Raw genomic sequence first — 57,671 nt, 5'->3', positions numbered from 1 at the left:
CAATGGTGAAAGTGTCATCGTCTAAGGCCAGCGTAGTGATGCTGCTGCTGAAACTTTGGTATAACCTGGTTTGCGCCCCAGTTTCCACATCAAAGAAATACAGGTTTTTACCGTTATTGCCCGAAAAGAAGAGGTAATTACGGTTTTTGATGGCTAAGAATTGTGTTTTATCATCCATATGTTCCTGCCCCAGTAAAGGGATACGACGTCTTGGCGTGAGTTTTGGCCCTAGTGTTGTGAAATCAAAGTTTTGGAAATAGTATTTCCTATCCAATGGGCTACGCAACACCATACCCCCTGTAATATTCATATACGATTCGATAAACACATTTCCCCACACATACTCCCAATCTCCGAAGTTATCCAGGGGCGTATAATCGCCAGGATACGGTATAGCTGGCGCCGGCATGGCTTTAATTTCAATGCCCCCATTTTGATAAAAACGAGTGCCATCGGCCTGCAACAACCGTTTATTCTGGTAATCGTACATAATAGCGATGTTAGAAGTCTTATACCAAGCATCCCAAATTTCCTTCACCTTCATGCCCTTTTCTACGGTCATAGGCGTGCTCATCCAGGGAATAGTGAAGGCTGCAGCACCATTAAAAAACCGGCCATAAACACTACCATCGGCGTTAACGAAGAGGTCTGCGGCATTAAAGTTTGCAAAATCTACAGGTTGCAGGTTGTCCGGAACTTCACGCGTAAATGCCTTAGAAGCCACTAATTTCCGGGTATAATCCAAACCATTTAAGTCTAAAGCCCCCTGCCCGGCATGTTGCACAGCAAAAACTGCGCGCGTACCACGCATGCTGTAGGGGTATATTTTGAAAGGGTTTGTACCCATAGGATGGCCATTAGCCTGCTGATATAAACCAGTATAGTCCATGTACTTCTTCTTTTTGGCATCGTATACGACATGTGCAATCTCGGAGTTTCCGTTTTTATCCGCATAAAGCACAGCCCAGCCTAAGGAAAAAGGCGACTGAATGCTAACATTTAAAGGCGGAGAGTCGTTGTTGGTATAAACCACACCCGTACGTTTATCTGTCATGTAATATTTAGCACCGAAACCACCAAACTCCTTCGCGAGGAACTTTAAATTAGGCTCTTCGGAATGCAGCTTTCCATTGATGTACCAGGCATGGCTGAAATGAATGGAATCCGCTTGGTTTAAAAAAGTCCTTCTGGGCGCATAGTTTAGCGAGTCGCCTACAAATAAAGATATCGATTGATCCCACTGTATACTGACCAAGTTATTTTCTGCAAACTCATAGTTCCCGTTATCTTTAATACAGCTATGAAGGCTTAAGCTGCCAATACCCGCAATCAAGAGCGCGAGCAGGCAAGAAGCGTTTGAATATTTTTTCATGTTCTTTGTTTTACAGGATTAACCAATTAGTGGAACTGTACTTAACATATCTTTACCGTCGTCTTCTAAGACAGGCGTTCCCTTATCGACCTTATCAATGAGGTAATATTTGAATTGTAACATCAAATCTCTTTTTTGCTCGATCGTATAAGGTTCCAGATCCCCTTCGCCGGTTACTTCGATAAAGGTTCTGTATTTTTTATCGCTGTATTTGCCGAGGTAGGTATTTTCGATCAGGGCATCCCACCATTTAGGGCGTGTAATTTTATCACTCAAACGAAGGACCTTTCTACTTTTAATGGTTTCACCCACCGTTAAGCGATCCGTTTGCTTAAGGTCGATAACAAGCAAAGCCTCCTTACCTTTCAGGTTTTGCTTTTTGTATACCGATAGGTAGAGGGTGTCTGTGGCCAACCCTTTACGCAGCACCGGGTTACTGCGAAACTGGTAAACATCAGCATCTGCCGTGGTTTCTTTGGCATTTACCTTAAAGCCAATAGCGATATCCTCCGTGCTCTGTTCGCCGATGTATTTCACAGGTATACGCACCTGTAGCGTATCCAACAGCGGTGTCAAGAAAAAAGCCACCGACATGGTATCCGTATACGGGTCTAAAAACTGAATGTATTGCTTACCATGATAGTAAGGGATGTCATTTTTCTTACAAGCAGCAAAGAAGAAAGAAAGACCAATGCAGGACCAGGCCAAAAGCAAAAGGTTTCTATTTAATTTAAGTGTGAAAAAGCTTTTTTTCATGTTCGTATTATCTTTCATCCTCAGGAAGAGGTGCCGTGAATTTAGTGTTGATCTCAATAACCTGTGCGCCTAAGGTCATAGGCCTGTTAAGGCGTTTATGGGCAAAGATGGTTTGCCCTTCCGTGAAGTAATCCCGGCGGTATTCCATCATCAACTCATCAAAATAACCTTTTTCGGATTCGTCGGTAAACGCATTGCTCTTGCCACGTGCTGCACGCATTTTATTCAATACATTTAAGGCTTCTGCAGTATTTCCTTCGCGGTATAAACATTCGCTATAGATGTAGTACGCCTCACTTAAACGGATAACAGGAAGAATTTTATTTTGGGCTTTCTGTTCTGTAGACTCCAACCATTTAAACGTTACATTATCGACTGTATTTAAAATATTGCGTCGGTAATCACGTTCATTAGAAGGGAAGAAGGATTGGTAGCTCAAATGCAGACGCATGGGATACTGCGTTCCCTTAAAATCCTTAATTTTTTCGAGCAGCATCGGATCATAGAAGGCCAGCAAAATATCTTCCGGCAATTTTTGATAACGGTTGATGTTGTTTGTAAAATTCTCGGCAGTAAAAGAAAACCAACGTTTACCCTCTGGACCGTAGGTTTTGTAGACAAACTGTGCCGCCTGTTTTGCTTTCGGGTAGTCGCCAGCATAGAGGTAAACACGAGCCAGCAGCGTACTGATTGCCACAAAGTTCATGCGATTCATGCGGAAGCTAAAGAAGATACCCTGATTTCCTGTAACGCCATTCATGGTGTAACTTATGCCCCCCGCAAGGTAAAAGCTATTCTTTAAGGTGTCATTTTCAGCAACCAACGATTTTGCCGCTTCTAAGTCTGTTGCAATACGCAGCAGAATGGTATCTGTAGGAAGTCTTTCGGCAAAATGGGCAGGATAAGTATCCTGATAAGGAACGATGTACTCATCTTTTTTCAAGGCCGGACTCGGCGCGAAAATGCGGACCATATCGAAGTGAAGCAAAGCCCTTAGCGCTAAAGCCTCCCCCTTAATCAAGTTCTTCTCGGTCGCACCATACTGAAAAAAACTATCGTCTTTTTTATCAATCTCCTGAATAAGTTTATTACAGCTAGCGATAATGGTGTACGATTTTCCCCATACATTTTTGAGTAAGCCACGCAGACTAGTATGATTTAAATCTGGTGTTGCCGCATTTTTTAAATCTTCCGGCAGCTGAAAAGCATAATAATCATTGCCCATAGCACTGGCAAAGCCCCAGGTTAAGTTTCTGCCGTACAAATCAGGGGTCGCCGCTAATTGGTAGATCCCATTGAGGGCAGTTCTAAACCCATCTGATTGCTCAAAAAGTGTTTCATCGCTGACGCGGTCGTTTGGCTGTATATCCAACCATTTATTGCAGGAGCTGCTGATGAAAAGCAACAGTGCCGCACATAGGCAGGTAAGTAACGCATTCGTTTTCATTTCTGTGTGTTTAAAATCCTAGGTTGATGGATAGATCAAACGTACGTGCGAAGGGATATTCCAATCCGCGCTCTTGTTTTACGGTTGATATTTTAAAGACATTGTTTGTATTGGCCTGGATACGAAGCATATTAATTTTAGCAATGCTTTTCAATTTTTGCGGATTAAAAGTGTAACCCACACTCAAGGAGTTCATCGTAATCGAATTCGCGCGTTGTACAAAGCGTGAAGTCGGTCGAGTGGTCCAACTTAATTCTGCAATATTTTTGAATCTAGCAATATCTCCAGGCTGTTTCCAGCGGTCGTATAAGAAACGGCGATCTGCATTATTGTTGTAGATATCGATGTTTTCGACCTTGTTTAACAGGGTGTGATTATATTCATCCTTACCATACTCATACATAAATGTGCCCATAACGGTAATATTTTTGTAGAAAATATTAAAGCCGAAAGTACCTTGCGCTTTTGGCGCCGTATTGGCAATAATCTGTTGATCTGCGGCATTCCATTCGCCGGTAATTGTTCCATCCTTACGCAAGAACAACTCCTGTCCGTCCATTGGATTAATACCCAAAGACTGCATACCAAATAGGGAATACAACGTTCCCCCCTCAACATATTTAATATGCGGTGTGGAGAACCTCTTTTTATCCGTATCTCTTTGGGATCCAGCAGGTGAAAAATTATCATACTGCTTATCCACCAGATTATTATAAGCTTTTAAGGCATTTGAGATATTGGTAATTCTATTACTATTGGCCGCCAAGTTTCCAAATACCGACACATTAACATCCTTCTGTCGGATAATCATGTAACGGACATTGATCTCAAAACCCTTATTAACCACTTCCCCGATATTTCCCTTATACTGCGCGAAGCCCGATGAAAGCGGTAAGTCAATATCGTTGACCAAGTTTTCGGTTTTCTTATGGTATAAATTGAAGTTTAGGTTTAAGCGATCATTAAAGAGGCCAAAGTCTGTGATAACATCAAAAGTCTTCGTTTTCTCCCAAGTCAGCGCGGGGTTACCCATATAATATAAGGATACCCCAGGCCCCGTAGAATACCAATCATTGGAGATTACATAATGGTTTTTAGCCGCAAAAGGAGGGAAGTTAGTTTTTCCCAGTTGCCCCGTATTGGCTGTAATGCGGGCACGGTTGATGAAAGGCAAATTTTCCATAAACTCATATTTATGTAAGTTTAAGCCCGTACCGAACGACCAAAAAGGGGCATATTTTTTCTCGGTGCCAAATTCCGATGAACCATCCAAGCGGCTGGAAACATCAAACAGGTAGATGTCCTTAAACGAGTAATTCATCGTTAAGAACGTTCCAAAAAGCCGCGATTTACTAATGGCGTTAGTCGGTTTCCCTTTGATTTTGTTTGCCAAATTAGGGCTATGCTGGTCGCCCGAAGCAAAACCCGTATAAAGCGCATTAAACGCATTATTTTCATTTTGTAAGGCATTTAAGCCCAAGGAAAGGTTGATGTTATGGTTACCAATTTGATTCAGGTAATTGACCAAAGCATTAAGGTTTAACCCCAAGGCATCCGAGCGACGTTGGTTTAACTCGCCAATTTCGGCAAAATCTGTTGTCGGGTCGATGTTATAGCGTCCCGATGCTGGGTCTACATAAGTCTCGTTGGTCGTATTATTTTTAGTTACCGAAAAGGAACCTCTAAAATGAAGCTTTGGAATAACCTGACCATTCCAGGAGAAGTTGTTTGTGATGTTGCTATTGTTGCCTTTACTGTAGTTTTTCGTGTTTGCCGCTTCATACAAAGGATTCACAAGATTAAGGAGGTCTGTACCACCTGTATGCCACACCATGGTTCTGCGTTGCACATTTCCATTTGCATCGAAGATTTCATCATAAGGAGCTTTGGTGGTGTAATCCGAGAATTTACCATAAGGCGAATCGTGACTTTCGACGATATCGACGTTCACATCATTACGCACCTGATATTTTCCTAGCCGATATTCAACCGATAGCCCCGCACCATTGCGGTTACGTGCTGATTTCTTCATGACCCCACTTTGACGGTCGGCACGAAGCGATAATCCGAAACGCACCTGTTCGGTTCCTCCGTCTATGTTTAAGCTGTGTTTTTGGTTGATCTCGTTGCGCAAAGGCTGTGCAATCCAATCCGAGTTTACACCACGATTTACCTGCGATTGTTTCTTTAAGAACTCATCCGTTAATAAAACGGCATTCGCCGGTAAGGTCGTTGGTTTTATAGTATAATATCCTGCAAGGCGCTCGGCTTCTAATTTTTCTGCCGCATTCATCAGGTTGTAGTCCGATAAATCTGGTGCCGTTAGCGTACCGACGCCCGTATAGCTAAAGCGTAACTTCCCCGGGATAGGGGGCACGGTTTCAATAACGATAACCCCGTTTGCAGCGCGCGATCCATATACCGCTGTCGCCGCAGCATCTTTTAAGATGGTAACACTTTTAATCTGGTTAATATCAAAGTCATATACCCGTTGCGCACTCACCTCGTAGCCATCCATAATAAAGATGGGCAAGTTGGGGTTGTTGGTAAGGTTGCCTTGAGATAAATCCACATTTTGATCCAACTCTTTAACACCAATACCCGAGCGACCGCGTATGTAAAATTCAGGAAGGGAATTGGGATCCGATCCACGAAGGTTATTTGTTTCGATACGGAACGAAGGGTCATAAACCTGCAGGATATCCAATACGTTTCTGTTGCCAACATTCAGGAGGTCCTGTTTGTCGACACGAATCGCATTCCCCGTGAAGCTTTCCTTACGTATGGTGCTGTAACCGGTAATAATAACATCTTCAACTTTCTGATGTTCCGTATGCATGACAATAACGTTGTTCTGACGGTTTTCATGGATTACCTGGTCTAGCGATTGGAGGCCCACATAACGGAAGGTCAACGTTACCTTACCGCTGGTTTTGGCCAATATAGAGAAAGCCCCTTGCTGATCTGTCATGACCTGTTGCGGTTCATTTTTTATACGTACAGATACCCCCGCTAAAGGTTTCCCCAGGGTGTCAATCACCCGACCTTTAATAAGGTTCTCCTGCTGTTTGTCTAGCTGTCCCGTCGTGTTTTGTACCGTCAACTGCATATTAACAGCTATGTTTTTGGCTTTAATAATGACGGTATTGTTGTTTTTGATTTCGTAAAGAAATGGTTGGTTTTTAAAGGCTGCATCCAACGCCTGTTTTACCGATACATTGCTGACGTTAATCGTTATTGGGGTAGCTTTTTTAAGTAGATCCCCATTGAGTAGAAAGTCATAACCCGATTGGTTGCGAATTTCATTGATTACATCATACAAAGCGGCTTGCTTTTTTGAAATGGATATATTTTGCGCGAAGGCCATAAAGGGCGCTAAACCCAAGCCCAGCATCAACGCTATCCAACGTCGTTTTGTACGTTTCATAATGTTTGTTAAAGTTACTTTAAGCCTCTATGGTTAGTAAAGAGCACTTAAAGACAAAAAGAATATGCGGTCAAATATTTAGGTATAGAGAGTCTTGGTAGTACATAATTAATTAGTAATTTTGTACTACGAGATTATACCTATATAAGCAAATCCTTTACTGTTAGGTTCTTAATTAATAGCGTTAGTTATGTTATCCTCACCGGTTTTGTGGAGATAATCTTGAAAATTATGGGCTGGGGAAGGCGCAATTTCCTCAGCTTTATTTTCATACAAAAAGATGTGTGTAGGTTTCTATTTCATAAACGTTATCCTCCTCCCTTGTATTTGGTACTTTAAATCTGCAGAAGCGCAGAGAATATCTAAAACGTCCTTTAGCTCAGTCTTACGGGAAAGTTTGCCGACCACCAAAATTTGGGGATCAATATTACTATCCAGGATAAAATCGGCATTATACCAGCGCGACAGCTTTTTTAAGACCGGGTTCAATGTTTCGTTAAACTTAAAATAGCCATCTTTCCAAGCCGTTATTTCCTCGGTATCGATATCTGCATTGATTTTATTTCCTTGTTCACTAATAACCGCCTGCTGTCCTGGTGCTAAAATAGACACATTATTTTTAGGACTAGCCAGGTTGGTTACACGAACTTTGCCTTGCAGTAAGGTCGTTTTAATTTCTTTCTCCTCGGGGTATGAATTGATATTAAAATGAGTACCCAACACTTCAATCAACTGCCCTTTACTTTGTACCCGAAAGGGGATTGAGGGGTTATGTGCGACTTCTAAATAAACCTCCCCCTCGATATTAATTTCGCGATTATGCTGCCCTGCCGTATTATAAACCACCTTGCTATCCGAGTTTAACCAGATTAAACTGCCATCGGGTAGGGTAACTTTAAATTGACCACCACGTGGTGTACGAATAGTAATACGCTGCGACTCCTGGGCGCCTTTGGCAGACTCCTCCAGAGGAGTCACGGTATCACCATTGGCATACAGTACATGCTTGTCCTTAATGCTAATACCATTATTTTTTTCATTTAGCTGGATAGGGCTGCCGTCATCATATTGAATGAAAGCACGATCTTCACCCGGCAGAATAAGGGTATGTTGTGCATACGCATTATCTGTTGCATATTTACTGTAAAAATGGTAGCTCGCAAAGGCTAAGCCTCCAGCAAGAAATACCGCAGCATATTTACGGTACTTCTTCCATAGAGGTGTATAGATAGGTTGATTATCTTCGGGGGTAAATGGCGAAGGTTGCGTCTCTTCCACCAGCCTTTGCCGAATATGAATTAAGCGGCTTTCAAGGTCTGTATCGGCAACAATGTTTTTCTCGGCTTGATATTGGTCTAACCAATCTTCAATCAATTGCCGTTCCTCTGGGCTACATTGATTGTTAAGATAGCGTTCGATTAGATTTTTAGCTTCGTGGTTAGACATATGTATCGATACAGTTTTTAGTTTTTATACGTTGGTATATATAGATAAGACACCTCGCTAAGCCATAACAGGTATAAAAAAATGAAAAAAATATAAATATTAATTTAAGAGACTAATTAGCAATGAGATACCCCATATTAAAGCTTTGAATTTTGAACGTAAAATGCGTAATGTATTCGTTATTTGCTTCGAAACGGTTTGCTCGGATGTGCCCAGTTGCTGGGATATTTCTTTATGAGATAGGTGCTCTTCCCGACTTAACTTGAATACCTCCTGCATACGGTTGGGCAATTTATCCAGTTCCTTATCGAGACTTTCTTGCAGTTCCTTCTCATAAATCTTGCCATAGATCGATTCCTGTTGGAGCATAAAACTGCCTAAAGATGCTAAATAATGGGTTTGATTTTTGCGTTTCCGGAGTGCGTTAAGTATGCGATTGCGAATGGCGAGGTACATGTATCCGCGGATATTATTAATTGCAGGAAGTTGCGAACGATTGGACCAGATGGATAAGAAAAAATCTTGTATTACATCTTCTGCTTCTGCGGGATCGCCAAGTTTCTGTAGGGCATATTGTATTAATTCGTGCTTAAAACAATCATAGAGCCTAATATAAGCCCTCTCGTCTCCATCCCTGATAGACTGAAAAAGATTATCTTCAAGATCCTGATTACTCATTACACATTACACATTTTTGGCGTAGCTATTCATATTAGGTTGAATAATGCTAAAAAAGGTTTTAGCTTATGCATTCGCAAACTAAAGTAGATTATTTAATTGATAAATAAAAGTTAAAGGTAGAAAACCCTGTTTTTTTAACATGTTTCTTCTATTAAAACATCATTACGTAGCATTACAGGTCGGTAAAAGCGCGCCTTACCTTACGGCAATGGCGAACCGCTTTTCCGCAGGATCGGCGGATGCCTGATTTTTTGCCCCTCGTAAACGTAAGATTAAGCTTCCAGGCAGAGCCGATTAAAGATTATGTACTTTTTTTCAAATACCCCTATTGACCAATGGTCAATACAATTTATCCATTGGTCAAAGTAATTTCGCTAAGATGCTGCCTGGCTGCATATTCGCCTTCGAAAAAACGAAGATGATTATGTGGAAATTAGCTTTATTAATAACGTTGTGGATTGTTTCTTGCTTAAAAACATGTGCCCATATCCGAATTGAAGAATACCAAATAGCCGATTCTTTAGCGGCCCTTAAAGCAGCGGAAAAGCAAAAAATACGTGTCGAAACAGACACCTCGCCTGTGCGTCCAGCAGTGAGACCTTTGTATAAATTCAGGATTGCACCCTATATTTTACCCGCAGGGTTGATAGGTTATGGCACTTTACGTCAGTTTAGTCCGGTTTTGAAGCGCTTTGATAACCACAGCCGCGACGAGGTACAGTCTCGGGTAAAGAAAGGGACACGCATTGACGACTACCTGCAATATGCACCGGCGGCGGCAGTCTTTGGCTTGGACGTATTGGGGATAGCGGCAAAACATGACCTGAAGAGCCGCTCATTGGTATTAGCGACCTCTTCTATAATGGCTATAGCCATCGTGCGTGGTACAAAGGCGAGTTTTCGTATTGCACGTCCCGATGGGTCCAACTATAAGTCATTTCCCTCAGGCCATACCGCTACAGCCTTTATAGGTGCACACATGCTGTATAAAGAATATGGCGAACAACGGCCCTGGCTGGCAGTGGCAGGCTATAGTATAGCAACCACTACTGCCGCTTTACGGGTAGTGAACAACAAACACTGGGTGAGCGACGTGCTCGCAGGCGCAGGCGTCGGCATGCTGAGTGTAGAGCTGGCCTACCGCTTATTGCCCACAGTGGATCGCTGGGTAAGCAAATCCACTAGAGAAACTTTCCACCTGCAGCCTGTTCAGTACCAGCAGGGGGGGAGTGGGCTGGCGCTGAGTTATCGATTTTAAGCTTATTTATTCAATAGCTTCTTATCGACGATGCGTTCGAAAAGCTCTTCCCTTCGGTGTTTCGATAGTGGTATCTCCTGGCCTTTGATGGTTATGCTATTCCCGCGAATGCGATCGATATGCGCAATATTAATTAAGTAGGAACGGTGGGTTCGGAAGAAGGACATGCCGGCTAATAGTTCTTCGGCCGTGCGCATCGTTTGGTGGATGGTATTTTTTTGATCCGCCTGGTGGATGATGATGTAATTTTGCATCGCCTCAATATACAAAATGTCATCTGCGCAGACCCGTATAAACTCATTGTCTTGTTTCAAGTATAATTCGTTGTTTACAGCGGTTACTGCAGGTGCAGCAGGTACCTTAGGCTGCAACATGGTCTGTTTCGCTTTTGCTTTTTGTACGGCTTGCACAAAACGTGCGAAGGATATAGGCTTTAACAGGTAGTCTATAGCATTTAAGCGAAAGCCATCGATAGCGAACTCGGAGTAGGCAGTGGTGAAAATCGTTAATGGCGGATTTTGAAGCTGTTCCAGGAACTCTACACCTGTAAGGTCGGGCATATTTACGTCCAGGAAAATAAGATCTATTGCTCTGCTGTTTAAAATATTTAACGCCTCAATTGGAGCATAGCAAATGGCTTCAATGGTTAAGAAATCCAGTTTATCGGCGTATATTTTGATGCCTTCAGCGGCCAATGGTTCATCATCGACAATAAGGCATTTTAGTTTTTGTATGGTATGCATAATTTAGGTAGGATTAATGTCGATCGTTAATGTCACGCGAAACTGCTGCGCATCTTTTTCAATAGACAGGGTATGGGTATTAGGGAATAGGAGGGCTAGCCTTTTCTGCATAAGCGATAAGCCTAGACAGGCATGCGTTGTTGGCGTTGCGGTCGTGGCATTCCTTGCATTTACAATTTGAAATACTATATTTTTCTCTTGCTGCAACAGCTGTATATGTATATACCCTGCCTGTTCCCTGGAACGCGACACATGCTTAAATGCATTTTCAATAAAAATAATAAACAGCAATGGGGGTAACTGCTGTTGACCGTTGCTAAGCTGCCAATCTGTTTTTACCTGAAGGGTATTTTGCCAACGTAGCTTCTCGACTTCAATGTAGTTTTTCATGAAGTTAACTTCTTCCTGAATACTGATGCTTTCAGACTCTATTTTCTCCAGTTGATACCGCAAAATATCGGCATACTGCAGCAGTACGGAGGAGGCTAAGGTACTATCTGTTTGTATCAAAATGTGAATATGGTTCAATACATTGAACATGAAATGAGGGTTTATCTGCGCCTGCAATGCCGACAGCTTATTTTCTAAATGCACCTGTTCCAATGCCATATGCTGCTCCTTTAGTTTGGTATGCTCAAAGTAGAATTTTAATCCGGCGAATCCAAGGTTCAGCATCAATGTTATTGGTATTGCCCCCGCAATAAGCTGCAATAAGGATTCATTCTCTGCTGGATCTAAAGGGAAGTTTAACATTTGCTGTGCTTCCATATAATAAAGGATCTCTTGAAAGAACCACATACAGAAGCTCTGTACTAAGGTTATGCCTAATACACGAACGATAACCTTGCCGAGGTTACTTTGGTCGATAATGCGTGGTAGAATGTAGTTACATAGAAAATAGGTGCTGCTGACGAAAATAACGAGTAGGAGCATACCGGATATTTTTTTCTGCTCGGTGTAGGCATAATCGGTATCATCCACGAAGGTAATCATACTAGCAAGTATTATCCAGAGAATAAAGAAGACACTATTGAAACTGTTGATTCGTAGATTTCGCATCTTGCGAAAATAAGGCTTTCGTCGGATATTTTGTTCGCTCGCGTGGCGCGCTGGTGCAAAAAGATAGTGTCAGTTAGAAATTTGTTCTATGTTTTAAAGGTTTTGTTACCCTGGCGCAACTATATCCCTGAAGCGCTGACTATTAAATTGTAATAGCCTCTAATGGTTTCCAGTTTTCTTCTGAAATTGAAATCAAAGTTTTCCCTTATTATTGTGTATTAAATGTTGTTGGAAAGCCACTGCGTATGTTTTTAATCCTGATTAAAATCTACCTCTTTGAGTAAATTACATTTAGATTCTCTATCAGAACTGCTAAGCATCTTTAATGGAGGTATAATTCGTTCTAAAAAACTTAAGCGCCCAAGGGGGTTAAAATAGCTTTTTCAGCTTCCTTTTATTTCGCGATATACCAACCTTCAGAATTGTGAACCGCTATAGACCCAACAACATCTCTTTGCAGACCAATTTCTCGCGCATAACATCTACATAACATGTCTGTCGGTCTGACAAATCGGTCCGATTTCCGAATATCGCCTTTGCAGACAGCCTTTCGTCTTTGGTCAAAGGAGCGGCCACAACGTGCAAATGAGGTGTTCTTTTTATCTCCTTGTGGCTTCGTATCCGTCTGACCAAGTGCATGAAAAACAATGGAATAAAGGATAAAGAAAATGCCATTTTCATCAACTTATCTACTGAAATTTCATTCTCAAACAACCCAAATTTTATTGTAGATTAATACACTTCATTTTAATGGAAAATGGAATGTTTGAAAAATTTGAAGGGGTATTATGAGCATTATCTTATACTTCAATCCAATATCCTAAGATAGTTTCTATAAATAAAAAATGATTATATTAAATTAGCATCAGTGAACAAACAAGCTAAAAGCTTTTTGACTTCTTGTGCTGGAACTTCAGTGGGCCTAGCTTAAGCTTTCGTAGGGTAAGCAGCAAGTGGAACAACAGTAATAGGTGCTGGAATTGGAGCTCCAGGATTTATATATGCTAATGCTCAATGGGGCATCTTGCAGAAAAATGTTTTTATATTAATAGTTATGATTAAAATAAATAAAAAAATAATTTTTATGGCGTTTGTGGTATCGCTTTTTTGTATTGGACTGGGGGTAAGTGATTTGATAAAAAGTTACAAAGAAACACAGCTATTTGTCCCCAAAGACTTATTTATGTTCATTCCTTATGTAATATCTGGAGGAATTTTCTTTTATATTCTTTATATCAAAAAAGAAAACTCTAATATATAGGGAATAAAAGAAATTTGCCGTGATATTCGGAATGTAATTCTTTCCATTATTTACTTAGATCTTCTTCTGTATTTAAGCCTTCTAAAAGGCCTTGCTCTTTGATAAGTTTACCTGCTGGTGTTTTCATAATAAACTGTGTTGGATTAATTTAAATAAAAAAATAAGTTGAGTTGATAAACCCACCTTGTTTTCTATTTACACAGTTTTTCGGATACTGCCATGCAATTAAATCTAGGAGTTAAATAATTCCCTCTTTTTTAAGTAATTTTTCGAGTGTATAATATTTAGCGATCATCTGCTGAATATCTTCTTCCGACAGGGGGTAATAGGTTACAGTTTCTATTTCATTATTATCTAATTTTGAAATTAGATGTTTTTCTATGGTCTTTACTTGTATCTGCAAAAGATCATCAGCTTGTAAGCTGATATTAAACCGTTGCTTAGAAATATTATTTTTCAATATACCTAGTTCCCAACCTTCGAAGTCCATATAGTAATATCCATATCTATGATAAATTAGAATGGGTGTAATAGGTTCTGTTGGTATAATAAAAAAATTATCCTTATATTTTATTTCTATCATTTTCATTATTTAACCTACCTTCCTTTATCAAAAATTGTTTCAAATTATTATATGTGGTCAGTAATTCTTCTCTATCTATTTTCTTGCTTACTGTAGAATCACATATGGATAATACATGCTTAGGTTTAATTTCAACAATGTCGCCTATATTGAAGTCAGATTTAGTCCATTGGAAGGTCTCACCAGATTCATCATCAGATCCAGTAATGTCAATACCATGTTGATAGGTTAATGTTACTAAAACAGATCCCGCTGAAGTTGCTGCTATTTTTTTTAAATTATTATTAATCTTGATTTCGAAACCTTTCATAGAACTATCCATAAACAGTTTTGTTTCTATCAATATCTGCAAATTTTGTTTGTTCTGATTTATTACAAATTGTAAATAGCAGATCTACGGATGGTTTTCTTAGCGTAACGTTTTTCATAATGTTATTATTAATTTTATAATTAGTTGTATAAATATATGGTTTTAATAAAAAATAAAGTTAAATGCCTTTTAATTATTACCTTAAGAGTATAACTTAAACTGTCCACTTTTTGCTGACAATTTACAGTGTACGTCATCAAGGTAAATAGGATACTTAGCTCTATTTGCTTAAGGAGAGATTGTTGTTATAAACTCAGTAATTTTTGTTGATTATACAATTTCCTTCTAATCTGAATAGAATTTGTAGACAATTAATTCTCATGAGCGTCCAACAGGTTCGCGAAATCATAGACAAGCAGAATCTGAATTAACCGGAATCTCAAATTCCATATAATATTTTGCAAAAAATCCATTTCTTATGGGAAACCGTAAAATACAGAAAGTAAAAAACCATATTTTAATAAAAATTATATTAAAGATATTACCATAAAATGAAAACATCGACCTTGAATTTTCACACACTGTTAATCGAGGACTAAGGAGTTATAAATATTCATAACCCAAAGGTTGATTATTATGTGTAATCCAATTTTTGACAAACCATTTTCAATAATCTGTAATACTATCGGTTAAATCATTAGAAATTATTAATAAAAGCTTAGCCTATAAAATACAACTCTTATCAATGAGTCTAAAATTTCTTCATACAGCAGACTGGCACATTGGCCAATTATTTTACGAATACGACCGCAGTTATGAACACCAGCAGTTTCTAGACTGGCTCGTACAAATTTTACAAACCAAACAAATCGATGTCCTGCTCGTCAGCGGAGACATATTTGATATATCCAATCCGTCGGCACAGTCCATCAGAATGTTCTACACCTTTCTGAACCAGGCCACAACAGCAAATCCGAATTTACAAATAATCATTACTGCTGGAAATCATGATTCAGCATCACGACTTGAGGCGCCAAAGCCGTTACTCCTATCTTCAAACATTCATATCGTTGGATTGGTAGAGAAAGATGCGGAAGGAAAAATTGATTTTGAAAAATTAATTGTACCAATATATGATCATGCTGGAAGAATCAAGATATACTGCCTTGCTGTACCATTCCTCCGTATGGGAGATTACCCAGCTATACCTGACTGCTCGAATCCTTATACAGAAGGAGTAACAGCGCTGTACAAAGAACTATTCGACTATGTGCAAGGTAGAAAACAAGATGATCAAGCCATTATCACTATGGGTCATTTACATACGCACAATGCTGAAATAACCGAGCTAGATAAAACAGAAAGACTCATCATGGGTGGTGTAGAATGCATTCCAGCGACTGCTTTTCACCAGGATATAAAATATGTTGCACTTGGTCACATTCATAAGGCACAAAAAATTGGAGGTAAAGAACATATCCGTTATTCTGGTAGCCCGTTACCTATGTCTTTTTCCGAACTTAACTACAAGCACCAAGTCATTGTTTTTGATCTTGACGGCGAAATCAGCAACCTTGAATCTATAGAAGTCCCTCTATTTGTTTTACTGCAGAGAGTTCCCTTAAAGCACCAACCGTTACATGAAGTTATAGCGCTATTAGAACAGCTCCCGAATCTTGACAAAACCGACTCAGTGAAACTACCTTATCTTGAAGTTTGTGTACTCCTTGAAGGTCCTGAACCAGCGCTGCGTCATAAAATAGAGATGGCATTGCGAGGAAAAAAAGTGAGACTTGCCAAGATTGATGTGAGGTATCCTGAATCGAAAACAGTAGAACATCAATTAATTGCTCCAGAACAGTTACAGGAGCTACAGCCAATTGATATCTTTGGAAAAACATATCAAACCAGATATAATAGTGTCGTACCTAAAGATATCCTCAATCTTTTTCAGCAAGTAGTGGAAGAAGTCAATCAAACAACCGAGTAGAATGAAGATATTAGCTATAAGAATTAAAAACCTAGCTTCACTAGAGGGAGTTACAGAAATTGACTTTACTTCTGAACCATTATCTTCCGCTGGCATATTTGCTATTACGGGAGCTACTGGCGCGGGAAAGTCTACGATACTAGATGCCTTATGTCTTGCACTTTATGGAAAAACACCTAGATATTTGCAAGCTAAAGAAATAGGTATTGAAATTAAAGATGTCGAAGGTAGTAAACTAAATCAGGGTGATGTACGAAGCATTTTGCGTGATGGTACAGCGGAGGGATTTGCAGTAGTAGATTTTGTTGGTATTGATGGACAATATCATCGTGCGACTTGGAGTGTAAGGCGTGCGAGAAATAAAGCGGATGGTAGCATACAATCTGATTCCGTGACCCTGAAAAATATAACTACGAATATTGATTTCCCAGCTAAAAAAGCAGAAACTTTAAGTGAAATCGCAAGATTGGTAGGATTAAATTTCGATCAGTTCACGCGGTCTGTATTACTAGCTCAAGGTGATTTTACAGCTTTTATGAAAGCTGACAAGGGTGAAAAAGCCTCCTTACTTGAAAAGTTGACTGGCACTCATATTTATTCTGAGATTTCGAAAAAGGTTTATGAAAAATTCAGAGCAGAAGAAATGCTGTTGCGTGACCTTAATCTACGTAAAGAAGGAATTATCACACTCAGCGAAGGAGAATTGAAGGTTCTGTCGGATGAACAGGATACACTGGAAATCGAGATCAAAAGTCTAGAAAAAGAAATCGAAATACTAAATGCAGAAATCGGATGGTATGAACATCTCGCTAAACTACAAATCAATTATGATCTAGCGTACACAGCATTAGATGATGCGACGGAGGTTCAAAGCTCTGCCTTGCCCCGTAAACAAAAACTGAGAACTGTTGAGCAAGCACAGCAAACCAAAAGCGGGGCCGATGCCTTAAAATATGCTAAACAGCAGCATGCTGACAAAACAAAAGTCCTTACAAAAGTAAAAGTAACCATCGCCATCCTACAGGAGGAAAAAGAAAAGCTTGAAAATCAGCTGGAGGTGGCCGAAACCAATCTTTCAGAAAAAAACAAAGCGCTAGCGGATGCCCTTCCCTTACTGGAACGAGCTAGGAAACTAGATACTTTGCTTTCGGAAAAAAAACAACATGTAGAAAAACTGAAAGAGGAAGTCCAAAATTCTGTTGAAGTCAATAATCAACATCAAATCCTACTGAAGGCTAAACAAGAGGAGTTTGCAAACCTCGCTGATCAAATAAAAGATATCACCGACTGGAAAACAGAAAACAAAGACCGTCGCCCGATTGCGGAAAATAAAGATCTCATCTTGTCTAAACTACAAGATGCGCAGCAGTTTTTGGGAATTTTGCAGCAATCGTCCGCTAAGTTGGCACAAATACAGGATAAAATCCATAAAGACGAAGAACAGAAAGCGACGATAGAGACTAATTGGCAGCGACACGTAGAAGGCTTGGAAATTTTAAAGAAAAGCTATGATTTGCTAGCCAAAGAGTTACTATTAACGTCTATCGAAACTTTAAACGTAGATAAATCCGAAACAGATCAACAAGTAGAATACACCATAAAAGCGCAGGCTCATTGGCAACTGTTTTACAATGCACTTTCAGAATTGGAAGCACTAGACCAAAAACAGCTAAAAGACCAGTCCGATCTTCAAACAAAACAGGAAACTTTACAAAACTTAGCCCAACAGCTACCATTAGAAAAAGCACAAAGAGATACGGCACAGCAGCTTTTGCAGCAAGCTCGTCTGGCATCGACCAAAAATGTAGAAACATTACGGGAGACTTTAGTGGATGACGAGCCCTGCCCTGTATGTGGAAGCAAAAGTCATCCCTATGCACTACATAATCCGCAATTGGAAAATGTACTAGTGCAGTTAGAAAAATCTTTCGAAGAAAAAGACCAGAGCTATCAGACGAGCTATAGCCTTCAAATTGCTCTGGAACAGGAAAGTAAGATGCTACAGCAAAACATCCAATGCCAAAGTGAAGACATTATAGTAAAGCAACATGCATTAGCAACTAAGAAACAAGTTTGGGAGCAATTTGATAGCGCCGAGGAAAGCAAGAATATAGCCGATGCAGGAAAAGCAGCTTGGATTGAAGAAAAATTACAGGATCTTAAAATCAAACAGAATGATCTGCAAGCGCAAATACAGATTTATACAGAGAAAAGGCAACAATTAGAAGCAGCCAAAACGCAAATAGACCAACTTAAAGAGAATACCGATGACCATGCCAATCAAATCAAAGACATCCGAAACCAACTTGCAGTTTACAAAGAAAAGCAAGGTAGCCATACGAAAGATCGCGATAAGGCAACTAGTGATTTAGACAGTGTTGAACGGCTGCTCTCCCCTTATTTTACCGTTCCAGAATGGATAAAAAACTGGAAAACTGCACCGATAGCATTCGTTGAGCGTATTGAAACCTTTGCCTGCGATTGGAAAGAAAAAACCGAAAGGATGGAACAATATATCCGTCAAAATGCAGCACTCCAAGCCACGTTAAATCAACTAGAAAACCAAGCTAAAAGTTTGGCTATAGATGTCAACAAAAAAACGGAAACTCATGTTGCGGAAAATAAACTGTATCTAGCGTTATATCAAGAGCGCAATTCGATATTTGGAGGTCAATCTGCAAGCGAAACTGAGACTAAGGTAAAGCAAGCCATAAACGATGCTCAGCAGCAACTCGAACAACTTAAAATAAACAGGGAACAACTCAATATCAATAGCACAAAAGCCCAAACTCAATACGATGAATTAGCCAGCTCATTAACCGAGTTAGAAGCCGACGCTCAAAAAGCGTTGGAGAAAATGCAAGGTTGGCTTGACGATTTCAACTCAAAGAACAGCCAATCTTTAAACATAGAAGCACTCCATGATTTATTGTCATTGAGCAACGATTGGATGGCTACAGAACGTGGGGAATTACAAAAGATAGACGAGGAAGTAACCAAAGCTACCAGCGTTCTCTCGGAACGAAAACATGCTTTGGACACCCACAAAGAAAATAGTGTATCCGACCGACCGATTGAGGAACTCATAGATCTCAATTCTGTAGCAAAATCGGCATTAGAAAACAATAAAAATAAAAAAGGCGAAAACAGCTTCCGCCTACAACAAGATACTGTGAATAAACAGAGTATTGGTGAATTGCTGAAACGTATAGCCGCGCAGGAAGCTATCAATGAAAAATGGAGCAAACTGAACGAAATCATTGGTTCGGCTGACGGTAAAAAATTCCGTCAGATTGCACAAGAGTATACACTCGATGTCTTACTGGGCTATGCCAACATTCATTTGCAAGCACTAACCAACCGGTACAAAATCGAACGGATCCCCTTATCATTGGGTCTACAAGTGGTAGATCAGGACATGGGAGATGAAGTACGTACTGTCTACTCCCTTTCAGGTGGTGAATCATTTTTGGTTTCACTTGCCTTGGCCTTAGGTCTTGCCTCGTTGTCATCAAGCCGTATGAAAGTCGAATCTTTATTTATTGACGAAGGCTTTGGTTCGTTAGACCCTAATACACTTAATATCGCTATGGATGCTTTAGAAAGGTTGCATAATCAGGGCCGTAAAGTGGGAGTCATCTCTCACGTGCAGGAAATGACCGAGAGAATTCCCGTCCAGATTAAAGTGAGTAAGCAGCAGAGCGGAAAAAGTAAGGTGGAGGTGATAGGAGATTAATTATAAAAAATATAAACATGAAAATAAAATTTTTACTCGCATTTAATGGTGATTGTATTTTGATTTCATTTGAATATGAAACAAAAAATAGAAATATATTAATAGATGGAGGAGTTCCGCGAGCCTATCAACGTCATTTAAAGCCCGAACTTGAAGAAGTTATTCAAAGAGGTTAAAAAATCGATTTGCTATTTGTAACACATATCTAACATTTTTAACCAGTAAATTAAAGTAAATGAAAATTGTAAAAATAGAAGTAGATAATTTCAGACTTTTAAAAGACTTTTCCATAGAGCTACAAAAGGATCTTTCTCTGGTTATTGGAAAAAACAATACAGGAAAGACATCCCTACTTTCTGTCTTGGATAAGTTTATCAATGAAAAAAGTAAATTTTCATATGATGATATAAACATAGACCTCAAAAATGAATTAGAAGGGCTAATCAAAGGAGATAGGATTCCTGATGAGTTTGATGCGAAAGGAATTAAATTGAGGTTATTCGTTGAGTACAATGAACATGATGATCTTTCAAATGTGAGTAGAGTACTTATGGATTTAGATCCTGATAACAATATGATTGTATTGGGGTTCGAATATACCTTAAGTTATACAGACTTTCTAAATCTTAAAGCGGAATATAATTCTTTTAATGCAAATGAGTTAGCGAAAGTAAATCTGAAAAAGAAAAAACAACCTACAAGTTTAAGTGACTTCTTAAACTCAGAATTGGATAACTACTTCAAAATTCATAAGAAATCCTTTGAATGTGATAAAACGGGGAGAATAACTGATGATAAGAAGTTTATCGACTTAAAAAGCGAAACAATTAGTATTAAGGATATCATTAGTTTTAAATACATTAGCGCCAAACGAGACGTAACTAACAAGGAAAAGGAAAGCACCCTTTCAAAGCAAACCTCAACACTTTATAAAAAGAAAGAGGATAATAGTGAAAAAAATCAGGCAACCGACGATTTTAAGGATCAGCTTTCGGAAACAGATAATATTCTAAGTGGCATATATAAAAATCTTTTTAAAGATGTAATAAAAAAAGTGCAATCTTTCGGTGGTATAAAACTTAATGAAACGGATATTGCTATAATCTCTACACTAGGGCATAGAAACCTGCTTGAAGGAAATACGACTGTTGTCTATGCCCACGATAGTCAAAAGTTACCTGAACACTACAATGGTTTAGGTTACATGAATCTAATTAGCATGATCTTCGAAATAGAGATCTTAGTTCAAGAATTCAAGCGAGATAATAATTCTAAGCCAGCCGACATCAATCTACTTATAATCGAGGAACCAGAAGCACACACTCATCCGCAAATGCAATATGTGTTTATCAAGAATATTAAAAAGCTACTTGGCGAAGGAATAAAAAGAGACGATGGCGAAAAACGACGCTTACAATACATAATCACAACCCATTCCTCTCATATTGTAGCGGACAGCGACTTTGATGACATCAAATTCCTAAAAGCAGAAACGAAAAATGACGTAAAGGCTAAAAACCTTTCTGATTTAAAAGATGAATATGAGGTATCTACGAATCAGTACCAATTCTTAAAACAATATTTGACTATAAGTAGAGCTGAAGTTTTTTTTGCTGACAAAGCCATTTTAATTGAGGGTGATACTGAGCGTATATTACTTCCTACATTTATGCGAAAAATAGATATAGAAGAGCATTATCGATTATCCTTAGAAGAAAAAGAGGACGATTTCCCCCCCTTACTATCTCAAAATATTTCACTAATTGAAGTAGGTGCGTATTCTCATATTTTCGAAAAATTCATTGAATTCCTTGGTATTAAATCATTGATTTTAACAGACATTGACTCTAAGGGTGAAATAGGAAACAATAAGCTAGAGGCGTGTCCAGTAGACCAAGGAACTGCAACGAGCAATACTGCCTTGTTACACTACTTACCTGACACACTTTGGGAGGATTTGAAGATTCTAAACATAGCTCAACGGACAAAGGATATTGGAAACGCTAAAGTTTGCATTAGTTATCAACAAAGAGAAAGAGAGTATCATGCTAGAAGTTTTGAAGACGCTTTCATCCATATTAATCTTGCATTTGTGAAAGAGAAAAAGGACGATTTTCAGGGCTTAAAAAACAGAAATCACTTTGATAACGGAGAAAGTAATGCATATATCCTGGCTAAGAATTGCATAGGAAAGAAAACACATTTTGCCTTAGACATTTTGTATCACAGTAACGATGATTTTAGTAATTGGAATATTCCATCATATATTAAAGAAGGACTATTATGGTTGAAGAAAGATTAAAGTTAGAACCGGAAGTTCAGAAAATTCTGGACTCTGTAGATAAAAAGAGAAATTTCCTTTTAAGCGGTGGAGCGGGAAGCGGAAAAACCTATTCTTTAGTAAGTCTTATTCGTGAAATAATTTTCGAAAATCCAACAGCTAAAGTAGCTTGTATGACTTACACAAATGCTGCCGTAAAAGAGATTGAAGACCGGGTAAATCACGAGAATCTTAATGTATCAACAATACATGATTTTTTGTGGGATAATATAAAGCATTTCCAAAAGGAACTTAAAGAGGCAATTATTTTTCTAGCAAATGACGAAAACACCCCACGAATCACGATCAATGAACCAGGTCCAATTTCCAAGGAATACTTTGACTCTCTTGAAGAAAAAATACAATATAAAGAGTTTGTAAGGCTAAAAGAGGGAATAATATCTCATGACGAGTTGCTTTTGATCGCCAATTATGTATTTGAAAAATATCCTAAATTAAGTTCTATAGTAAAAGATAAGTACAAGTTTATTTTTATTGATGAGTATCAGGATACAAATAAGGAAGTAGTTGAAATTTTTCTTAAGCATTTTAAACAAAGCAAGAGAGAGAACATCATTGGCTTTTTTGGAGATGCAATGCAATCAATTTACGAGGATGGCATTGGCAATCTCGATGATTACAAAGGAGATAATCAGGAGCAAGTAAATGAAATCCTAAAGAAGCAAAACAGAAGAAATCCAAAAAAAATTATCGACTTGGCTAACAAGCTGAGAACGGACAGAATTATTCAAGAGCCCTCGGAAGATTCTCACGCTCCTAACATGATTGATGGAGTAATAAAAGAAGGTAACATACTGTTCATACATTCTTCAGATGGAGATCTTGAGAAAGTTAAAGCCTGGTTAACAGAGGAGCATAATTGGGGTTTTAATAATTCTAAGGAGACTAAAGAGTTGAACCTAACTCACAATTTGATTGCAGATAAGGCTGGCTTCAGAACTTTAATGGACATTTATGACAAAGACCAAATTCTAAAGTTCAGAGATAGAATTAAAAAATTTATTAAAGAACATAATATTACAATCGATTTTTCTCAAAACACTTTCGGCGAAGTCATTGACATTCTACAAGAAAATAAAACAGGTCGTGAATTGGTCGCTGTAAGTCCAACTACCGGGATGAAGACATTTATTAAAGACCATGTTGATCTTTACAATTATGCAACATCATTGAACTTTATTGAATTTTCAAAGGAATATATCGATAAAGATCAACTCCTTGATGATAAAAAGCAAGATGAAGAAGATTCAAACAGAAAAGGTTCCAAAAGAGACTATCTCATAAAACATCTCTTCAAAATACAGACCAACATTTCGTTATACCAAAATAAGAAGTACAATGAGTTTCTTCGAGCAACAGACTTCTACTTTAAGATAACCAGTATAGCTGCTAAGAGAAAGTTAAAAGAAAACATAGATGCTATTGTGAGTGTAGGGAACAAAACGATCGAAGAAGTAATTACTGATGCTGATGAAAAACGCATATGTATCATTGATGATCGCCTCAAGGATTTTAAAAACAAAAAGTCCTACCTGTACAAGCGTATCAAAGATGTTCAGTTTAGTGAGTTTCAAAATCTGTTTGAATACCTTGAAGGAAAGACACCATTCTCCACACAACATAAGACTAAGGGTGCGGAATTTGATAATGTGTTAGTTATACTTGATAATGGTAATTGGAACGATTACAATTTCAATTACATTTTTGATAAAGAGAATATATATCAACAGCTAGTAAACGGAAAGTCAAAAACAAAAAGCAAACTCGAGTCTTTTCCAAGAATTTTGGATAGAACTCAAAAAATATTTTATGTATGCTGTACTCGTGCTAAAGAAAACTTAGCAGTTTTTTTTCATGCTCCAGACGCTGAAGTTATATCAAAAGCTAAAGAATGGTTTGGGGAAGGGAACGTAATTAATTTATAAACTAGAATTCATTGAATAACGTAAAAATTATGAGGCAAAATAAACCATATTGGCACAGTCTATTAAAACACTTCGAAACCGAAGATTATTTTACAAATGGACTGACACTCCCTTTCGTAATCGGTGCAGGACGTAATATTAATGAACAAGCAGCTTTGCTAACTATTGATGAGCTTTTCAAAGATTTTGAAAAATCCGGAGAATACATTAACGTACTTAAATGCGATAACATTGGCGAATACGTATTTAGAATTGGCGACAAAGAAGATGCAAAAATATATCCCACAAAAGGATTTTTAATCATGATTGATAATTGTTTTGAGAATTATCCCACAATAGCCGAGATAGTATTACATCTTAATGATCTCTATAATGATTTTATTAAAGTTGGTAATTACTCAAAAATACAAGGTGAGTGGGACAAGTTCGACGAACAGGATATCGCGCGAATAGATGAAGTTAAAGAAATCCACTAATGGTACCTAAACTATCGATAGTGTAAAATAGAAAGTATGAAAAAAAAGGGATTAGATTTTGAGCTAAGTACAGTAGAATTATTAACAAATATTTTCACTGAATTGGGGTACACAGTCACTAGAAAGAGAAATCAGAAATCTGGCACTCAAGATGGCTATGATGTTCTTCTTGAAATAGTAACTGGCAAATATAAAAGCCATACCATCTATGCTGAATGTAAGGATTACTCTAGTAATTTAAGCTATACACAAGCTATAGAAAAAATGCCTCAAATTATTTCAACGCATGAAAGAATTGATCTACTACTTTTCTTGTCACCTTACAAGGATTTTTCTAACCCAAATGAACCTACTAAACTTAGTAGGTTTTACGATAAATTAGCTCCAGAGTGTCCAATCCAATTCCTAACACCCGAATACAACATAAAGGATTATTTTGGACTTTATCCTAATCTATTTGAAAGGATATACCAGATCCCCCCTCCTGTTATTTCTGATAATAGACGACGTGAAATACTTGACCGATTTGACAAAATTATCTTCTCTGATAAAAACCTTCAAAAAGTTGTTATCGAAGATAACGACAGGGAGTTATATATTGATTCAATAGAACTTGTAAGTAACTATATCGAAAGATCTTTTAGAAGCAATCCGATTCCAGACATCTATAGCTGGAATGACTCTACTACGGTAGAGTTTGATAAGCTAATGATGGATAGTAACTACGGACTAGTATTGCTGGGAAACCCAGGCTCTGGTAAAACCTCGGAGTTAAGACATAGAGCTATATCATTATGGAATAATCGCAATGAAAACGAAATCGTTCCATTTTACAGATCATTAAAGAATTTCAATTCGAATTCTACAATTTCAAGCATACTACCTGCTCGGTATAAACAGATTTCTTTTCTTGTCATAATACTAGATGGATTGGATGAAGTATATGACATTACTGATTTCAGCAATAAGCTTCGAAGCTTTATAGAAGCACATAAGCAAGAAAGACTTCAAGCAACATTAAAATTTATAATCAGTTGCCGTACGTCTATCTATAACAAAATTGTCAAAAACCTAGAAGGCTTTACAGCTGTTTATCTCTCCCCAATAGCGGACGGACATGCTTTACGATACCTGAAGGATAAGTTTGACATAGACTTTATTAGGACGGGCCGCACCCTTGACTTTTGGAAACATAGAGATTTATTGGAGATTCCTTTTTATCTGGAGCTTATAGGGAAAAACTATCTTGAAACTGGAAAATTAGAGATGTCTCGCGCTAAGCTAATAGCTCAATATATTAAGCACCGATTAATGCATGACGATAAAGATAAATTCAGAAACGATATAGACAGAAGCTCTTTACACCTGCAAGAAGCTAAGATACTCGCCCTAGCAATGGAAACAATGCAAGTGACCAGTATTGACGAATCAAAGACACGAGCATTTATAAATGACACAAGTAGCCTTGCTAAAAACCCGTTTATAGAGCAATCAATTGATAAACAATGGAGCTTTGAACTCAAAAGCATCCAAGAATATCTCGTAGCGAGTATGCTATCACAAATGGATTTCAATCAATTAATTGATTTAGTCAAAATCGACAAGAAAATTAACAAAATCCATCCTTCGTGGTACAATGTCGTTACGCTTCTATTAAACATCGATTTTGATGAACGTGACAATTATAAAAGTCTAGTAAATTGGTTGGTCGACAACGATATTGAATTGATATTTCAGGTTGATGAAGAGCTTATTGATGTGTCTCTGCGCAACACGACCTTCCAAGACTATTTTCAAAAACACTGCATTGAAAAAACATTATGGATTACCAACGAAAATGAGGTTGGTAAGTTTAGCAACACTCCATCAAATATCGAATTTCTATTTGATAAAGCTTTGGACAAAGAGCTGAATCTCCGTGCCCGCTTATCGGCAGTAGTACTACTCGAACATGTTACTCTCCATACAGATTCATATTCAAAACGCGTGGAAGACTTGATACTGCAAGTCATAAAGGAATACAAAGCCAATAAAGAAGATGTTTTTCATATTATGGGACGAGTATTGGGTTTAATAAAAATGACAACGGAAGGTGGGAAATATATACTAACCCGTACAGCTACTGAATTTGTATCTGAATATGACGATAAGGAATTTGTTCATAGTGCTATAAGTCTCATTGATAAGAATAATTTTACTGAACATAAGGATTTCATCCTCGAAATATTAAAGAAATCAATTAAAGAAGTAGCTTGGAACTATCACTCGAAATATGGTTCTGTTATTTCTACTAAACAAAAAATAGTAGACTTATTTTGTACTATTGAGCATGAAGATACCTTAATCCAATTATTCAATTTTATAGCCCAAAGACTGACCAATCATGAATTGAGAGAGAAATATGTTGAGCAGTTTATTAAGCATTGTGCAACAACTCTTAGCTCGGCAAGTAATGAATGTAAAGAAAAACTGGTATCTGTAATAATCAACATAATAATAACGGATAGGGTGTATCATATGGAGCAACACCTACTAGCAGATCTTGCCAAAGAATGTAATATTGTAGAACAGTTGTTTGAAGGCTTGTTGCAGGTTGAAACTGATAAACACAGTAACATTCTCTTTATTGAAGAATTACTTGAACCGAAGTACTATAGCTTTGTAGTAAGTGCATTTGAGAATGGCTCTCTAACAGAGAACTTTTTAAAAAGGTTCCGAAATGGTATGCAATATAATAAGCTAGCCGAAGCGATTGAATTTCAGAACTTCATAGAGCAAAACACATCATTTGTATTTGAAGATAGAATAGAAAATTCCGATGCTGCAGAACAGAAATTATTTAATCAAAATTCAGCACAAAGGGAATTTGATGTTAAGTTCAACCTGCCGTTGTTGAAAACACATATGTCAAACATTTTCGCACACTATAATGCTTATACTCTATCTTATGATGATGTAGATCGTTTTTGGGACAAATATTACCATGATTATGAATTACGGAAAAATGTAAGTGAATATGCTAAGAAATTTTTATGGGAGATTTTAAGGGAAGATTATAAAGAAGATAAAAAACTGTTTATTAATGACATCGATATAGTTCTCGAGGCGAAAGAATTAGATAGAATAGAGGATATTTACCTTAGTCTTCCTAAAGAGGATAGCTCGTCTGTTATCGTTGGTGTAGCTGAAGAAAATTACCTAAAAACGTGGATTATTTCGAACAGAGTTATTGTTGAAAGATATTTAGATAATCCAATAACCCCACTGAACGAGATTGAATCTAGAACAATCATGCTTTTCTTAAATTTGTTTCGCTACTTTAAGTTCTCAGGATTCGACGATGCATTCTTATTGCGCCTAGTCGATTTTATAAAGCACTTATCGTACTTCGATTTTGAATTTATAGATGAGATGCTAGGAACAGAGATAGTCAGTTTAAAAGTTATGGCTGAACTAAGGCTAGCAACTGACCCAAATCTGAAGCTGTCACTTCTCAATTACCTAAAGTCAAAAAACATCTCGTTTAGCTTGCAACTTTTCGGTATAGAGAATGAAATAAAGCAAGCTGTCATAGCTAAGAACTATGATTATGCTAGAAGTGTTACTGAACTTTTTTATGCAGGTAATGCGCCATTGTTAAAGTCAATAGCAGAACTGTATCCTAGTAAAAATGAGGATTACTATTTTCTTCCATATATTCTTAACTGTCTGTTTGACTTAAAAGAGCATAACTACATTAGAGATTTTGTAACTAAATATTATGAAATACTAGTTACTAAAAACTTACTTGAAGAATCTAAAGCTATTAAATACTTGGTTAAGTCGAATGGAGTCTTAGGTTTTGATAAATTGAAATCAATCATAATGGCTACCACTAGGAATGCTGGCGATACCTACTATGATTTGGATTCTAAGCTCTATTCAAACCCAGCCTCTATAGAAACTTTATTAAATATTGTTGAATACTGTTTAAGTCTGGACGACTTGGATAAAATATTCAATGGTTGGTTCAAACCGATAAGAATGGCGTCTGAGGCTTTAGCGAATATATGTGATAAAAATGGACTAGAAATATCAGAAAAAATCTTGAATGGTTTAAACGCTATTATTCCTTATGATGATACTAAAATGAATAATAGATTCTATCACGAGGGTTTAAAGAATGATATCAGAAATGTAATCTATAAACAAATGTCAAAACCTTTTACATTCAACCAAGCGAGGAATTTCGCAAAAGATAATGATTTTATTTTTTATTAATACACCCTTGCAGATATCGGAACCGATGACCATCTAATTCAGGTACAAACTGACCATCAAGAACTAGTCTATATTTAGCAACAAAATGTGGGTTCAGATTACTTGTAGCCAGTTTTTCTATGGTCAATTTTAACCAAAATCTACAAAGAAACATAAGATAATTATCCAACCATTAATTTAGTTTCGATGATACTGGGTTGATATAAGGAATATCTTTGGACGCCATTTAACTCTTCGCATTATAGATTTTTTCGCTATCTTAGCTTTATAGCAATTGCAGCTAAAACGTATATCAAACCAGTGTGTTATTCGATGAGTTTGGAAAAACAAAACTTGTAACCACCTGATAAAGAAACTAAAACCCCAAAGGATATACTCCCCTACGAAATTCTAAATAAAAGCATATTTAATAGCAAGAATTAATGGCTATAAGGCTAAATGATTTTTATCCTTATAGCTTTACAAGACCACCTAGTATCCCTAATATGCCCCAAACAACTTTTCTTTAAGAACAGCCATATCTGCACTAACTTTTTGGTCTAGCACCTTAGCATAAATTTGTGTGGTTCGGATATTAGTATGTCCTAGCATTTTAGATACACTTTCAATAGGGACACCATTAAGCAACGTGACCGTTGTAGCAAAAGTATGCCTTGCAATATGTGAGCTTAGTTTTTTATGTATTCTACACATAGCTGCTATTTCTTTTAAATATTCATTCATCTTTTGGTTGCTGGTAACAGGGAGAGCTTTATTTCCAGCGTAGCATTCTATTTCAGTTTTATAACGCTCTAGGATAGCTTTGGCGGTAGGTAATAACGGAACATTACTACGTGTTCCTGTTTTGGTACGGTTAATAGAGAGCCAATCCGTTCCATCAATCCCCTTAAAAATATCTGTGGCTTTTAACTTCACTACATCGGAGTAGGCTAAACCAGTAAAGCAGCAGAAAATAAAAATATCCCGAACTTGAGATAACCTCTCTGCAGCAAATTCTTTCGTCAGTATAGTGCTAAGTTCTTCTTCAGAAAGAAATGGCCGTTCTACAGGCTTTGTACGCATCTTATAGCCAAGCATAGGGTCTTTATCAATCCAGTCCATACTTAAGGCTATACGTATGATTTTACCAAGATTTTTCAGGTACTTTACCGCCGTATTATTGGCGCATCTGTTTTCGGTACGTAGGTAAAATTCAAAATCACTGATAAAGGTTTGATCAACCTCTTTGATGTTGATGTCAGCATAGTTGAATTTAGCAAGTAGAAAAGCCTGCACATGCCTTTCTAAGACAAGAAACCTCTTCAGTGTTCCACTCGCGTACTCAACACCAATTAAAGCCTTCATTTTGTCGTTATGAAGCTTTATGACCTCCATTAAGCTATGTGTTACTATGTCCTTTCCAAGAAAGGCAGTCTTCAACGATTCAGTGGTAATCTTTGTTTTTTTATTCGACAGGGTTCTGTAAGCTTCATAAACTTTAGCCTTCATGTCGTCTAGAGATTTATTGAAATGTTTTACATCTTCCTTGGTTCCGATTTGGCGACCTGCTTTAACATTCCAACGATTAGGAAGGCATTTACAACCTGTCGAAATTTCTGTACGTTTTCCTGCTACGGTAATACGCAGGTAAATAGGGGCTTCCCCAGACTGGTAATCTTTTTGCCGCTTCATATAGAAGAGCATGCTGAAATTAGTTTTCATCGTAAACTGATTTAAGGTAAACAAAAGTAGCCTTACAGTCTAAACGTATCAAGATGTTTTAAAGATTATATTAAACTAGTTTTCAAATAGTTGTACGTAAATTAGGTGAGTAATAAAAACCCTTAAAACACGCACCGAATCGCTCACCTTTTTTATGCGATTTTCGGCAAAATTTAGGATTTCCTAGAAAACATAAAAGCTTGCAATCTTTTGACTTGCAATCTTTTACGTAGTTTTCACTATTTCTTAAGTGATCCCGCTGGGATTGGCTCAGCCCCGCAATCCCCCAACACAGAGCCTGAGCCTTCCCGAATCGAACCCCTGGGTTCTTCATCCCGCTGTTACAAAACTCGAACTCTTTTCTAGAGGATTTGAGACGGTTGAACACATTAAAAGATATTCAAATTAAAAACAATGGAAAAATCCAAAAAGGGAAAAGGTATAAGTTGAAAAGATGAATATAGTAGTAGTGGAAAATGCACTATTTGTATTTTAGCTACAAATATGGCTTAATTCCATATTCTTTTTCCAGCTGTTTATCCGCCCATTGTCTTAAATAATCAATAAAAGGAATTAATTCTTTACCAATTTCAGTCAATCGGTATTCGACTTTTGGGGGAATTTCTTTGTATTCTTTTCTGTGAATTAAAGTGTCGTGTTCTAATTCTTTCAAAGTTTGTGTAAGCATTTTTGGTGTAATATCTGTCAATATTTTACGCAATTCGCCATAACGCAAAACTTCATGCTGATGAATATACCATAATATTCTTCCTTTATATTTTCCGCCAATTCGTTTGAATGCGTAATCGACAGAACAAGCTGGCGTGGTATTAAATTTTTTCATTTCTTTTAGTTCTTTAATTACTTGACAATCACTAATTGTATACTTTATGTATCTAAAATACAATATTGTACCTACTTGATTTAAAGAAAATACCGTTTTAATTTTGTAGCAAATTAATTCAAATTTAAATAATGAAAGCAATTATTATAAAAGAAGCTGGTTCTGTAGAACAATTAAAATTGGTTGAAATAGAAAAACCCGTTATCAACGATCACGAAGTTTTGATAAAAACAAAAGCAATAAGTGTAAATCCTGTTGATGTAAAAGCCAGAGCTACCAGTGAAATGTTAACTTGGGTATATGGTGAAGATCGTCCTGCTATTTTAGGCTGGGATATTTCAGGAGAAATTATAGAAATTGGTCGTAAAGTAACCGATTTTAAAGTTGGTGATGAAGTTTTTGGAATGCTCAATTTTATAGGACAAGGAAAAACATATGCAGAGTATGTTGTAGCGTCACCCGAGCATATAACAATAAAATCAAAAAATGTCACACACGAATCTGCTGCAGCAAGTAGCTTAGCAGCGTTAACTGCTTATCAAGCTTTGGTTGAAACAGCTCAAGTAAAAAAAGGTGATAAAGTTTTAGTTCATGCAGCTTCAGGAGGTGTTGGTCATTTTGCAGTACAAATTGCAAAATATTTCGGTGCTTATGTTATAGGCACTTCATCTTCTAAAAATAAAAATTTCGTACTTTCTTTAGGTGCTGATGAACATGTAGATTATAAAAATGAAAAACTTCAAGACCGAGTAAAAGATGCAGATATTGTATTTGATACCATTAATGATGGCGCACTCGAAGATTCTATTGATGTACTTGCCAAAAAAGGTAAAATAGTAACGATTACATCAACTGAATTTCCGGCAGAAGTAAAAGAAAAAGCAATAGAAAAAGAAGCAAGCATACAATTTGTACGAGTTGCTTCTAAAAAAGATTCCATCATAGCTATCTCTGAATTATTAAAAATTGAGGCTATCAAACCACACATTCACAAAACTTTTGCTTTTGAAGAAATGGCGAATGCACATTTGGAAATAGAAACAGGAAGAGTAACAGGTAAAGTGGTTGTAAAGTTGTGAAAGAATATATTTAACCTTCTGTATTTGGATTAATTTCAATGAGATCTTTAATCTTCTTTATATGCTTTTTGGCTGTGGTATCACTTAAAGTTTTGGGCACGTCTAATGTGAGGTAATCATATATTTCATCTCCGAACTCTGGTGAAATCTCCCTAAAATCTATATCTTCTTTTTTATATTTTCGTTGTAAGAATGTAAGTAGCTTCTTTTTTGTGGTTTTTAATTGAGTTTTGGTAAAAGGTGACCGATCATCCTTTTCTACCATTTTTTGAAACTTCTCTATGAATTCATCAAAAACTTTAAGAAGGGTAGGAGGAAGTTCTACTTCCTCTGTATTTGGCTCTGCAATTATTGGTTTATTTAAATAAACCCGTTTAATCATTTCAGGGGTTATAATATCATGTTCAAAGAAAAGTTTATCGTAAACCCTGCCAAGGTCCACTAACATTCCCTTTATTTTACTGTTTATAGTTCGGTAGTCTGATTCTGCTTTTACTACAGTTTTGTTTTCCACATCCCAATTCTCTGGTAGAATTGTTTTACCCACCGGTAGTTCCTTTGGCTTTTGATCTTTAAGGGTAATTCGAATAATTAGAGGAGCTTTTCCCGTTGTCTTTCTGGTTTTGGTTCGTAAAACCATAGGAAGAAGATCCAGTTCATGTTTGATTTTTTCCATTTCTACACATTTAGATTAACAAAAAATTGCTAAGCCTTATCAGGCGTTCTCACGTAAAATCAAATTCGTGGTGGTCAAATGTAGATCATATTGATGACCACCACAATGACCACCATATGAAACTGGTTAAGATGAACTTTAATAACCTTTAAATAAGTACTTTGAAGGGAAAAAGATATAGAATAAACAAAAAAGGCGCAATCTCTTGCGCCTTCTGTGATCCCGCTGGGATTGGCTCAGCCCCGCAATCCCCCAACACAGAGCCTGAGCCTTCCCGAATCGAACCCCTGGGTTCTTCATCCCGCTGGGAAACAAAAAAAGCAACCCTTTTGGAGTTGCTTTCTTCTGTGATCCCGCTGGGATTCGAACCCAGGACCCATACATTAAAAGTGTATTGCTCTACCAGCTGAGCTACGGAATCCTAATTCTTTATTTCGAATTATGTCTCCTTGTTTGGAGTGATGCAAAGGTAGAAAAAAGGTTTAAAAGTGCAAACTATTGCAGCAATATTTTTTTTAGTAATGTGCTAAAATACTGTAGTACAGTTTGAAAAAATTAACATAAAAATGATGTTTAATTGATTTTAGCCTTAATAATACGGTCGGCACCGTTAATATCGCGAATAATCTGTACATCGGTGAAGCCCTTTTTTTGCAAAATATCTGCGGTTTCCTGCGACAAGTACTGATTTATTTCAAAATATAAGCACCCCGATGCGTTTAAATGAGCTTTAGCAAAGTCAGCGATATAGTCGTAAAACAACAGGGGAGCCTCCTCTTCCACAAATAAAGCAAGATGAGGTTCAAAGAGCAGTACATTGCGGTGCATCTCCTCTTTCTCCTTCGGTGTAATATAAGGCGGGTTGCTTACGATAACATCAAACTTATGGTTTTGTGGGAAGATCAGTTCCCATTCGAGAATATCGGCAAGCATAAAGTTGATGTCCGCATGATGTTGTCGCGCATTTCTTTTAGCTACTGCCAAGGCATCAGCAGAGATATCGACAGCCCAGAAGGCATTATTGGGCATATGGCTATGTAAAGAAATCGGTATACAGCCCGTTCCAGTGCCGATATCAATAATATTTATGTCGGCCCTACCAATATGATCCTTAATAATTAAATCTACCAACTCCTCCGTTTCCGGGCGCGGAATAAGCGTGTGCTCCGAAACCTCAAACGTATTACCATAAAAGAAAGCCTCTTTGAATATATGCTGAATAGGCCGGGCCTGCGTCAACTCCGCTAAAATCTGTTCTACACGAACTATAGTATCTACCTGCAACTCCCTATTCTTAAGGAAGGCATACTGTAGCGATTTTTGCTGCTCTATATGCTCAAAAACAAGCAGAAATAATTGTTTTACCTCTTCTGCAGGGTAAAGAGCTACTAATTTGGATTGGAACAATCTTTCCATATCCTGCCAAGTTTTTATCATACTACAAAATTAATATTATGGACAGTCCATTAGGTGCAAAAATCGTATAAAATGTTAAGTTTGCACTATGTTAACTAAAGAAACATACATGAAGCGCTGCCTTGATATCGCCGTATTAGGAGCAGGTACCGTAAGTCCCAACCCAATGGTAGGAGCTGTAATCGTATATAAGGAACGTATAATCGGGGAGGGGTATACCGCGCCTTATGGCGGGGCCCATGCCGAGGTAAACGCTGTACACGCTGTGTTTGCGCGCTACGGCGAGGAGCAGGGGAGAGCCATGCTGCAAGAGAGCGTCGTTTATGTTTCTTTAGAACCCTGCGCACACTACGGAAAGACGCCGCCCTGTGCCGATATGTTGGTAGATTTAAAAGTCAAGCAGGTTGTTATAGGCTGTCTTGATCCCTATGCCAAGGTCAACGGCCTTGGGGTAGCCAAGCTTAAAGACGCAGGCATTGCTGTCGAAATCGGTGTACTGGAAGCGGAATGTAAGTTTGTTAACCGACGTTTTTTTACCCGTATTGCGCAGCAAAGACCGTATGTACTATTAAAATGGGCCGAAACTGCCGACGGGTATTTTGCACCCAATACGCCAGAGCAGAAATGGATTACAGGACCTGCAAGCAAGCAGTTGCTGCATAAATGGCGTGCCGAGGAAGATGCCATCCTTATTGGCGTTAATACCGCCCTGATCGATAAACCCCGCTTAAATACACGCGAGTGGGAGGGGAAGTCGCCAAAAAGAGTGCTGATTGATAAAAACTTATCCTTACCAACAGACAGCAGTTTGTATGCTGACAGTGAAACCGATCTTATCATTTTTAATGCCTTAAAAACCGAATGGAAGGGGCATGTAAAAAGGGTAGCATTGGAAAATTTTGACCTTTATCTGCCCCATAATATTTTATATCAACTTTATTTAATGGATGTACAGTCTATTATTATCGAAGGGGGCGTAAAAACGTTGGATCTATTTATCCAAGCCGGACTATGGGATGAGGCGCGTGTACTGGTGGGGGATGTAAACTGGGGAGAGGGCGTAGCAGCACCACGACTACCTGGGGTAGCAACGGCAGAAAAAGATATTGCTAAGGATCAGTTAAAAATATTTTATAAATAGTATGCTGTAATATCTTGGTTGTCAGCATTCTGTTTGTTAGCTTTAGGCTGTGCTGTTAACCGAGGAATTACTATATTTTATATGGCGTTACCAATTATTTGATCACCATAATTTACGAACGACTCGTGGAGAAACTGTGTCTGTTGAACATCCAGGACATTTCAACAGTGATGCCGGTCCGGATTTTGAATCTGCAAAAATTCGTATAGCGGATTCTTTGTGGGCTGGCCATATAGAAATCCATTGTAAAGAAGGCGACTGGAAGAGTCACAAACATCACCTTGATGCCCGTTACAATACGACGATTCTGCATGTGGTATGGGAGCGCGGTAAAACCTCCATATCCAGATCCGACGGCAGTATGCTCCCCACACTTGTCCTTCAGGAATATGTAGATCTAACGATGCTGGAACGTTATGGTATGCTGATGCGTAACCTCAGCTGGATTCCATGTCAATATGGCTTACACGAGGTCGCTGGACTAACGAAAATACAGTGCCTGGATAGGATGCTGGTAGAACGCCTGGAGGTGAAAATGCACTATATCCTGGACCTGTTAGCGAAAACTAAACAAAATTGGGAGCATGTGATGCTGCTGCTGTTGGGGCGATCCTTTGGCGCCAAAGTAAACCAGTCGGCATTTGAAGAGTTAGTGTTTAAGGTGAAGCCGCAATGGCTACAAAAATTTAGGAACGACGATACTAGAATCGAAGCACTGCTGTTTGGCTTGAGTGGTCTGCTGGTAGGTCAGGCTAACGATGATTACCCTAAAATGTTAGCGCAAGAATACGAATACATGAAAAAATTATTGCATTTGGAGCCTATGCGTCCCGAGGCATGGCGCTTCTTACGTATGCGCCCTTATAACTTTCCAACCATACGCTTAGGGCAGTTGTCCGCGCTGTTATGTTACGATTCATGTTGGTTTGGTCGTGTGCGTGCGGAGGAGGATCTCCATGTGTTGCTACATAGTTTGCGGCATTGTAGAATACATTCATACTGGTCAACACATTTTAGGTTTGATAAATCAGCGAATAAAAGCTGTAACGTAGGTTTGGCGGATGGTTTTCTATATTCGCTGCTCCTAAACTGCTTTATACCGATATTATTTAGTTTCGGTAAATTTTACGACCAACCGGCATACTGCCATAAGGCTTTACGTTGGTTAACGGAAGTGCCGCCTGAACGAAATAACATTGTTTCTGCCTTTAACGTAGCTGGTATAAAGGCGTATACGGCTGCCGACACACAGGCTCTGTTGCACTTAAAGAAATACTATTGCGACAAGAAACAATGTTTAGGTTGTGTTATTGGGCATGCCATACTCCGTACTAGTTGAATTTTAGAATTTCGGATAACTCGCGGAAGCCTTTTTCTGCGGCTAGGGATGTGGCTGTGTGCCCTTGTTCTGTGACAACTTTAATGTCGGCACCATGCTCTAATAAAAGGATGATAAGGTCTAGGTTGCCGTGCTGTGCCGCCAGGTGTATAGGTGCGATATGCCCTTTTTGAAAAACATTTACCTCCGCACCAGCGTCAATTAATAACTTGCTGATGCCGGTGTTATTGCTTGATACGGCGGCATGTAATGGAAATACATGGTACCCATTGTTGCATGGTATATTAGGGTTCGCCTGGTTTTCCAACAATACACGTATAATTTCTTCTTGTCCGAAATGTGCCGCAATACCTAAAGGTGTAAAGCCATGCGTAGACAACTCGTCCTTTATCTCCTTTTTATAATCCAGCATCATTTCTACATGCTGTTTTAATCCAACGGCGCAGGCTTCATGAATGGTTATCGTTTTGGTGTATTTTAAAATAGTTTGTGTAATCTGGGCTTTATGGTAATAGCAGGATAATAACAAGGGGGAAATTTGATGGCTAGTACTTTGTGTTACTAAATCAGGATCATGGCTTAGTAAAAGATCTAAATCATGGTGATTGCCGGTTTCTATATATTCTTCGAGTACGTGTAATCGCATAATTAATTAACAAATGATTATTTCTTCTTCGAAGTAAGCAAAAAAAAACTAAAAAACATAAAATGACGAAAATATCTACAAAAACCCTTACGCAATCGATTGACTTAATAAAATTTCCTTAAAATTATAATATACGGGTTTTTGTAGACCTAAAATTATCTGTAGCGAAAAATCTACAAATGTGTGAAAATTGGGGTTAATTTATTTAATAGGGTTTGGAAATGTATTATCTCTTGTTACATTTGTAATGCCCTCCCACAGGGCATGTTTTTCATAGGTAGATGTAAGGGTCAAATATTTCTTATTTGACCCTTTTTTTATAGCTTTGTTTCATGAGTCGAAAAATCGTTGTAGCTATTACAGGTGCTTCTGGTTCCATTTATGCGAAGGTACTTTTGGATAAGTTAAATCGTATAAAGAGCCAGGTAAATGCGGTAGGGGTAATCATGTCGGATAACGCGAAAGATGTATGGCGTTTTGAGTTGGGGGATACGAGTTATGAAAACTACGATTTCACCTTTTACAACAAAAATGATTTCATGGCTCCATTTGCCTCAGGGTCTGCCAATTATGACAGCATGATTGTTTGCCCTTGCTCTATGGGTACCTTGGCACGCATTGCAAATGGCACATCATCAGATCTTAGCACCCGCGCTGCGGATGTCATGTTGAAAGAGCGCCGCAAACTTATACTGGTAACGCGAGAAACACCTTTAAGTTTAATTCATCTACAGAATATGACCGCAGTAACGCAAGCTGGAGGTATCATTTGTCCGGCAAGTCCGTCGTATTATTCCTTACCTAAAGACTTTGAAGCGCTGGCTGCCACAGTGGTAGATCGTGTGCTTTCATTGGCAGGTTTGGAAGTCGATAGTTATAAATGGGGCGAGGACGATAAAAACATCTAAAAGAGTTATAAATACTATAGGTATTTCGTACATTTGTCTCTCAATGAAGCGACTTAAAAAATTGGTTTTGTCATCGGATTTATTTGCGATAAACCATGGTTTCTATACTTGTAGCCATTATTACAGTCGGCTTTCTCTACAATATTCTTCGCAATTATTAAATATTAGCAACAATTCATGAATACAATCTTAATTACTTCTGCCACGCTAGTTGCGCCTGAGAATCCATGGAATGGTCAAGAGGTTGATGTTTTAATTGAAAACGGTATTATCTCCGAAATTGGTACAGCATTAAAGCCTACCGTTGCTGTAAGTCAGCATATTGATGGTAAAGGCGCTATTCTTGCGCCAGGGTTTTTCGATTTAAATGCCAATATCGGTGAGCCTGGTTATGAAACCAAGGAGGATATGCATACAGGAACTGCCGCCGCTGCTGCAGGTGGTTTTACCGGGGTTAGTATCCATCCGAATACCAATCCGGCAGTACATAGCCGCGCTGAAGTAGCGTTACTGGTAAATGCTGCTAAAGGTAATCTGGTTGATGTGCACCCTATTGGTGCTATCTCTAAAAAGCGAGAAGGAAACGAATTGGCCGAGTTGTATGATATGAAAAAAAATGGTGCACTAGCCTTTTCGGATGGTACACATAGCGTACAGCAGGCAGGGTTAATGAGCCGCGCATTATTGTATGCTAAAGGATTTAATGGCTTGGTAATCTCCTTTGCACAAGACAGCTCAATTGCTGGCGGGAACCAAATGAATGAGGGTGTCATGAGTACTTATTTGGGGATGAAGGGTATTCCAAACCTTGCGGAATCCTTAATGGTATCACGGGATCTTTATCTTGCGGACTATAATGAGACGCCCATACATTTCACCTGCATCTCTACTGCCGAGTCTGTAGAACTGATTAAAAGGGCGAAAAGTAAAGGCCTTGCTGTGACCTGTGATGTGGCTGCCCACAACCTTGTTTTCACCGACGAGGATGTGCAGGGTTTTGATTCTAATTATAAAGTAAGTCCGCCATTGCGGCCAAAAAATGATATTAAGGCCTTATTGAAGGGGCTTAAAGATGGCGTTATTGATGCGGTAGTATCGCAGCATACCCCACAAGAGGTTGAGTTTAAAAATGTGGAATTCCAGATTGCCAAAAATGGGATTACAGGTTTCCAAACCGCTTTACCTTTAGCCATTAAGGCGGGGCTTACCGACGAGCAAATTGTAGATAAAATGGCTGTTGGCCCACGTAAGGTTGTAGGGTTGCCTGTGCCCTTAATAGCGAAAGGCGAGCAGGCTAATATTGTACTGTACAGTAGAACCGAAAAGTGGTCCTTCGATGCCAAAACTAATAAATCTAAAGGAAGAAATAATCCTTTTTATGGAAAGGAAGTGACAGGAAAAGTTTATCTTGTCGTAAACAATAATCAATTGATTAGTAATATATAATACCATGAATAATAAAGTAAAAAATGCCATTCATGCCGGTACAGCGACGTATGCTGCTGCGGAGAATGTTGACTATACAGATTTTTTAGCTCAGCTTGAGCTTGCTTTCACAGCCCATGCTCCTTTTATGGAAAAGGTGGAAAGCTTGGATAAGGTTTTTGATGATCATGCCGATTTTGAAGAGCTTCGGGAGTTGTTCTTCGATTTGCTTATGATCAATTTCTTCGCGGAGGATGTTCAAAAATTGGAGGAAGATTACTTAGATTCAGAAGAATGGGAAGCTATTGAGGAAGATACAATCGATCGTGGTACCGAGCTTTTAAATGTATTCTTGTACCTTAAAGAATGTGCTGATGACGACATCCAGCCGTCATTGGATGATTATTTAAAAGAATTTTTACTTGTGGAGGAAGACGAATTTCAAGATGAGTACCGTATTTATGAAAAAGTCATTGCAAACCAGATTTTAGTAGAAAGCGATTACGCAGAAATTGCGAAGGTTTCCAAAACCGTTACTTCTTTTGAAGAGTTGTACGAATTGTTTTACCCTATTGTGGCCTTCTTTTTTGAACCTAAGCCGTCGGCAGAACAGCTGGCTGACTATGCTTCACATGCCACAAATAAAGCCTTAGAGGCAGCTACTTACCAGATTATTGTTAACTACAATAAATAAATAGTAGAGTATGGCGAATGAGTTAAGTAAACAAGAAAAAAAAGACGGTATAATTTATGGTGCAATCGTAGGGGTTCTTACGGTTGTACTTTCTGTAATTGGAATTTATCACACCCAATCTGCAAGCAACTACTCTAGTTTATTTGTCGTAAGCTCGGCGCTTAAAATTTTGGGTTCTATTCTTGCTCCAATTGGTTTTGTATACCTGCTGAAGAAGCGGAATGGCAAAAACTGGCTCTTTAGTACGGCCTTAAAGAGTATCTACATCTTTCTTGCATCGAGCATCATTGTGGGGTCCTTGGGGATTACGATAACGCAGAAATTACTAATTGAAAGACCTGTTTTAGAAGGGAGCTATCAAAATCTGATGAACCTTAAGATTGTAGAGATGGAAGGTAAAGGTGCTACAGATGAGGAAATCGATCAGCAGATGGAGGTTATTGAGAAAGATCGGGAGTTTGCTTTTGAACCTATAAGTTTCAGAAATACCATTCCTCCAATTTTTATCAGCCTTTTGTTGAACTTTATTTTTGCTATGGTACTGGCGTTATTGTTTCGCTCTACGCAGGTAAAAAAATAGGTATTTATTGATTTTTATTTATGGATATTTCAATCGTTGTCCCTTTATATAATGAAGCCGAATCTTTACCCGAACTAACCGACTGGATTAGAAGGGTGATGCAGGCTAATAATTTTTCTTATGAAATTGTTTTAGTCGACGATGGTAGTAAGGATAATTCCTGGCAAATAATCCAGGATCTTAAAAAGTCGCACGAACAGATTACGGGCATAAAGTTCCGTAGAAACTATGGTAAGTCTGCTGCCCTAAATGTGGGCTTTGCAGCGACCCAAGGCGATGTGGTTATTACCATGGATGCCGATTTGCAGGATAGCCCGGACGAAATTCCGGAATTGTACGACCGCATTAAAAATCAAGGGGCAGATTTGGTGTCTGGCTGGAAGAAAAAGCGCTATGACCCGCTTACGAAGACTATACCTACAAAATTATTTAACGCGGTAACGCGCAGTGTCTCTGGTATTGACAACCTGCATGACTTCAACTGTGGTTTAAAGGCTTATAAGAAGGATGTCGTAAAAAGTATCGAGGTTTATGGCGAAATGCACCGGTATATTCCGGTTATCGCCAAATGGGCAGGCTTCTCGGAGATACAGGAGCAGGTGGTGCAGCATTTTCCACGAAAATACGGAACTACAAAATTTGGCCCCGGAAGGTTTGTAAAAGGCTTTCTGGATTTAATGTCCATCTTCTTTGTCGGTAAATTTGGAAAGCGGCCAATGCACTTTTTTGGCCCTATTGGTGTAATGAGCTTCTTACTGGGCTTCGGTATTACCATCTATTTGATTTGTGAGAAGCTGATAAGTATTGCTGCCGGAACGACGTATCGTAATGTTACCGATCAGCCTTTATTCTATTTGTCGCTGTTGGCAATTATGATCGGTACACAGTTGTTTTTAACGGGGTTTATCGCCGAGTTAGTATCGAGAAATAGCTCTGAACGTAATAAATATCATATAGAACAGGTGGTTTAATATGTTTTTTTCGATTATTATACCCCTGTTTAACCGACCTGAGGAGATTCGCGAGCTGTTGCAGTCGTTATTGCTGCAGACGTACAAGAACTTTGAGGTGGTTATCGTAGAAGATGGCTCATCACATCCGGCGGAGGAGCTGGTATTATCTTTTGCCGATAGGTTGCAGGTATCCTATTATTTTAAACCGAATGAAGGGCAGGGCTTTGCCCGGAATTATGGTTTTGCCAACGCTAAGGGCGACTTTTTTATTGTCTTCGACTCGGATGTTATTGTACCTGAGGGTTACTTGGAGACAGTAAAAAACGGCATAGAGAATCGGCAGCTCGATGCTTTTGGTGGCCCGGATGCTGCCCATGATTCCTTTACGCCTATACAAAAGGCGATTAGCTATTCCATGACTAGCCCTTTTACCACAGGCGGGATTCGTGGCAACAAAAAACATGTCGGGCAGTTTCATCCCCGTAGTTTTAATATGGGCATTTCACGTAGGGTATGGCAAGAGACAAAGGGCTATAAACTTTCACGCCGTTCAGAGGACATTGAGTTTAGTATCCGTATGATACGTTCCGGCTATAAGGTCGAGCTTATTCCGGATGCTTTTGTTTACCATAAACGTCGTACAAGCTTGTCGCAATTTTTTAAACAGATCTATGGATTTGGACAAGGCCGTATTGATATCGACCAGTTATATCCGGGAGAGTTGAAATTAATTCATACTTTGCCGGCGGTTTTTACCTTAGCTGTGGTTGGTATTTGTATATTGCATGTTTTAGATTGGCTGACCTGCCGGGAGATTCCATCGGTCAATGTTTTAGCTGCGTTAGGCCGTGCCGGTTTAGGGATGTATTGTTTGTTTTTGTTTATGCATAGCCTTGTAACGACGAAAAGCTTTAAGGTTGCTGTACTTTCGGTTTTTGCGGCCTTTACACAATTAATGGCTTATGGTTTTGGGTTTATGCGCAATTATATCGACCGGGTATGGTTAAAAAAAGATACTGCCCGCTAAGATATTTTAACGCTAATTTTTAGAATAGTGATATCTAGTACACAATATAATTTAGACAAGATTGAAAATATGCTTTCCGATTTGGGCTATAAGTTACGCTACGAAAAGGGAAATTTTAAAACCGGAGCCTGTGTGTTCCAGAATACAAAAATCATTGTTGTCAATAAGTTTTCAAATCTGGAGATCAAAATAAATGCCTTAGTGCAGTTGTTAAAAGATTTTGAGGTTCATGAAGAGGATTTAGACGAGAAGCAATGGTCTTTTTATAAAACATTAACGAAAGAAAATAGTTAAGATTTGAAAATTAGATTTTTAGGTACAGGAACATCGCAAGGGGTGCCCGTTATCGCCTGCAACTGTCATGTATGCCGCTCTGCGGATAAACATGACAAGCGTTTACGTACCTCTATTTTAATTGAATTAGGAGCCTATAACCTGGTTATAGATACCGGTCCAGATTTTCGCTATCAAATGTTACGTGAAAATATTGATCACCTCAATGCGGTATTAATGACGCATGCTCATAAGGACCATATTGCTGGTCTGGATGATGTGCGTGCGTTTAATTATGCGCAGCAAACGTCTATCCCGATTTTCGGTAACGAATTTACCTTGGACTCCCTACGGCGCGAATTTTATTATGCTTTCGCTACCGAGAAATATCCTGGAATCCCACAACTCGATCTGATAGAGATCCACTCTGGAGTCGATTTTACCCTCTTTGAGCAGCCGATTATGCCGGTCGAGGTAATGCATTATAAGATGCCCGTTCTCGGTTTTCGGCTGGGTAGGTTTGCCTATATTACCGATGCCAAAACGGTTTCTGATGCCAGCCGTGCCTTACTACAGGGCGTAGAAGTGCTGGTTGTAAATGCCCTGCAACAGGAGCCTCATATTTCTCATTTTACCTTAGACGAAGCGTTGGACTTTATTGCTGATATCAATCCTAAAGTGGCTTACCTAACACATATTAGCCATCGCTTTGGTACACATAATGATATTCAGGCTTTACTGCCTGAAAATGTTTTTGTTGCCCATGACCAACTGGCTATTGATGTAGATTTTTAAAAACGTATAAAACCTTTTACCCTTGTGGCTGTTTATGTATATTAAACAAGGTTAGGAATTGGTATTTAAAAATCTACTATCATGGGAAATATACTCTATTTAATCGCCGTTATTTTAGTAATCATCTGGGCAATTAGCTTTTTTGGTGGTTTTTACTCGGGTGGAATTATTCATGCCTTATTGGTCATCGCAATTATTGCAATACTCTTGCGCGTTATCCGTGGCAACACCTAAAAAATCCATGTTTTATGGATTGTTTAAGAGCTGTTCTGCCATCTCAAAATCCTGTGGGTAGGTAATTTTGATATTTGTCGCGCTACCTTCGATAAGCTTTATGGTATAACCACATGTTTCTACCACCGAAGCATCGTCTGTAAACAGGGGGCTTTCCGGCTGTTGGTATGCGTTGAACAGCAGCTCCGCAGGAAAAGACTGCGGTGTTTGTACTTGCCAGACGCTATTTCTGTCGACCGCTTTGGATTGGCTAGCCGTACCTATACGAATAGAATTGGTACTTTTAGTGGCCAGGGTATTGCACTGTCCTTTTGCGGCCTCCTGCAAGGAGAGGTCGATTAATTTGGCATCAACCAATGGCCTTGCAGCATCGTGCACTGCAATTACTGTTGCCGCTGTTAGCTGCGTCTGGTATTGCTTTTGAAGGTATGCGAGGCCATTTTTAACACTCTGGAAACGGCTGTTGCCACCTATTACAATATCGTGTGGTATAGTAATCGCATATTCCTTGATGTATCCATCCCATAGCGTCGCCATATCGGCATGCAACACAACGACAATTTTATCCACCAAGGGTGAAAACTTTGCTAAGGTGTGTAATAATACAGGTATGCCGGCTAATAGCATATATTGTTTGGGTAGGGTAGACTTTATGCGGCTGCCTGTACCTCCTGCGGCGATAATTACAATACGATTCAACACAATTTATACGGTAGTATATGGCTCCTGCTTTCAGGCAGGTGCCTGGTTTAAAAAAAGTACTGGCGCAAACTTCCATATTGAGATCCTTTCGTAGGGAAAGGCACAAATTGGAGGTGTGCGCCAGCAGTAATTCAGTATAAAGCCTGTCGGATTAAAATAACTTAGATAATCAACATGGCATCACCATAACTGTAGAAACGGTATTTTTCTTTAACCGCAACCTCATAGGCGTTCATTACATTTTCGTATCCTCCAAAAGCAGCAATCATCACCAATAAGGTAGATTCTGGTGTATGGAAGTTGGTAATCATACTATTGGCAATACTAAAATCGTATGGCGGATAGATAAATTTACTCGTCCAGTCGGTAATCGACTTCAAGTGTCTGTCGGCCGATACCGAAGACTCGATAGCACGCATTGATGTAGTACCAACAGCACAGATACGGCGTTTATTATCGATTGCTTTGTTTACCGTTTTTGCCGCTTCCTCGGTGATAATAAACTGCTCCGAGTCCATTTTATGTTTGGTAAGATCTTCCACTTCTACAGTACGGAAAGTTCCCAATCCAACGTGAAGAGTAATCTCGGCAAAATCTACACCTTTCAATTCCAGACGCTTCATTAGCTCCCTAGAGAAGTGTAAACCTGCTGTTGGTGCAGCTACAGCACCTTCATTTTTAGCATAAATAGTTTGATAACGGAATTTATCTTCTGGTGTAGCCTTACGTTTGATGTATTTTGGAAGTGGAGTCTCGCCTAAAATTTCAATATTGCGACGGAATTCCTCATCGGTACCATCAAACAGAAAACGAATCGTACGGCCTCTAGAAGTGGTGTTGTCTACAACCTCGGCAACCAATAGATCATCATCTCCAAAATATAACTTATTACCAACACGGATTTTTCTTGCTGGATCTACCAATACATCCCAAAGGCGTAACTCTTTATTTAACTCGCGTAACAAGAATACTTCGATTGTAGCACCAGTTTTTTCCTTATTACCATACATACGGGCAGGGAAAACCTTGGTGTTATTTAAAATCATTACATCCTTGTCGTCAAAGTAGTCTAATACATCTTTGAAGATTTTATGTTCAATTTTACCAGTATCCTTATGTAAAACCATTAAACGCGCTTCGTCGCGTTGCTCAGAAGGTTCAGATGCCAAAAGAGATTCTGGTAAGTCGAATTTAAATTGAGATAATTTCATCGTTAATCAATATTTATCGTTTTAACTCCTATTTGAACTATAGGATAAAAAAGCACACAAAGGTACGTAATATATATGACAAAAAGGAGCTTCTATGTCTAAACAAGTTGACTTTATGTCACATTTTACGATTTCTAAGGTGTTTTTATCTTCCACGTATGCATTTTGCATTTTTCTTTGTTAAGGGCTTGCTTACAAAGGCCAATAATCGGGAGTGCAGCGAAGCCAGGCCCTCGTTTTTTTATACGGTAGCTATGGGGCGGTTTATCCACTATATTGAGATGCTGCATCGCAGCCTTTCCTTATCGCATTGTGGTATGAGGTGCTTGCTTTGCACCGTAAATAAGGATTTTTCTGCTGTGCAGGGCAGGAGCTGCAGGCATCGCTGGCCTACAATGCCGGTGGTGTGTGGCAGTATGCTGCTGGTAACCTTTGGCGGTTCTTATGGCCTTTTTTTGCGGCCAATTTAGGGCCTAACTACAATTTTTATGGCTGTAGCTACAAGAAAAAAAATACAGATTAAATGTAGGTTAAGGCTTACATATTCCGAGAAATTAGTTGTATTTTAATTGCAGCTTAAATTGAATAAGTGTCCACCTATTATTTTTTACGTTATGGCAGATACCAAAAAGGAAGATTTTGCAGCAGGCATGGTTACCGAGGAGTCTCTGGAAGAGAATATCCAGCACGTTAATAATCCGGTAGTCGATTTACCCAAAATTGAGAAAAAGTACTTATTGCCGGTACAAGAGCAGTATACTAAGATAGACAGCGGTTTTGTTTTTACCGATGGAAAGGCCAAGGTCGAGATTAAGGTGGTAACGGATCATATTATTCGTGTTCGATTGGCTCCTCGTGGTGATTTTTTGGAGGATTTTTCGTATGCCGTGCTGCAACAGGAACACGATACACATGCCTATCAAGTCCAAGCGGATGAGAAGCGGTTTTACGTGCGTACCCCCGATGTAGTTTGTACCATACAGAAGAAGGATTTTCACATTAGTTTTTCGGATAAAAAAGATAAGGTTTTTAATGCCGATTATGCCCCTATGCATTGGGAGGAAAATCAGGACTTTGGTGGCTATTACGTTTATTGTACCAAGGTAGCCTTTGATGATGAGGTGTTTTTTGGTGCTGGTGATAAGGCTACAAACCTTAATTTGCGCGGTAAAAGAATTATGAACTGGAATTCAGATACTTATTCTTTTGCCTTTAACCAAGACCCTTTGTACAAAACTATACCCTTTTATATTGGGGTTACAGGGGGAGAGGCCTACGGTATTTTTTTCGATAATACGTTCAAAACTTATTTCGATTTTGCGGCTGAACATGGCGATCAAACTAGCTTTTGGTCGGAGGGCGGCGAGCTTCAGTATTATTATATTCATGGGCCGAAGATTATCGATGTCATTAAACGTTATCATCAGCTTACAGGAACACATTTTTTACCGCCACTATGGGCTATTGGCTACCACCAATGCCGGTGGAGTTATTACCCGGAGTCTAATGTACGCCGGGTGGCCGACGAATTTCGAAAACGCGAAATCCCTTGCGATGCGATCTATCTGGATATCGATTATATGGATGGTTACCGTTGTTTTACCTGGAATAAGCAGTATTTCCCTAATCCTAAAGAGATGATTGCCGACCTGGCGGCGAATGGTTTTAAAACGGTGGTAATGATTGACCCTGGTATAAAGGTTGACGAAAATTATTGGGTCTTTAAAGAGGGGCATGCTAATAATTTCTTCTGCCGCCGTGGCGACGATTATTTTATGGAGGGCTTTGTTTGGCCGGGGCGCTGCCAGTTTCCGGATTATACCAATCCTAAAGTCCGCGAATGGTGGGGTGGTTTGTATAAAGGTTTGGTAGAGGATGGTGTCGCAGGTTTTTGGAACGATATGAATGAGCCTGCCATTTTTGGGCGAGGGACTTTTCCGGATGATGTGCGTCATCATTTTGAAGGCTTTAGAGGCTCGCACAGGAAAGCACATAATATTTACGGTATGCAGATGGTGCGCGCTACTTACGAGGGATTACAAAAACTGTATAAAAATAAACGTCCTTTTACCATTAGCCGTGCAGCCTATGCCGGCACGCAGCGCTATGCTTCGGTATGGACTGGAGATAATATTGCTACCTGGGAGCACCTGAGGATAGGGCTGTTGCAGCTGCAGCGTCTATCGATGTCGGGCTTATCCTTTAGTGGTACAGATATCGGTGGCTTCACCGGAAACCCGGATGGTGAATTGTATACACGCTGGATGCAATTTGGTGTGTTTTCACCATTTATGCGTGTTCATTCAGCCGGGGATACCCGCGACCGTGAGCCTTGGAGCTTTGGTCCTGAATGGGAGGCGATCTGTAAAAAGTTTATTGAATTACGTTACAAACTTCTGCCTTATATTTATTCTATATTTTGGCAGCAGCATAAATATGGACTCCCGATTTTAAGGCCTGTAGCTTTACTGGAACAGGGGATCTACACCAATTTGTTGCGCGAGGAGGAGTTTGGTTTTGGGGATAAGATTCTGGTGTCGCCGGTAATAAATGCCGGCCAGGATAGCAAGGTGGTGTACTTGCCGGCGGGGAATTGGTACTATTATTTTGGAAACGCTGTATATGAGGGGGGGCAAGAGGTACGAATTGATACCCCGTTGGATGAAATGCCAATTTTTGTGAAAGCGGGTACGGTATTACCGGAATATCCGGTGATGCAGTATACCGATGAGAAGAAGATTGATGCATTAAAGTTCCGGGTATATTATGCTGCCGATGAGCAGCATAGTTATAGCTATACCGACCATGGGGATACTTTTGCATACGAGCAGGATATTTACTTGGAACGACACTTTATCCAGAGGGGAACGGATAGTTCGTTAACGATATTACAGCAACGCTTAGGCCTATTTACCGAGAAATATGATCAGTATAAGTTGTATTTGGTGGGGATACCTTTTGAGATTCGTCGTATACGGGTAGATGGTGTTGCCGTAGCGTTGAAGACAGACGATGATGGGGAGCCTTATCTTCTTTTGGATAGTGATTTTAAAAAGCTTACGATAGACTAAATACCATGAGTACAGAGCATAGTGTTGCTATATTTTCTTTGCTAACACCTTTTGATATAGATTTATTTAAGGCTGGTAAACACTTTAGACTATACGAAAAGCTGGGTTCACGAACGCTGACCCATGAGGGGCGGGAGGGTGTATATTTCGCGGTATGGGCACCAAATGCTGCGCGTGTTTCGGTGATCGGGAATTTCAATGGTTGGAACCCCAATAGCCATACGCTATACCCGCGCTGGGATGAGAGTGGTATATGGGAGGGCTTTATTTATACTATCGGTATCGGCGAGGTGTATAAATACCATATCGTTTCTAATACCGGGGAGCTGCTGGAGAAAACGGATCCTTTTGCTTTGCATATGGAAGTGGCGCCAGCTACAGCTTCGGTGGTATCAACGACTTGGTATGCTTGGAATGATGCGGAGTGGATGGCGAACCGACAGGAGAAAAATCGCCTCGATCGCCCGATCAGCATTTACGAATTGCACCTGGGTTCCTGGATGCGGGATCCGCAAGATCCGGATCGGCTCTTATCCTATGAGGAAGTCGCCGTGCATCTGGTACCTTATGTAAAAGATTTGGGCTTTACGCATGTAGAGTTTATGCCCTTAAGTGAACATCCGTATTATCCGTCCTGGGGTTATCAGGTTTCTGGGTATTATGCGGCGAGCTCACGCTATGGTAGTCCGCAGCAGCTGATGGCGCTAATAGAACAATTCCATTTAAACGGTATTGCTGTACTGCTCGATTGGGTGCCGTCGCATTTTCCGGGCGATGCACATGGTTTGTATCGTTTTGATGGTACCGCCTTGTTTGAGCATGAGGATCCACGAAAAGGTTTCCACCCCGACTGGAAGTCTTTTATTTTCAACTATGGCCGTAAGGAGGTTTGTTCTTTTTTGATTAGCAATGCTTTATTCTGGTTAGATCGCTATCATATTGATGGCTTACGCGTGGATGCGGTAGCGTCGATGTTGTATTTAGATTACTCCCGAAAGGATGGCGAATGGATACCGAATGTTTGGGGTGGTAGAGAAAATTTAGAAGCGGTGACCTTTATAAAAGCTTTTAATGAAGCGGTGTATAGCCATTATCCCGATGTTCAGACCATTGCTGAAGAGTCTACCTCGTGGCCGGGGGTAAGTAGACCCACTTATCATGGTGGACTGGGCTTTGGTATGAAGTGGATGATGGGCTGGATGCATGACACGCTGGATTACTTTCAAGCCGATCCTGTTTACCGTAAGTACCTGCATGATAAAATTACATTTTCAGCTTATTATGTATTTAATGAGCATTTTATGTTGCCCTTATCGCACGATGAGGTTGTGCATGGTAAAAAGTCTTTAGTATACAAAATGGCGGGCGATGAGTGGCAAAAATTTGCTAATTTAAGAGCCTTGTATCTTTATATGTTTACGTTTCCGGGAACAAAACTCTTGTTTATGGGGGGCGAGTTCGGACAAACGGCGGAATGGAATGTAAATCAATCTTTAGACTGGCATTTGCTGGCTTATGCACCGCATAAAGGGCTGCTTACTTTTGTGAAACAGCTTAACCGCTTGTACAAATCTGAACCTGCCTTGTATGAAAAGTCTTTTAGTCAGGAAGGTTTTGAATGGTTGGAAGCGGGAGATAGCCAAGCGAGTGTTTATGCGTATATCCGTAGAGGGCATAATCGTGAAAACGACCTTTTAATACTGCTAAACCTTACTCCTGTATTGCGTGAAGGATATCGTGTCGGCCTGCCGGATTCTGGAACCTATAGGGAGATTTTTAATTCAGACGATAGCAGCTATTATGGTGCTGGTGTAGTTAACACTATTCCCTGTAATGTTGAAGGCATACCTTGGATGGGGATGCCGTATTCTGTAGCGGTAACCTTGCCCGCATTGGGCGGTGTAATTTTGAAAAGAGCTAACTAATTAAACATAATTTCTAAGTTAATATATGCGTGTTATTCATTTAAGTGTTGAATGTTTTCCTGTCGCCAAAGTGGGGGGGCTAGCGGATGTGGTAGGGGCTTTGCCCAAATACCAACGGAAGTTTGGTATCGATGCTGCTGTGGTAATGCCTTGGTATAAGAAACCTTTTATGGAGGAACATGAATTTGAACTTATTTTTGAGGGTTCCTTTTTTCAGGGCTCCGAAAAGTTGGGGTATTCCGTTTTTAAAGAAAAAAATACGGTATTGGAATTCCCTTTATACTTCATTCATATTCCAGGGAAGCTTGACCGGGAGGAGGTCTATGGTTACCCGGATGAAGCGGAACAGTGGTTTGCTTTTCAGCATGCCTTCTTGGATTGGCAGCGGCAGCAGGAGGAGGAGCCATTACCCGATGTTGTTCACTGCCACGATCATCATGTTGGCCTTATTCCATTTTTGCTGAAGGAGGGTGATGATTTTAAAAAACTTGCTGACGTAAAAACTGTTTTTACGGTGCACAATGGCCAGTATCAGGGCTGGGTAAATTGGAATAAGGCGATTCTTTTACCGGCATTCGATACCTGGCGCTGGGGAATGTTGGATTGGGATGGTGTTATAAACCCTTTGGCGGCGGCAATAAAGGCTACAGATTGTTTTACCACGGTTTCCGAAGGCTATTTACAGGAGTTGTATGCCGAAGCAAATGGCTTGCAGGACTTGTTTTACCAGGAACGGGCAAAGGGTTATGGTATTGTTAATGGTATTGATGTGGCATTTTGGAATCCTGAAACCGACAAGCATATCCCATTTTCGTATAATGTAAAGGATGTCAACGAGCAAAAGCTACGTAATAAAAGGACTTTTTGTGCGCAGTTTGGCCTTCCGGCAGATCGCCCCTTGCTGTCTTTTATTGGGAGGTTTGCACTGGAGAAGGGGGCTGATTTTCTGGCCGCTACCATAGAAAGTTTGCTTGAGCAGCATAGTGGTGGTTTGACGGTGTTTATTCTGGGATCTGGTGATACTCTTATCCAATCGCAACTGGCAGCACTTGCCGAGCGGTATAAAGGTCGTATTGCCGTGTTTTTTGGTTATAATGAAGCCTTGGCGCATGAGGTATATGCTGCTTCCGATATGCTGTTGATGCCCTCTCGGGTTGAGCCCTGTGGGTTAAACCAATTGTATGCCATGAAATATGGTACTATACCGATTGTCAGGGCCGTTGGAGGTCTTAAAGATACGGTAATGGATGTACGTAATTATGGCTATGGTTTTTTATTTGAGAACCTGGATGTGGCGAGTATAACGGAGGCTATAGAACGGGCGATAACTTATTTTAAGGATCGTAATGATTGGCAGGCTATCCGCCGCAAGGCGATGGCATTGGATTATTCCTGGGATAAGTCTGCACAGAAATATTTGAATTTGTATAACCAGTTACTGAAATCATATGACGCATAAAGTTGTATCTATTGTATTAGGCGGCGGCCGTGGCACAAGGTTGTATCCTTTGACCGATCAGCGCTCCAAACCAGCGGTTCCTATTGCAGGAAAATATAGGCTGGTGGATATTCCTATTTCAAACTGTTTGAATGCGGGTTTTAACAAGATTTTTGTCCTTACTCAATTTAATTCGGCATCGTTGAATAAACACATTAAAAATTCGTATAACTTTAGTGTATTCAGCAAGGGGTTTGTAGATATTTTGGCCGCTGAACAGACTAATGATGGCGATAGTTGGTTCGAAGGGACGGCAGATGCCGTGCGGCGGACACAGAAAAACTTGGCGAATGTGGATTACGACTATGTGCTTATTTTATCGGGCGACCAGCTCTACCAAATGAATTATGCGGATTTGGTGGACTTTCATGTGAAGCAGGGTGGCGATATTACGATTGCTACAATTCCGGTAAATGCTAAGGATGCTACGGGCTTTGGTATACTGAAATCCAATGAGGATAATGAGGTTATCTCCTTTACGGAGAAGCCAACAATGGATATTTTACCCGATTGGACATCGGAGGTTTCTCAGGCCTTGGAAAATGAGGGGCGAAACTACCTGGCCTCCATGGGGATTTATGTTTTTTCTAAGGGGGTTATGCGTAGGATTTTAGCCGAAAATCCGGGTATGGACTTTGGTAAGGAGATTATTCCCGAATCTATTGGCACCAATAAGGTGTTAAGCTATCAGTACGATAATTATTGGACCGATATTGGTACCATTGCTTCCTTTTTTGAGGCTAATATTCACCTGACAGACGATGTGCCTGCATTTAATCTATTTGGCGAAACGATCTATTCGCGGGCACGGATGCTCCCGCCATCTAAAATATCGGGAACGACATTAAATCATGCTATTATTGCGGATGGATGTATTGTACTGGCGGATAAAATTGAGCGTTCTGTTGTTGGTATTCGTTCGCGTATAGGTAAGGGTACGGTTATTAAGATGACGTATATGATGGGCTCCGATCATTATGAAGATTTAAATGAAGTCATGGAGCTCACGAGTACACAGCAGCCACCACCCATTGGTGTTGGTGAGCGTTGTTATATTGAAATGGCAATTTTAGATAAAGGCTGCCGCATTGGTAATGACGTGCGCATCAGTGGTGGGAAACACCTCAAAGATGGTGATTTTGACCAGTATACTATTCGTGATGGTATTATTGTGGTGAAGAAAAATGCGATTATTCCGCATGGTACAGCCATTGGCGGCAGGCAATAAAAGTAACTCATCTTCGAACTGCATAATTTGGAGCATGGGTTTTCCATGGTGCGGCAAAACATAAAGACAAGGAACCCTAAAAAAATACCCGATTGAAAAATCGGGTATTTTTTTAGGGTTATAGGCCGAGGTTATGCCAACTTCGCCAAGGCCTCTTTTATGCGGCGTAAAGCCTCTGTTAAGCTTTCATCCGATGCAGCATAAGATAATCGGATGTAGTTATCGTTACCAAAAGATCCTCCGTCTACCGTGGCCACATGGCCATAGTTTAAAAGGTAAAGGGCAAGATCGCCAGAGTTTTTAATCAGGTTTCCTTCAGGGTCTTTTTTGCCGAAGAATGATTTTACCTCCGGGAAGAAATAGAAAGCACCATCCGGAAGGTTTGTTTTTATACCGGGTATATCGTTCAACAGGTCATAAACCAACTGGCGGCGGCGTGCAAATGCTTCCTTCATTTTGTTTACACTCTCTAACCCGCCTGCGTAGGCCGCAATACCGGCACGTTGTGCGATAGAGCAGGTTCCTGACGTCGTTTGTCCTTGTAATTTATCGTTTGCCGCAGCAATTTCTTTGCTTGCAGCAATATAGCCTAAGCGCCATCCCGTCATGGCATAGGCTTTGGAGAAGCCATTGATGAGGATCACACGGTCTTTAATGCTATCAAATTGAGCTATCGATTCATGTTTATCCACAAAATTTATGTGCTCATAAATTTCATCGGCAATAATATAAATATTAGGATATTTTTCGAACACTTTAACCAAAGCCTCTAACTCGTCCTTGCTGTATACCGATCCGGTAGGGTTACATGGCGAGGAGAACATGAAAACTTTAGTTTTCGGTGTTATTGCAGCTTCCAATTGTGCTGCTGTAATTTTAAAATTGCTATCCAAATCCGTAGGAATAAATACGGATTCGCCTTCTGCCAATACCACCATTTCCGAGTATGATACCCAGTATGGCGTAGGTATAATAACCTGGTCGCCTGGATTTACCAAGGTTAGAATTACATTGGATAAAGATTGTTTTGCTCCTGTAGAAACTACAATCTGTGAGATATCGTAGTCCAAGCCATTTTCTTCTTTTAATTTTTTTACAATGGCCTGGCGCAAGTCTGGGTACCCTGGTACCGGTGTATAACGCGTATAGTTGTCGTCTAAAGCTTTTTTTGCGGCTTCTTTTACATGGTCTGGTGTATTGAAATCGGGTTCACCTACACTTAAACTAATTACATTGATGCCTTTAGCTGCCAGCTCACGACCAAGTTTGGTCATTTTTAATGTTGCAGACTCAGATAGGCTATTGATTCTATCGGATAAAATTGTTGTTGTGCTCATGGTATTGCAAATATATTATATATACTTTACTAAAATATGTATTTTTTAAAATATTAAATCTAAATACCTTAAAATTTTGATATTTTAATAATGAAAGCACCGGTTTAATTCTTAAAGTTTAATTATAAGGTTGATTTTTCGTTTAATAGTTCCTTTTTATATTTGGATTTATGCTCTTCAATATCCACGGGTAGGTCGGGGTATTTTATGTCTTTGTATTTTTTAAGCTCTTCGAATATAATCTGCGCGACGAGATATCTGGAGGCACTTTTATTATCTGCCGGAATAATATACCAGGGGATCTTAGCGGTCGATGTTTGCCTTATCGTGTCTTCATAGCAGTCCATATAATCTTGCCAGCGTCGTCTGGCTGTAAGATCGTCTTCCGAAAACTTCCAGTTTTTATCGGCATTTTCCAAGCGCCTTAGTAATCTGTTTTTCTGCTCATTTTTGCTGAGGTGCAAGTAAAATTTTAACACAATGGTTCCATTTTCGTGGAGGTGTTTTTCAAAATTGTTAATCTGCTTATAACGCCTACGCCAAAAGTCCTTTGGAATATCCTTAACGTCCTTAATTTTAGGGAGGTTTTCATTTAAAATAAATTTCGGATTTACGCGTGTTACCAGTACATTCTCGTAGTGTGTACGGTTAAAAACGGTGAATTTGCCGTGCTCAGGAAGTGTGATATAATGGCGCCAGAGGTAATCGTGCGCTAATTCGAGGCTGGTCGGTGTTTTAAAACTTTGTACCACCACACCGCGCGCATTGAAGTCCTTGAATACCTCCCGTACCAAAGAGTCTTTGCCACTTGTATCCATTCCCTGTAGGCATACCAGCACCGAATAACGGTTGTGGGCATAAAGAATATCTTGAATTTTTGCCAGCTCCTTTCGTATTTTCTTGAGTTCTTTTTTTGCGCTATCTGTGTCTATCTCTGGAATCTCGGTGGGATAATCCGTCATTTTGAACTTTTTGTTCGCCTGGAGTTGCTTTTGGAATTTGGCCATTGCTTACAATTGTGGTGCTAATCAATTTATTTTCTTTTTACTAAACGATTTGGGGCTCAGTTTTGTTTTATGAACGGTTATATTTGTTTTTGCTGTATCACTAAAACAAATGATAAATTTAATTATCATTGAAATTGATGATATATTGTTTTATCATTATATTTGATAATAAATTTAAAATATGGGTACCAAACATGCTGTACTAACAGGGGATATTGTAAACTCCAGAGGGCTACATGCCAGCCTATGGCTGCCGGTTTTGGAGCAGGCTATACGGCAGTATAGTACAAATTTTGATATTTACCGCGGGGATAGTTTTCAGGTAGAGCTGGCGCCACAGCAGAGTATATGGGCGATGTTTTACATACGCACCTGTATGCGCACGATAGATCAGCTGGATGTACGTATGGGCCTGGGCATTGGAGAGGTTTCTTTTACCGAAGCTTCGGTAAAGTTATCCAATGGAGAGGCTTATTTAAATTCGGGCATAGCTTTTGATGGTTTAGGGAAAGAATTGATGCAGGTAAAATCGCCCTGGTCGACATGGGATGAGCCTGCAAATATAATGCTGCAATTGTTAACTGCCTTGGGTGAACGATGGACTATTAATATGGCCGAGACGGTAAAGGTGATGATTGAAAATCCGGACTTCAGTCAGCGGGAATTGGCGCAGGTATTGAACCGGAAGTACCAAAGCCAGGTAAGTACCGAGCTGGGAAAAGCAAACTGGTTAAAACTTAAAAAAACAATACACTACTGTACCACAGAACTGTTGAAACAATGGTAACATTATTTTTGAAATTAGTATTAGCGCATATTATTGGCGACTTTGTATTGCAGCCTGCCAGCTGGGTGCAGAAAAGGAGTGAACAGGTTGGTGTTTTATTTCT

At 39.3% G+C, this 57,671-nt stretch carries 47 protein-coding genes and 1 tRNA gene (2 of these 48 cut by a window edge); 27 read left to right on the top strand and 21 right to left on the bottom strand.

Annotated features, from left to right (window positions below):
- The 6 genes from ACL9RF_RS07040 to ACL9RF_RS07015 all read right to left on the bottom strand — a co-directional run.
- Window positions 1–1,372: the 5' portion of a PKD-like family lipoprotein gene (locus ACL9RF_RS07040; RefSeq protein ID WP_422799896.1), read on the bottom strand. 140 nt of this gene lie to the left of the window's left edge; the window shows 1,372 of its 1,512 coding nt (coding positions 1–1,372); the start codon lies at window positions 1,370–1,372; its stop codon lies off the left edge, out of view.
- Between the two features lie 18 nt (window positions 1,373–1,390).
- The gene (locus tag ACL9RF_RS07035) at window positions 1,391–2,128 is read right to left on the bottom strand and encodes a DUF4843 domain-containing protein (protein ID WP_422799895.1); all 738 of its coding nucleotides are present in this window, start codon (window positions 2,126–2,128) and stop codon (window positions 1,391–1,393) included.
- Window positions 2,129–2,135: 7 nt separating this feature from the next.
- Entirely contained in the window at window positions 2,136–3,575 is a 1,440-nt protein-coding gene (locus ACL9RF_RS07030; RefSeq protein WP_422799894.1) for a RagB/SusD family nutrient uptake outer membrane protein, read from the bottom strand.
- 10 nt (window positions 3,576–3,585) lie between these two features.
- Window positions 3,586–7,002 (bottom strand): SusC/RagA family TonB-linked outer membrane protein, encoded by a 3,417-nt coding sequence (locus ACL9RF_RS07025; protein ID WP_422799893.1) that lies wholly within the window; start codon window positions 7,000–7,002, stop codon window positions 3,586–3,588.
- A gap of 294 nt (window positions 7,003–7,296) precedes the next feature.
- The gene (locus tag ACL9RF_RS07020) at window positions 7,297–8,448 is read right to left on the bottom strand and encodes a FecR family protein (RefSeq protein ID WP_422799892.1); all 1,152 of its coding nucleotides are present in this window, start codon (window positions 8,446–8,448) and stop codon (window positions 7,297–7,299) included.
- A gap of 99 nt (window positions 8,449–8,547) precedes the next feature.
- A complete protein-coding gene (locus tag ACL9RF_RS07015) occupies window positions 8,548–9,126 on the bottom strand; it encodes an RNA polymerase sigma factor (RefSeq protein ID WP_422799891.1) in 579 nt (192 codons plus the stop codon).
- A gap of 427 nt (window positions 9,127–9,553) precedes the next feature.
- Between ACL9RF_RS07015 and ACL9RF_RS07010 the strand changes: the two genes are divergently transcribed.
- Window positions 9,554–10,387, top strand: a complete 834-nt coding sequence (locus ACL9RF_RS07010) for a phosphatase PAP2 family protein (protein ID WP_422799890.1) — start codon at window positions 9,554–9,556, stop codon at window positions 10,385–10,387.
- Window positions 10,388–10,389: 2 nt separating this feature from the next.
- On the opposite strand, the gene ACL9RF_RS07005 is transcribed toward ACL9RF_RS07010, so the two are convergent.
- The 3 genes from ACL9RF_RS07005 to ACL9RF_RS06995 all read right to left on the bottom strand — a co-directional run bounded on the left by ACL9RF_RS07005 (window position 10,390) and on the right by ACL9RF_RS06995 (window position 12,828).
- Entirely contained in the window at window positions 10,390–11,130 is a 741-nt protein-coding gene (locus tag ACL9RF_RS07005) for a LytR/AlgR family response regulator transcription factor (protein ID WP_422799889.1), read from the bottom strand.
- Window positions 11,131–11,133: 3 nt separating this feature from the next.
- On the bottom strand, window positions 11,134–12,123 hold the full coding sequence (locus ACL9RF_RS07000; RefSeq protein WP_422799888.1) for a sensor histidine kinase: 990 nt from the start codon (window positions 12,121–12,123) through the stop codon (window positions 11,134–11,136).
- A gap of 498 nt (window positions 12,124–12,621) precedes the next feature.
- Window positions 12,622–12,828 (bottom strand): plasmid recombination protein, encoded by a 207-nt coding sequence (locus ACL9RF_RS06995; protein WP_422799887.1) that lies wholly within the window; start codon window positions 12,826–12,828, stop codon window positions 12,622–12,624.
- A 415-nt stretch (window positions 12,829–13,243) separates the two neighbouring features.
- Here ACL9RF_RS06995 and ACL9RF_RS06990 point away from each other — a divergent pair, with 415 nt between their 5' ends.
- A complete protein-coding gene (locus ACL9RF_RS06990; RefSeq protein ID WP_422799886.1) occupies window positions 13,244–13,450 on the top strand; it encodes a hypothetical protein in 207 nt (68 codons plus the stop codon).
- A 238-nt stretch (window positions 13,451–13,688) separates the two neighbouring features.
- Here the strand turns inward: ACL9RF_RS06990 and ACL9RF_RS06985 are convergent, their stop codons facing one another.
- Window positions 13,689–14,039, bottom strand: coding sequence for a hypothetical protein (locus tag ACL9RF_RS06985; protein ID WP_422799885.1), 351 nt, complete (start codon window positions 14,037–14,039; stop codon window positions 13,689–13,691).
- Window positions 14,014–14,376: a hypothetical protein gene (locus ACL9RF_RS06980; RefSeq protein WP_422799884.1), complete on the bottom strand. Its 363-nt coding sequence runs from the start codon at window positions 14,374–14,376 to the stop codon at window positions 14,014–14,016. Before ACL9RF_RS06980 ends, ACL9RF_RS06985 begins: the two co-directional genes overlap by 26 nt.
- A gap of 712 nt (window positions 14,377–15,088) precedes the next feature.
- On the opposite strand from ACL9RF_RS06980, the gene ACL9RF_RS06975 reads away from it, so the two are divergent.
- Genes ACL9RF_RS06975 through ACL9RF_RS06945 form a run of 7 tightly spaced genes read left to right on the top strand, consistent with a single transcriptional unit; the run spans window position 15,089 to window position 29,071 of the window.
- Window positions 15,089–16,333, top strand: a complete 1,245-nt coding sequence (locus ACL9RF_RS06975; RefSeq protein WP_422799883.1) for an exonuclease SbcCD subunit D — start codon at window positions 15,089–15,091, stop codon at window positions 16,331–16,333.
- Window position 16,334: 1 nt separating this feature from the next.
- Window positions 16,335–20,069 carry an SbcC/MukB-like Walker B domain-containing protein gene (locus ACL9RF_RS06970; RefSeq protein ID WP_422799882.1) on the top strand — a complete coding sequence of 1,245 codons (3,735 nt, stop codon included), beginning with the start codon at window positions 16,335–16,337 and terminating at the stop codon, window positions 20,067–20,069.
- Between the two features lie 17 nt (window positions 20,070–20,086).
- On the top strand, window positions 20,087–20,245 hold the full coding sequence (locus ACL9RF_RS06965) for a hypothetical protein (RefSeq protein WP_422799881.1): 159 nt from the start codon (window positions 20,087–20,089) through the stop codon (window positions 20,243–20,245).
- A 59-nt stretch (window positions 20,246–20,304) separates the two neighbouring features.
- The gene (locus ACL9RF_RS06960) at window positions 20,305–22,371 is read left to right on the top strand and encodes an AAA family ATPase (protein WP_422799880.1); all 2,067 of its coding nucleotides are present in this window, start codon (window positions 20,305–20,307) and stop codon (window positions 22,369–22,371) included.
- A complete protein-coding gene (locus ACL9RF_RS06955) occupies window positions 22,353–24,335 on the top strand; it encodes a UvrD-helicase domain-containing protein (RefSeq protein WP_422799879.1) in 1,983 nt (660 codons plus the stop codon). Before ACL9RF_RS06960 ends, ACL9RF_RS06955 begins: the two co-directional genes overlap by 19 nt.
- Window positions 24,336–24,364: 29 nt before the next feature.
- Entirely contained in the window at window positions 24,365–24,811 is a 447-nt protein-coding gene (locus tag ACL9RF_RS06950; RefSeq protein ID WP_422799878.1) for a hypothetical protein, read from the top strand.
- A 36-nt stretch (window positions 24,812–24,847) separates the two neighbouring features.
- The gene (locus ACL9RF_RS06945) at window positions 24,848–29,071 is read left to right on the top strand and encodes an NACHT domain-containing protein (protein WP_422799877.1); all 4,224 of its coding nucleotides are present in this window, start codon (window positions 24,848–24,850) and stop codon (window positions 29,069–29,071) included.
- Between the two features lie 480 nt (window positions 29,072–29,551).
- On the opposite strand, the gene ACL9RF_RS06940 is transcribed toward ACL9RF_RS06945, so the two are convergent.
- Window positions 29,552–30,772, bottom strand: a complete 1,221-nt coding sequence (locus ACL9RF_RS06940) for a site-specific integrase (RefSeq protein WP_422799876.1) — start codon at window positions 30,770–30,772, stop codon at window positions 29,552–29,554.
- A gap of 496 nt (window positions 30,773–31,268) precedes the next feature.
- A complete protein-coding gene (locus tag ACL9RF_RS06935) occupies window positions 31,269–31,616 on the bottom strand; it encodes a winged helix-turn-helix transcriptional regulator (RefSeq protein WP_422799875.1) in 348 nt (115 codons plus the stop codon).
- 131 nt (window positions 31,617–31,747) lie between these two features.
- On the opposite strand from ACL9RF_RS06935, the gene ACL9RF_RS06930 reads away from it, so the two are divergent.
- A complete protein-coding gene (locus tag ACL9RF_RS06930; protein ID WP_422799874.1) occupies window positions 31,748–32,695 on the top strand; it encodes an NADP-dependent oxidoreductase in 948 nt (315 codons plus the stop codon).
- A 10-nt stretch (window positions 32,696–32,705) separates the two neighbouring features.
- Here the strand turns inward: ACL9RF_RS06930 and ACL9RF_RS06925 are convergent, their stop codons facing one another.
- From ACL9RF_RS06925 to prmC, 3 genes are all read right to left on the bottom strand, one after another.
- Window positions 32,706–33,371 carry a phage integrase SAM-like domain-containing protein gene (locus ACL9RF_RS06925; protein ID WP_422799873.1) on the bottom strand — a complete coding sequence of 222 codons (666 nt, stop codon included), beginning with the start codon at window positions 33,369–33,371 and terminating at the stop codon, window positions 32,706–32,708.
- Between the two features lie 348 nt (window positions 33,372–33,719).
- Window positions 33,720–33,792: transfer RNA gene (locus ACL9RF_RS06920), tRNA-Lys, on the bottom strand.
- A gap of 152 nt (window positions 33,793–33,944) precedes the next feature.
- Complete coding sequence (gene prmC / locus ACL9RF_RS06915; RefSeq protein WP_422799872.1) at window positions 33,945–34,808, bottom strand: peptide chain release factor N(5)-glutamine methyltransferase; 864 nt, start codon at window positions 34,806–34,808, stop codon at window positions 33,945–33,947.
- Window positions 34,809–34,875: 67 nt separating this feature from the next.
- Between prmC and ribD the strand changes: the two genes are divergently transcribed.
- Together ribD and ACL9RF_RS06905 are read left to right on the top strand one after the other, a co-directional pair.
- Window positions 34,876–35,928: a bifunctional diaminohydroxyphosphoribosylaminopyrimidine deaminase/5-amino-6-(5-phosphoribosylamino)uracil reductase RibD gene (gene ribD / locus ACL9RF_RS06910; RefSeq protein ID WP_422799871.1), complete on the top strand. Its 1,053-nt coding sequence runs from the start codon at window positions 34,876–34,878 to the stop codon at window positions 35,926–35,928.
- A gap of 49 nt (window positions 35,929–35,977) precedes the next feature.
- Window positions 35,978–37,267 (top strand): DUF2851 family protein, encoded by a 1,290-nt coding sequence (locus tag ACL9RF_RS06905; protein ID WP_422799870.1) that lies wholly within the window; start codon window positions 35,978–35,980, stop codon window positions 37,265–37,267.
- Here ACL9RF_RS06905 and ACL9RF_RS06900 read toward each other — a convergent pair.
- Complete coding sequence (locus tag ACL9RF_RS06900; RefSeq protein ID WP_422799869.1) at window positions 37,260–37,913, bottom strand: ankyrin repeat domain-containing protein; 654 nt, start codon at window positions 37,911–37,913, stop codon at window positions 37,260–37,262. The genes ACL9RF_RS06905 and ACL9RF_RS06900 overlap by 8 nt on opposite strands.
- A gap of 332 nt (window positions 37,914–38,245) precedes the next feature.
- Here ACL9RF_RS06900 and ACL9RF_RS06895 point away from each other — a divergent pair, with 332 nt between their 5' ends.
- The 9 genes from ACL9RF_RS06895 to ACL9RF_RS06855 all read left to right on the top strand — a co-directional run bounded on the left by ACL9RF_RS06895 (window position 38,246) and on the right by ACL9RF_RS06855 (window position 44,802).
- Window positions 38,246–38,821: a UbiX family flavin prenyltransferase gene (locus ACL9RF_RS06895; protein WP_422799868.1), complete on the top strand. Its 576-nt coding sequence runs from the start codon at window positions 38,246–38,248 to the stop codon at window positions 38,819–38,821.
- Window positions 38,822–38,998: 177 nt separating this feature from the next.
- A complete protein-coding gene (locus ACL9RF_RS06890; protein WP_422799867.1) occupies window positions 38,999–40,267 on the top strand; it encodes a dihydroorotase in 1,269 nt (422 codons plus the stop codon).
- Between the two features lie 4 nt (window positions 40,268–40,271).
- Window positions 40,272–40,940 carry a hypothetical protein gene (locus ACL9RF_RS06885; RefSeq protein ID WP_422799866.1) on the top strand — a complete coding sequence of 223 codons (669 nt, stop codon included), beginning with the start codon at window positions 40,272–40,274 and terminating at the stop codon, window positions 40,938–40,940.
- Window positions 40,941–40,950: 10 nt separating this feature from the next.
- Window positions 40,951–41,520 carry a DUF4199 family protein gene (locus tag ACL9RF_RS06880; protein ID WP_422799865.1) on the top strand — a complete coding sequence of 190 codons (570 nt, stop codon included), beginning with the start codon at window positions 40,951–40,953 and terminating at the stop codon, window positions 41,518–41,520.
- Between the two features lie 20 nt (window positions 41,521–41,540).
- Window positions 41,541–42,491: a glycosyltransferase family 2 protein gene (locus tag ACL9RF_RS06875; RefSeq protein WP_422799864.1), complete on the top strand. Its 951-nt coding sequence runs from the start codon at window positions 41,541–41,543 to the stop codon at window positions 42,489–42,491.
- A gap of 1 nt (window position 42,492) precedes the next feature.
- A complete protein-coding gene (locus ACL9RF_RS06870; RefSeq protein WP_422799863.1) occupies window positions 42,493–43,500 on the top strand; it encodes a glycosyltransferase in 1,008 nt (335 codons plus the stop codon).
- A 27-nt stretch (window positions 43,501–43,527) separates the two neighbouring features.
- Window positions 43,528–43,794, top strand: coding sequence for a hypothetical protein (locus ACL9RF_RS06865; protein ID WP_422799862.1), 267 nt, complete (start codon window positions 43,528–43,530; stop codon window positions 43,792–43,794).
- A gap of 3 nt (window positions 43,795–43,797) precedes the next feature.
- Window positions 43,798–44,568 carry an MBL fold metallo-hydrolase gene (locus ACL9RF_RS06860; protein ID WP_422799861.1) on the top strand — a complete coding sequence of 257 codons (771 nt, stop codon included), beginning with the start codon at window positions 43,798–43,800 and terminating at the stop codon, window positions 44,566–44,568.
- A gap of 81 nt (window positions 44,569–44,649) precedes the next feature.
- Window positions 44,650–44,802 (top strand): lmo0937 family membrane protein, encoded by a 153-nt coding sequence (locus ACL9RF_RS06855; RefSeq protein ID WP_422799860.1) that lies wholly within the window; start codon window positions 44,650–44,652, stop codon window positions 44,800–44,802.
- Between the two features lie 12 nt (window positions 44,803–44,814).
- On the opposite strand, the gene ispD is transcribed toward ACL9RF_RS06855, so the two are convergent.
- Window positions 44,815–45,501, bottom strand: coding sequence for a 2-C-methyl-D-erythritol 4-phosphate cytidylyltransferase (gene ispD / locus ACL9RF_RS06850; protein ID WP_422799859.1), 687 nt, complete (start codon window positions 45,499–45,501; stop codon window positions 44,815–44,817).
- A 164-nt stretch (window positions 45,502–45,665) separates the two neighbouring features.
- Window positions 45,666–46,715 (bottom strand): tRNA preQ1(34) S-adenosylmethionine ribosyltransferase-isomerase QueA, encoded by a 1,050-nt coding sequence (gene queA / locus ACL9RF_RS06845; RefSeq protein WP_422799858.1) that lies wholly within the window; start codon window positions 46,713–46,715, stop codon window positions 45,666–45,668.
- A 614-nt stretch (window positions 46,716–47,329) separates the two neighbouring features.
- On the opposite strand from queA, the gene ACL9RF_RS06840 reads away from it, so the two are divergent.
- From ACL9RF_RS06840 to ACL9RF_RS06825, 4 genes are read left to right on the top strand one after another with little or no spacing between them, the layout of a single operon-like run.
- The gene (locus ACL9RF_RS06840) at window positions 47,330–49,786 is read left to right on the top strand and encodes a TIM-barrel domain-containing protein (RefSeq protein ID WP_422799857.1); all 2,457 of its coding nucleotides are present in this window, start codon (window positions 47,330–47,332) and stop codon (window positions 49,784–49,786) included.
- A 5-nt stretch (window positions 49,787–49,791) separates the two neighbouring features.
- On the top strand, window positions 49,792–51,711 hold the full coding sequence (gene glgB / locus ACL9RF_RS06835; protein WP_422799856.1) for a 1,4-alpha-glucan branching protein GlgB: 1,920 nt from the start codon (window positions 49,792–49,794) through the stop codon (window positions 51,709–51,711).
- A gap of 25 nt (window positions 51,712–51,736) precedes the next feature.
- The gene (locus tag ACL9RF_RS06830) at window positions 51,737–53,170 is read left to right on the top strand and encodes a glycogen synthase (RefSeq protein ID WP_422799855.1); all 1,434 of its coding nucleotides are present in this window, start codon (window positions 51,737–51,739) and stop codon (window positions 53,168–53,170) included.
- On the top strand, window positions 53,160–54,437 hold the full coding sequence (locus ACL9RF_RS06825) for a glucose-1-phosphate adenylyltransferase (protein WP_422799854.1): 1,278 nt from the start codon (window positions 53,160–53,162) through the stop codon (window positions 54,435–54,437). The genes ACL9RF_RS06830 and ACL9RF_RS06825 overlap by 11 nt, the downstream gene beginning before the upstream one ends.
- A 131-nt stretch (window positions 54,438–54,568) precedes the next feature.
- Here ACL9RF_RS06825 and ACL9RF_RS06820 read toward each other — a convergent pair whose 3' ends face one another.
- Both ACL9RF_RS06820 and ACL9RF_RS06815 read right to left on the bottom strand, forming a co-directional pair.
- On the bottom strand, window positions 54,569–55,774 hold the full coding sequence (locus ACL9RF_RS06820; RefSeq protein WP_422799853.1) for a pyridoxal phosphate-dependent aminotransferase: 1,206 nt from the start codon (window positions 55,772–55,774) through the stop codon (window positions 54,569–54,571).
- A gap of 122 nt (window positions 55,775–55,896) precedes the next feature.
- Window positions 55,897–56,781, bottom strand: coding sequence for a PPK2 family polyphosphate kinase (locus ACL9RF_RS06815; protein ID WP_422799852.1), 885 nt, complete (start codon window positions 56,779–56,781; stop codon window positions 55,897–55,899).
- Window positions 56,782–56,962: 181 nt separating this feature from the next.
- Between ACL9RF_RS06815 and ACL9RF_RS06810 the strand changes: the two genes are divergently transcribed.
- Together ACL9RF_RS06810 and ACL9RF_RS06805 are read left to right on the top strand one after the other, a co-directional pair.
- Window positions 56,963–57,568 (top strand): hypothetical protein, encoded by a 606-nt coding sequence (locus tag ACL9RF_RS06810; protein ID WP_422799851.1) that lies wholly within the window; start codon window positions 56,963–56,965, stop codon window positions 57,566–57,568.
- Window positions 57,562–57,671 carry the beginning of a DUF3307 domain-containing protein gene (locus tag ACL9RF_RS06805; RefSeq protein WP_422799850.1) on the top strand. 619 nt of this gene lie beyond the right edge of the window, so only the first 110 of its 729 coding nucleotides appear in the window; it begins with the start codon at window positions 57,562–57,564; its stop codon lies beyond the right edge, outside the window. Before ACL9RF_RS06810 ends, ACL9RF_RS06805 begins: the two co-directional genes overlap by 7 nt.

The sequence above is a fragment of the Sphingobacterium sp. Mn56C genome, assembly GCF_049319645.1.
Classification (GTDB): domain Bacteria; phylum Bacteroidota; class Bacteroidia; order Sphingobacteriales; family Sphingobacteriaceae; genus Sphingobacterium.
This window is presented reverse-complemented; position numbering and strand designations above follow the sequence as displayed.

What these genes read in the sequence shown, in the direction of transcription:
- ACL9RF_RS06895 (WP_422799868.1), top strand. Translation starts at nt 38,246, where the DNA reads ATGAGTCGAAAAATCGTTGTAGCTATTACAGGTGCTTCTGGTTCCATT.
- ribD (WP_422799871.1), top strand. Translation starts at nt 34,876, where the DNA reads ATGTTAACTAAAGAAACATACATGAAGCGCTGCCTTGATATCGCCGTA.
- queA (WP_422799858.1), bottom strand. Translation starts at nt 46,715, where the DNA reads ATGAAATTATCTCAATTTAAATTCGACTTACCAGAATCTCTTTTGGCA.
- ACL9RF_RS06810 (WP_422799851.1), top strand. Translation starts at nt 56,963, where the DNA reads ATGGGTACCAAACATGCTGTACTAACAGGGGATATTGTAAACTCCAGA.
- glgB (WP_422799856.1), top strand. Translation starts at nt 49,792, where the DNA reads ATGAGTACAGAGCATAGTGTTGCTATATTTTCTTTGCTAACACCTTTT.
- ACL9RF_RS06970 (WP_422799882.1), top strand. Translation starts at nt 16,335, where the DNA reads ATGAAGATATTAGCTATAAGAATTAAAAACCTAGCTTCACTAGAGGGA.
- ACL9RF_RS06870 (WP_422799863.1), top strand. Translation starts at nt 42,493, where the DNA reads ATGTTTTTTTCGATTATTATACCCCTGTTTAACCGACCTGAGGAGATT.
- ACL9RF_RS06995 (WP_422799887.1), bottom strand. Translation starts at nt 12,828, where the DNA reads ATGCACTTGGTCAGACGGATACGAAGCCACAAGGAGATAAAAAGAACA.
- ACL9RF_RS07025 (WP_422799893.1), bottom strand. Translation starts at nt 7,002, where the DNA reads ATGAAACGTACAAAACGACGTTGGATAGCGTTGATGCTGGGCTTGGGT.
- ACL9RF_RS06935 (WP_422799875.1), bottom strand. Translation starts at nt 31,616, where the DNA reads ATGAAAAAATTTAATACCACGCCAGCTTGTTCTGTCGATTACGCATTC.
- ACL9RF_RS06945 (WP_422799877.1), top strand. Translation starts at nt 24,848, where the DNA reads ATGAAAAAAAAGGGATTAGATTTTGAGCTAAGTACAGTAGAATTATTA.
- ACL9RF_RS06900 (WP_422799869.1), bottom strand. Translation starts at nt 37,913, where the DNA reads ATGCGATTACACGTACTCGAAGAATATATAGAAACCGGCAATCACCAT.
- ACL9RF_RS07015 (WP_422799891.1), bottom strand. Translation starts at nt 9,126, where the DNA reads ATGAGTAATCAGGATCTTGAAGATAATCTTTTTCAGTCTATCAGGGAT.
- ACL9RF_RS06965 (WP_422799881.1), top strand. Translation starts at nt 20,087, where the DNA reads ATGAAAATAAAATTTTTACTCGCATTTAATGGTGATTGTATTTTGATT.
- ACL9RF_RS06815 (WP_422799852.1), bottom strand. Translation starts at nt 56,781, where the DNA reads ATGGCCAAATTCCAAAAGCAACTCCAGGCGAACAAAAAGTTCAAAATG.
- ACL9RF_RS07010 (WP_422799890.1), top strand. Translation starts at nt 9,554, where the DNA reads ATGTGGAAATTAGCTTTATTAATAACGTTGTGGATTGTTTCTTGCTTA.
- ACL9RF_RS06855 (WP_422799860.1), top strand. Translation starts at nt 44,650, where the DNA reads ATGGGAAATATACTCTATTTAATCGCCGTTATTTTAGTAATCATCTGG.
- ACL9RF_RS06990 (WP_422799886.1), top strand. Translation starts at nt 13,244, where the DNA reads ATGATTAAAATAAATAAAAAAATAATTTTTATGGCGTTTGTGGTATCG.
- ACL9RF_RS06985 (WP_422799885.1), bottom strand. Translation starts at nt 14,039, where the DNA reads ATGAAAATGATAGAAATAAAATATAAGGATAATTTTTTTATTATACCA.
- ACL9RF_RS07005 (WP_422799889.1), bottom strand. Translation starts at nt 11,130, where the DNA reads ATGCATACCATACAAAAACTAAAATGCCTTATTGTCGATGATGAACCA.
- ACL9RF_RS06825 (WP_422799854.1), top strand. Translation starts at nt 53,160, where the DNA reads ATGACGCATAAAGTTGTATCTATTGTATTAGGCGGCGGCCGTGGCACA.
- ACL9RF_RS07030 (WP_422799894.1), bottom strand. Translation starts at nt 3,575, where the DNA reads ATGAAAACGAATGCGTTACTTACCTGCCTATGTGCGGCACTGTTGCTT.
- ACL9RF_RS06820 (WP_422799853.1), bottom strand. Translation starts at nt 55,774, where the DNA reads ATGAGCACAACAACAATTTTATCCGATAGAATCAATAGCCTATCTGAG.
- ACL9RF_RS06940 (WP_422799876.1), bottom strand. Translation starts at nt 30,772, where the DNA reads ATGAAAACTAATTTCAGCATGCTCTTCTATATGAAGCGGCAAAAAGAT.
- ACL9RF_RS07035 (WP_422799895.1), bottom strand. Translation starts at nt 2,128, where the DNA reads ATGAAAAAAAGCTTTTTCACACTTAAATTAAATAGAAACCTTTTGCTT.
- ACL9RF_RS06950 (WP_422799878.1), top strand. Translation starts at nt 24,365, where the DNA reads ATGAGGCAAAATAAACCATATTGGCACAGTCTATTAAAACACTTCGAA.
- ACL9RF_RS06890 (WP_422799867.1), top strand. Translation starts at nt 38,999, where the DNA reads ATGAATACAATCTTAATTACTTCTGCCACGCTAGTTGCGCCTGAGAAT.
- ACL9RF_RS06885 (WP_422799866.1), top strand. Translation starts at nt 40,272, where the DNA reads ATGAATAATAAAGTAAAAAATGCCATTCATGCCGGTACAGCGACGTAT.
- ACL9RF_RS06880 (WP_422799865.1), top strand. Translation starts at nt 40,951, where the DNA reads ATGGCGAATGAGTTAAGTAAACAAGAAAAAAAAGACGGTATAATTTAT.
- ACL9RF_RS06955 (WP_422799879.1), top strand. Translation starts at nt 22,353, where the DNA reads ATGGTTGAAGAAAGATTAAAGTTAGAACCGGAAGTTCAGAAAATTCTG.
- ACL9RF_RS06930 (WP_422799874.1), top strand. Translation starts at nt 31,748, where the DNA reads ATGAAAGCAATTATTATAAAAGAAGCTGGTTCTGTAGAACAATTAAAA.
- ACL9RF_RS06875 (WP_422799864.1), top strand. Translation starts at nt 41,541, where the DNA reads ATGGATATTTCAATCGTTGTCCCTTTATATAATGAAGCCGAATCTTTA.
- ACL9RF_RS06975 (WP_422799883.1), top strand. Translation starts at nt 15,089, where the DNA reads ATGAGTCTAAAATTTCTTCATACAGCAGACTGGCACATTGGCCAATTA.
- ACL9RF_RS06830 (WP_422799855.1), top strand. Translation starts at nt 51,737, where the DNA reads ATGCGTGTTATTCATTTAAGTGTTGAATGTTTTCCTGTCGCCAAAGTG.
- ACL9RF_RS06960 (WP_422799880.1), top strand. Translation starts at nt 20,305, where the DNA reads ATGAAAATTGTAAAAATAGAAGTAGATAATTTCAGACTTTTAAAAGAC.
- ACL9RF_RS07000 (WP_422799888.1), bottom strand. Translation starts at nt 12,123, where the DNA reads ATGATTACCTTCGTGGATGATACCGATTATGCCTACACCGAGCAGAAA.
- ACL9RF_RS07020 (WP_422799892.1), bottom strand. Translation starts at nt 8,448, where the DNA reads ATGTCTAACCACGAAGCTAAAAATCTAATCGAACGCTATCTTAACAAT.
- ACL9RF_RS06925 (WP_422799873.1), bottom strand. Translation starts at nt 33,371, where the DNA reads ATGGAAAAAATCAAACATGAACTGGATCTTCTTCCTATGGTTTTACGA.
- prmC (WP_422799872.1), bottom strand. Translation starts at nt 34,808, where the DNA reads ATGATAAAAACTTGGCAGGATATGGAAAGATTGTTCCAATCCAAATTA.
- ACL9RF_RS06840 (WP_422799857.1), top strand. Translation starts at nt 47,330, where the DNA reads ATGGCAGATACCAAAAAGGAAGATTTTGCAGCAGGCATGGTTACCGAG.